At 71.8% G+C, this 55,592-nt stretch carries 52 protein-coding genes, 1 tRNA gene and 1 pseudogene (2 of these 54 only partly in view); 18 read left to right on the top strand and 36 right to left on the bottom strand.

Annotated features, from left to right (window positions below; all coding sequences use genetic code 11):
* Positions 1 to 1,749: the 5' portion of an ATP-dependent chaperone ClpB gene (gene clpB / locus BLW17_RS15615; protein ID WP_036732481.1), read on the bottom strand. The gene continues 879 nt to the left of window position 1, outside the view; only the first 1,749 of its 2,628 coding nucleotides appear in the window; it begins with the start codon at positions 1,747 to 1,749; the stop codon falls past the left edge of the window.
* Positions 1,750 to 1,846: 97 nt separating this feature from the next.
* Positions 1,847 to 2,485: a TenA family protein gene (locus BLW17_RS15610; protein ID WP_036732479.1), complete on the bottom strand. Its 639-nt coding sequence runs from the start codon at positions 2,483 to 2,485 to the stop codon at positions 1,847 to 1,849.
* A gap of 148 nt (positions 2,486 to 2,633) precedes the next feature.
* Here BLW17_RS15610 and pyrF point away from each other — a divergent pair, with 148 nt between their 5' ends.
* Positions 2,634 to 3,323, top strand: coding sequence for an orotidine-5'-phosphate decarboxylase (pyrF, locus tag BLW17_RS15605; RefSeq protein WP_036732477.1), 690 nt, complete (start codon positions 2,634 to 2,636; stop codon positions 3,321 to 3,323).
* A 77-nt stretch (positions 3,324 to 3,400) separates the two neighbouring features.
* Positions 3,401 to 4,162, top strand: coding sequence for a hypothetical protein (locus BLW17_RS15600; protein ID WP_052176316.1), 762 nt, complete (start codon positions 3,401 to 3,403; stop codon positions 4,160 to 4,162).
* Here the strand turns inward: BLW17_RS15600 and BLW17_RS15595 are convergent.
* From BLW17_RS15595 to BLW17_RS15580, 4 genes are read right to left on the bottom strand one after another with little or no spacing between them, the layout of a single operon-like run.
* Complete coding sequence (locus BLW17_RS15595) at positions 4,159 to 4,602, bottom strand: NUDIX domain-containing protein (RefSeq protein ID WP_052176315.1); 444 nt, start codon at positions 4,600 to 4,602, stop codon at positions 4,159 to 4,161. The two genes, BLW17_RS15600 and BLW17_RS15595, sit on opposite strands and share 4 nt — an antisense overlap.
* Positions 4,599 to 4,877 (bottom strand): pectate lyase, encoded by a 279-nt coding sequence (locus tag BLW17_RS15590; protein ID WP_231572751.1) that lies wholly within the window; start codon positions 4,875 to 4,877, stop codon positions 4,599 to 4,601. The genes BLW17_RS15595 and BLW17_RS15590 overlap by 4 nt, the downstream gene beginning before the upstream one ends.
* On the bottom strand, positions 4,874 to 5,740 hold the full coding sequence (locus BLW17_RS15585; protein ID WP_414811439.1) for an SPFH domain-containing protein: 867 nt from the start codon (positions 5,738 to 5,740) through the stop codon (positions 4,874 to 4,876). The genes BLW17_RS15590 and BLW17_RS15585 overlap by 4 nt, the downstream gene beginning before the upstream one ends.
* A gap of 44 nt (positions 5,741 to 5,784) precedes the next feature.
* A complete protein-coding gene (locus BLW17_RS15580) occupies positions 5,785 to 6,660 on the bottom strand; it encodes an N-formylglutamate amidohydrolase (RefSeq protein ID WP_081969101.1) in 876 nt (291 codons plus the stop codon).
* A 164-nt stretch (positions 6,661 to 6,824) separates the two neighbouring features.
* Here BLW17_RS15580 and BLW17_RS15575 point away from each other — a divergent pair.
* A tRNA-Val gene (locus BLW17_RS15575) sits at positions 6,825 to 6,899 on the top strand.
* A 79-nt stretch (positions 6,900 to 6,978) separates the two neighbouring features.
* Complete coding sequence (gene ykgO / locus BLW17_RS15570) at positions 6,979 to 7,104, top strand: type B 50S ribosomal protein L36 (protein WP_036700801.1); 126 nt, start codon at positions 6,979 to 6,981, stop codon at positions 7,102 to 7,104.
* A 73-nt stretch (positions 7,105 to 7,177) separates the two neighbouring features.
* On the opposite strand, the gene BLW17_RS15565 is transcribed toward ykgO, so the two are convergent.
* The 9 genes from BLW17_RS15565 to BLW17_RS15525 all read right to left on the bottom strand — a co-directional run bounded on the left by BLW17_RS15565 (position 7,178) and on the right by BLW17_RS15525 (position 19,282).
* On the bottom strand, positions 7,178 to 8,980 hold the full coding sequence (locus tag BLW17_RS15565) for a peptidoglycan-binding protein (RefSeq protein ID WP_139306046.1): 1,803 nt from the start codon (positions 8,978 to 8,980) through the stop codon (positions 7,178 to 7,180).
* Positions 8,981 to 9,066: 86 nt separating this feature from the next.
* Positions 9,067 to 10,491 carry a peptidoglycan-binding domain-containing protein gene (locus BLW17_RS18210; RefSeq protein WP_036732473.1) on the bottom strand — a complete coding sequence of 475 codons (1,425 nt, stop codon included), beginning with the start codon at positions 10,489 to 10,491 and terminating at the stop codon, positions 9,067 to 9,069.
* Between the two features lie 90 nt (positions 10,492 to 10,581).
* The gene (locus BLW17_RS15555) at positions 10,582 to 11,799 is read right to left on the bottom strand and encodes a phenylacetate--CoA ligase family protein (RefSeq protein ID WP_036732471.1); all 1,218 of its coding nucleotides are present in this window, start codon (positions 11,797 to 11,799) and stop codon (positions 10,582 to 10,584) included.
* 86 nt (positions 11,800 to 11,885) lie between these two features.
* Positions 11,886 to 12,743 carry an ABC transporter ATP-binding protein gene (locus BLW17_RS15550; protein ID WP_036732494.1) on the bottom strand — a complete coding sequence of 286 codons (858 nt, stop codon included), beginning with the start codon at positions 12,741 to 12,743 and terminating at the stop codon, positions 11,886 to 11,888.
* Positions 12,744 to 12,828: 85 nt separating this feature from the next.
* Complete coding sequence (locus BLW17_RS15545) at positions 12,829 to 14,118, bottom strand: ABC transporter substrate-binding protein (RefSeq protein WP_036732468.1); 1,290 nt, start codon at positions 14,116 to 14,118, stop codon at positions 12,829 to 12,831.
* A 61-nt stretch (positions 14,119 to 14,179) separates the two neighbouring features.
* The gene (locus BLW17_RS15540) at positions 14,180 to 15,256 is read right to left on the bottom strand and encodes a branched-chain amino acid ABC transporter permease (RefSeq protein ID WP_036700793.1); all 1,077 of its coding nucleotides are present in this window, start codon (positions 15,254 to 15,256) and stop codon (positions 14,180 to 14,182) included.
* A gap of 121 nt (positions 15,257 to 15,377) precedes the next feature.
* Positions 15,378 to 16,361 carry a branched-chain amino acid ABC transporter permease gene (locus BLW17_RS15535; RefSeq protein ID WP_139306045.1) on the bottom strand — a complete coding sequence of 328 codons (984 nt, stop codon included), beginning with the start codon at positions 16,359 to 16,361 and terminating at the stop codon, positions 15,378 to 15,380.
* 54 nt (positions 16,362 to 16,415) lie between these two features.
* Positions 16,416 to 17,249 (bottom strand): ABC transporter ATP-binding protein, encoded by an 834-nt coding sequence (locus BLW17_RS15530; protein ID WP_036732491.1) that lies wholly within the window; start codon positions 17,247 to 17,249, stop codon positions 16,416 to 16,418.
* A 38-nt stretch (positions 17,250 to 17,287) separates the two neighbouring features.
* Positions 17,288 to 19,282: an AMP-binding protein gene (locus tag BLW17_RS15525; RefSeq protein WP_052176318.1), complete on the bottom strand. Its 1,995-nt coding sequence runs from the start codon at positions 19,280 to 19,282 to the stop codon at positions 17,288 to 17,290.
* Positions 19,283 to 19,447: 165 nt separating this feature from the next.
* Between BLW17_RS15525 and BLW17_RS15520 the strand changes: the two genes are divergently transcribed.
* Positions 19,448 to 21,361, top strand: coding sequence for a hybrid sensor histidine kinase/response regulator (locus BLW17_RS15520; protein ID WP_052171676.1), 1,914 nt, complete (start codon positions 19,448 to 19,450; stop codon positions 21,359 to 21,361).
* Positions 21,358 to 22,068 carry a response regulator transcription factor gene (locus BLW17_RS15515; RefSeq protein ID WP_036700790.1) on the top strand — a complete coding sequence of 237 codons (711 nt, stop codon included), beginning with the start codon at positions 21,358 to 21,360 and terminating at the stop codon, positions 22,066 to 22,068. Before BLW17_RS15520 ends, BLW17_RS15515 begins: the two co-directional genes overlap by 4 nt.
* Here BLW17_RS15515 and BLW17_RS15510 read toward each other — a convergent pair.
* From BLW17_RS15510 to BLW17_RS15500, 3 genes are all read right to left on the bottom strand, one after another.
* Positions 22,065 to 24,248: a TRAP transporter permease gene (locus BLW17_RS15510; protein ID WP_081969100.1), complete on the bottom strand. Its 2,184-nt coding sequence runs from the start codon at positions 24,246 to 24,248 to the stop codon at positions 22,065 to 22,067. The two genes, BLW17_RS15515 and BLW17_RS15510, sit on opposite strands and share 4 nt — an antisense overlap.
* A 101-nt stretch (positions 24,249 to 24,349) precedes the next feature.
* Positions 24,350 to 25,351: a TAXI family TRAP transporter solute-binding subunit gene (locus tag BLW17_RS15505; protein ID WP_036700789.1), complete on the bottom strand. Its 1,002-nt coding sequence runs from the start codon at positions 25,349 to 25,351 to the stop codon at positions 24,350 to 24,352.
* Between the two features lie 103 nt (positions 25,352 to 25,454).
* On the bottom strand, positions 25,455 to 26,798 hold the full coding sequence (locus tag BLW17_RS15500) for an RsmB/NOP family class I SAM-dependent RNA methyltransferase (RefSeq protein ID WP_081969099.1): 1,344 nt from the start codon (positions 26,796 to 26,798) through the stop codon (positions 25,455 to 25,457).
* 56 nt (positions 26,799 to 26,854) lie between these two features.
* Between BLW17_RS15500 and BLW17_RS15495 the strand changes: the two genes are divergently transcribed.
* Positions 26,855 to 27,040 carry a DUF1674 domain-containing protein gene (locus BLW17_RS15495; protein ID WP_036700788.1) on the top strand — a complete coding sequence of 62 codons (186 nt, stop codon included), beginning with the start codon at positions 26,855 to 26,857 and terminating at the stop codon, positions 27,038 to 27,040.
* A 73-nt stretch (positions 27,041 to 27,113) separates the two neighbouring features.
* Here BLW17_RS15495 and BLW17_RS15490 read toward each other — a convergent pair whose 3' ends face one another.
* Positions 27,114 to 28,412 carry a D-amino acid dehydrogenase gene (locus BLW17_RS15490; RefSeq protein WP_036732466.1) on the bottom strand — a complete coding sequence of 433 codons (1,299 nt, stop codon included), beginning with the start codon at positions 28,410 to 28,412 and terminating at the stop codon, positions 27,114 to 27,116.
* Between the two features lie 209 nt (positions 28,413 to 28,621).
* Entirely contained in the window at positions 28,622 to 29,473 is an 852-nt protein-coding gene (dapB, locus tag BLW17_RS15485) for a 4-hydroxy-tetrahydrodipicolinate reductase (protein WP_074827003.1), read from the bottom strand.
* Positions 29,474 to 29,537: 64 nt separating this feature from the next.
* Here dapB and rbfA point away from each other — a divergent pair.
* The 3 genes and pseudogenes from rbfA to truB all read left to right on the top strand — a co-directional run.
* Positions 29,538 to 29,951, top strand: a pseudogene (rbfA, locus tag BLW17_RS15480) (30S ribosome-binding factor RbfA); the annotation flags it as partial.
* Between the two features lie 70 nt (positions 29,952 to 30,021).
* The gene (locus tag BLW17_RS15475) at positions 30,022 to 30,780 is read left to right on the top strand and encodes a phosphodiester glycosidase family protein (RefSeq protein WP_036700783.1); all 759 of its coding nucleotides are present in this window, start codon (positions 30,022 to 30,024) and stop codon (positions 30,778 to 30,780) included.
* Positions 30,780 to 31,676, top strand: coding sequence for a tRNA pseudouridine(55) synthase TruB (truB, locus tag BLW17_RS15470; RefSeq protein ID WP_036735621.1), 897 nt, complete (start codon positions 30,780 to 30,782; stop codon positions 31,674 to 31,676). Before BLW17_RS15475 ends, truB begins: the two co-directional genes overlap by 1 nt.
* 60 nt (positions 31,677 to 31,736) lie before the next feature.
* On the opposite strand, the gene BLW17_RS15465 is transcribed toward truB, so the two are convergent.
* From BLW17_RS15465 to BLW17_RS15445, 5 genes are all read right to left on the bottom strand, one after another.
* Complete coding sequence (locus tag BLW17_RS15465; RefSeq protein ID WP_036712554.1) at positions 31,737 to 33,053, bottom strand: MFS transporter; 1,317 nt, start codon at positions 33,051 to 33,053, stop codon at positions 31,737 to 31,739.
* Positions 33,054 to 33,135: 82 nt separating this feature from the next.
* Positions 33,136 to 33,435 (bottom strand): HU family DNA-binding protein, encoded by a 300-nt coding sequence (locus BLW17_RS15460; protein WP_036700771.1) that lies wholly within the window; start codon positions 33,433 to 33,435, stop codon positions 33,136 to 33,138.
* 230 nt (positions 33,436 to 33,665) lie between these two features.
* Entirely contained in the window at positions 33,666 to 34,988 is a 1,323-nt protein-coding gene (locus BLW17_RS15455; RefSeq protein WP_052176560.1) for a calcium-binding protein, read from the bottom strand.
* Positions 34,989 to 35,082: 94 nt separating this feature from the next.
* Complete coding sequence (locus tag BLW17_RS15450) at positions 35,083 to 36,567, bottom strand: AMP nucleosidase (protein ID WP_036735625.1); 1,485 nt, start codon at positions 36,565 to 36,567, stop codon at positions 35,083 to 35,085.
* 82 nt (positions 36,568 to 36,649) lie between these two features.
* Complete coding sequence (locus BLW17_RS15445; RefSeq protein WP_052176561.1) at positions 36,650 to 37,033, bottom strand: MliC family protein; 384 nt, start codon at positions 37,031 to 37,033, stop codon at positions 36,650 to 36,652.
* Positions 37,034 to 37,302: 269 nt separating this feature from the next.
* Here BLW17_RS15445 and BLW17_RS15440 point away from each other — a divergent pair, with 269 nt between their 5' ends.
* Positions 37,303 to 38,292, top strand: a complete 990-nt coding sequence (locus BLW17_RS15440) for an LLM class flavin-dependent oxidoreductase (RefSeq protein WP_036735628.1) — start codon at positions 37,303 to 37,305, stop codon at positions 38,290 to 38,292.
* Positions 38,289 to 39,140: an SDR family oxidoreductase gene (locus BLW17_RS15435; protein WP_036735630.1), complete on the top strand. Its 852-nt coding sequence runs from the start codon at positions 38,289 to 38,291 to the stop codon at positions 39,138 to 39,140. The genes BLW17_RS15440 and BLW17_RS15435 overlap by 4 nt, the downstream gene beginning before the upstream one ends.
* Positions 39,141 to 39,176: 36 nt before the next feature.
* On the opposite strand, the gene BLW17_RS15430 is transcribed toward BLW17_RS15435, so the two are convergent.
* A complete protein-coding gene (locus BLW17_RS15430) occupies positions 39,177 to 39,809 on the bottom strand; it encodes a COG3650 family protein (RefSeq protein WP_036735632.1) in 633 nt (210 codons plus the stop codon).
* Positions 39,810 to 40,175: 366 nt separating this feature from the next.
* Between BLW17_RS15430 and BLW17_RS15425 the strand changes: the two genes are divergently transcribed.
* Positions 40,176 to 41,066 (top strand): cation diffusion facilitator family transporter, encoded by an 891-nt coding sequence (locus BLW17_RS15425; protein ID WP_036699991.1) that lies wholly within the window; start codon positions 40,176 to 40,178, stop codon positions 41,064 to 41,066.
* A gap of 77 nt (positions 41,067 to 41,143) precedes the next feature.
* On the opposite strand, the gene dxs is transcribed toward BLW17_RS15425, so the two are convergent.
* The 10 genes from dxs to bioB form a co-directional block, all read right to left on the bottom strand.
* Positions 41,144 to 43,114, bottom strand: a complete 1,971-nt coding sequence (gene dxs, locus BLW17_RS15420) for a 1-deoxy-D-xylulose-5-phosphate synthase (protein ID WP_081969144.1) — start codon at positions 43,112 to 43,114, stop codon at positions 41,144 to 41,146.
* 60 nt (positions 43,115 to 43,174) lie between these two features.
* Complete coding sequence (locus BLW17_RS15415; RefSeq protein WP_036733909.1) at positions 43,175 to 44,053, bottom strand: polyprenyl synthetase family protein; 879 nt, start codon at positions 44,051 to 44,053, stop codon at positions 43,175 to 43,177.
* 3 nt (positions 44,054 to 44,056) lie between these two features.
* Positions 44,057 to 44,299, bottom strand: coding sequence for an exodeoxyribonuclease VII small subunit (locus BLW17_RS15410; RefSeq protein WP_036733911.1), 243 nt, complete (start codon positions 44,297 to 44,299; stop codon positions 44,057 to 44,059).
* Entirely contained in the window at positions 44,296 to 45,213 is a 918-nt protein-coding gene (locus tag BLW17_RS15405) for a histone deacetylase family protein (protein WP_036707753.1), read from the bottom strand. The genes BLW17_RS15410 and BLW17_RS15405 overlap by 4 nt, the downstream gene beginning before the upstream one ends.
* Positions 45,214 to 45,333: 120 nt before the next feature.
* A complete protein-coding gene (locus BLW17_RS15400) occupies positions 45,334 to 45,612 on the bottom strand; it encodes an I78 family peptidase inhibitor (protein WP_036707714.1) in 279 nt (92 codons plus the stop codon).
* Positions 45,613 to 45,623: 11 nt separating this feature from the next.
* Entirely contained in the window at positions 45,624 to 46,010 is a 387-nt protein-coding gene (locus BLW17_RS15395; protein ID WP_231572787.1) for a hypothetical protein, read from the bottom strand.
* A gap of 182 nt (positions 46,011 to 46,192) precedes the next feature.
* On the bottom strand, positions 46,193 to 47,434 hold the full coding sequence (locus tag BLW17_RS15390; protein ID WP_036733913.1) for an adenosylmethionine--8-amino-7-oxononanoate transaminase: 1,242 nt from the start codon (positions 47,432 to 47,434) through the stop codon (positions 46,193 to 46,195).
* A 61-nt stretch (positions 47,435 to 47,495) separates the two neighbouring features.
* Positions 47,496 to 48,176, bottom strand: coding sequence for an ATP-dependent dethiobiotin synthetase BioD (gene bioD, locus BLW17_RS15385; protein ID WP_244507343.1), 681 nt, complete (start codon positions 48,174 to 48,176; stop codon positions 47,496 to 47,498).
* Positions 48,173 to 49,324, bottom strand: a complete 1,152-nt coding sequence (locus tag BLW17_RS15380) for an 8-amino-7-oxononanoate synthase (RefSeq protein WP_052176407.1) — start codon at positions 49,322 to 49,324, stop codon at positions 48,173 to 48,175. The genes bioD and BLW17_RS15380 overlap by 4 nt, the downstream gene beginning before the upstream one ends.
* 4 nt (positions 49,325 to 49,328) lie before the next feature.
* On the bottom strand, positions 49,329 to 50,420 hold the full coding sequence (gene bioB / locus BLW17_RS15375; protein ID WP_081969145.1) for a biotin synthase BioB: 1,092 nt from the start codon (positions 50,418 to 50,420) through the stop codon (positions 49,329 to 49,331).
* A 186-nt stretch (positions 50,421 to 50,606) separates the two neighbouring features.
* Between bioB and BLW17_RS15370 the strand changes: the two genes are divergently transcribed.
* The 5 genes in view from BLW17_RS15370 to BLW17_RS15350 are tightly spaced (at most 45 nt apart) and all read left to right on the top strand, a layout consistent with a single transcriptional unit that may run on beyond the window.
* Complete coding sequence (locus BLW17_RS15370; RefSeq protein ID WP_036733916.1) at positions 50,607 to 51,596, top strand: BMP family lipoprotein; 990 nt, start codon at positions 50,607 to 50,609, stop codon at positions 51,594 to 51,596.
* Positions 51,597 to 51,641: 45 nt separating this feature from the next.
* Entirely contained in the window at positions 51,642 to 53,279 is a 1,638-nt protein-coding gene (locus BLW17_RS15365; RefSeq protein WP_052176408.1) for an ABC transporter ATP-binding protein, read from the top strand.
* A complete protein-coding gene (locus tag BLW17_RS15360) occupies positions 53,276 to 54,370 on the top strand; it encodes an ABC transporter permease (RefSeq protein WP_036733918.1) in 1,095 nt (364 codons plus the stop codon). The genes BLW17_RS15365 and BLW17_RS15360 overlap by 4 nt, the downstream gene beginning before the upstream one ends.
* A complete protein-coding gene (locus tag BLW17_RS15355) occupies positions 54,370 to 55,335 on the top strand; it encodes an ABC transporter permease (protein ID WP_036707720.1) in 966 nt (321 codons plus the stop codon). Before BLW17_RS15360 ends, BLW17_RS15355 begins: the two co-directional genes overlap by 1 nt.
* Positions 55,319 to 55,592: the 5' portion of a purine-nucleoside phosphorylase gene (locus BLW17_RS15350; protein ID WP_036733920.1), read on the top strand. Its footprint extends 524 nt past the window's final position; 274 of the gene's 798 nt are visible here — the first part of the coding sequence; its start codon is at positions 55,319 to 55,321; its stop codon lies beyond the right edge, outside the window. The genes BLW17_RS15355 and BLW17_RS15350 overlap by 17 nt, the downstream gene beginning before the upstream one ends.

Below are 55,592 nucleotides of genomic sequence, written 5' to 3'. Positions count from 1 at the left end.
GCGCACGGCCTGCGACACCGCCATCACCGCGTCGTTCTGACCGATGACGCGCTGGCCCAGCACCTCCTCCATCTTGAGAAGCTTGTCCCGCTCGCCTTCCATCAGCTTGCTGGTCGGGATGCCGGTCCAGCGCTCGACCACCTCGGCGATCTGCTCAGGGCGCACGGCCTCTTCGACCATCGGGCCTTCGGTCGGGTTCTCGGCCTCGCCCAGCTGCCGCTCGAGCGAGGGGATGATCCCGTAGCTCAGCTCGCCCGCGCGGGCGAGGTTGCCCTCGCGCTTGGCCTGCTCGAGTTCGGCGCGCGCCCGGTCCAGCTGCTCCTTGATCTGCCGCCCACCTTCCAGCTTGTCGCGCTCGGCCTGCCAGCGCGCGGTCATCTCGGCCGACCGCTCCTGCAGGTTCGACAGGTCCTTCTCGAGCCGCTCGAGCCGGTCGCGGCTCGCTTGGTCGTCCTCTTTCTTCAACGCCTCGGCCTCGATCTGCATCTGCAGGATCTGCCGGTCGAGCGCGTCGAGTTCCTCGGGCTTGCTGTCCACCTCCATCCGCAGGCGCGAGGCCGCCTCGTCCACGAGGTCGATGGCCTTGTCCGGCAGGAAGCGGTCGGTGATGTAGCGATGCGACAGCACCGCCGCCGAGACGAGCGCCGCGTCGCTGATCCGCACCCCGTGGTGCAGCTCGTACTTCTCCTTGATGCCGCGCAGGATCGAGATCGTGTCCTCGACCGTCGGCTCCTCGACCATCACCGGCTGGAAGCGCCGCGCCAGCGCCGCGTCCTTCTCGATGTACTTGCGGTATTCGTCCAGCGTCGTGGCGCCCACGCAATGCAGCTCACCCCGCGCGAGCGCCGGCTTGATGAGGTTCGCGGCGTCCATCGCGCCATCGGTCTTGCCCGCGCCCACAAGGACGTGCAACTCGTCGATGAACAGGATGATCTCGCCGGCGGCAGCCTCGATCTCCTTGAGGATCGCCTTCAGCCGCTCCTCGAACTCGCCGCGGTATTTCGCCCCGGCGATCAGCGCGCCCATGTCCAGCGCCATCAGCTTCTTGTTGCGCAGGGATTCCGGCACGTCGCCGTTCACGATGCGCAGCGCGAGGCCCTCGGCGATCGCGGTCTTGCCGACGCCCGGCTCCCCGATCAGCACCGGGTTGTTCTTGGTCCGGCGGCTCAGCACCTGCATGGCGCGGCGGATTTCCTCGTCGCGGCCGATGATCGGGTCGATCTTGCCCTGCTCGGCGGCCTCGGTCAGGTCGCGCGCATATTTCCCCAGCGCCTCGAAGGTGTCCTCGGCGCTCGCACTGTCGGCCGTCCGGCCCTTGCGGATGTCGTTGATCGCGCTGTTGAGCGCCTGCGCGGTGACCTTGCCCGCGTCCAGCGCGTCCTTGGCGCGCGTGTTCACCATGGCCAGCGCCATCAGGATGCGCTCGACCGGCACGAAGCTGTCGCCGGCCTTCTTGGCCAGCGTCTCGGCCTCGTCCAGCACCCGCACGAGGCTCGGGTCCACATAGACCTGCCCGTCCCCGCCCGAGACCTTGGGCAGCTTCGCCACCGCCGCATCGACCGCGCGCTGCACCGCCTTGGCGTCGGCGCCGGCGCGGGTGATCAGGTTCGCGGCCAGCCCCTGGTCGTCGTCCATCAGCGCCTTGAGCAGGTGCTCGGGCACCACGCGCTGGTTCGTCTCGCGGATCGCGATGGTCTGCGCCGCCTGGATGAAGCCGCGCGACCGCTCGGTGAATTTTTCCATGTCCATCAAGTCTCTCCTCGTTCAGCCCCCGCCGGTGCGCCGCCCGTCATGGCGCGGCTCGTGGCAGGTCTTTCCCGCGATGTGGGAAGAATGACCCGCACCTTCAACCCTCATAAGCTGCGTCGAAGAAGCGCAGTTCCAGCGTCGTCGCGCGGCGGAAGAAATCCTCGGCCACCTGCGGCTCGGCCGGGCCGACCCGGTCCAGCTCGGCGGCGAGGAAACCCACGAAGTCGCGGAAGTCCGGGTTGTCGTGCAGCGTGATCCATTCGGCATGGACGAAGCTCTCGGGCAGCGGCTGCGGCGCCCGGCTGGCCCAGTCGAGATAGAGGCCCTCGGCCACGTTCAGCACCGCTAGGCAGGCGGCGTAGGACCCGCTGGCCGCCGCCTCGCGCATGATCGCCTGAAACCCCTGTGTGGGTTCAAGGTCAGGCGTCGCGGCCCGCGCGGCGGCGCCGACCCCGAGCGCGTCGAAGGCGCGCAGGAAATAGTCGTTCTCGTCGGTCGAGACCATGCCGACGAACCGCCCGAGCCGCAGCCGCGCGGCCGCCGTGTCGGCGGTCGCCATCGCCCCGCCGAGCAGCGACAGGAACGCATCGAGAAAGCGGTAGTCCTGCACCAGATAGCGCGCCATCACCTCGGGCGGCACGGCACCGCGGTAAAGCTCGGTGACGAAGCGGTGGGTGACGGCGGCGGTCCAGTCCGGCTCGGCCGCCTGCCGCAGCCGCTCGGTGAATGATGTCATCTGCGCTCTCCCTGTGGCGAGGCGCGAGGGTCGCCCGGACGGGGCCGGGGCGCAACCACGCAGACGCACCCACGCGGGGCGGTGGACTTTCCGCCCCCCGCCCCGCTATGCCGACCCCGACCGCGGCATCGCAGAGGGGACCGGGACCATGGACGACCGACTGATCGTGGCGCTGGACGTGCCGGACGCGCTGAGCGGGCTGGAACTCGCCCGCCAACTGGGCGACGCGGTCTCGTTCTACAAGATCGGGCTGGGGATGCTGACCGGCGGCGGGCTGGCCTTGGCGCGCGAACTCAAGGACGACCACGGCAAGCGCATCTTCCTCGACATGAAGCTCTTCGACATCGGCGCCACGGTCGAGGCGGCGGTGCGCGGCCTGACCCGCTTCGACATCGACTTCCTGACCGTCCACGGCGACCCCCACGTGGTCCGCGCGGCGAAAAACGGCGCGGCGGGGACCGGGACCAGGATCCTCGCCGTGACGATCCTCACCTCGCTCGACCGCGCCGACCTCGACGCCGCGCTGATCGCGCCGGGCGACCTGCACGACCTGACCGTGGACCGCGCGGCCCGCGCCTTCGAGGCCGGCGCCGACGGGATCATCTGTTCCCCGCGCGAGGCCGCGGCCATCCGCGCCCTGCCCGGCGCCGGGCTGATCGTCACTCCCGGCGTGCGCCCCGCCGGCGCCGCGGCCGGCGACCAGAAGCGGATCGAGACGCCCGCCGCCGCTATCGCCGCCGGCGCCGACCACATCGTCGTGGGCCGCCCCGTCTGGCAGTCCGCGAACCCGCGCGCCGCGGCGCAGGCGATCCTGGCCGAGCTGCCGGCCGCCAACTGAGGGGCGTTGACGGCCCCCGGCGCACCGCCCACTCTCCGCCCTCCCGGCGGGTCGCGCCGGGTGCGTGAGGCGCCGCCATGACCGACCCTGCCCCCGACCCTGGGCTCGACCCTGACCTCGCCCCGTCCGAAACCCGCGCCGCCGCGATCAGCGGCGCGCTGCAACGGGCCGACAACGACCTCGTGCTGTCGTTCCTCAGGGTCCGCCGCGCCATCGGCCTGCTGGGCTTCTTCCTGCCCGCGGCCCTCGTCGCCTATGCCGCAACGCTGGGCGGAATGCTGCTGCCCACGATGTCGGACTATTACTACACCCCCATGCGCGAGATCTTCGTCGGCACCCTGTCCGCCAACGCGGTCTTCCTGTGGAGCTACGAGGGCTACCGCCCCCGCCCTTGCGAGGTGCTGAGCGACCGCATGGCCGCCCGCACCGCCTCGCTCGGCGCGCTCGCCGTGGCGCTGGCCCCGACCCTGCCCGAGGCGCCCGCGATCTGCACCCTGAGCCAATGCCTGCTCGGCGACCGGGCCGCGGCGCTGATCCATGTGGCCGGGGCCACGGCCTTTTTCGGCGCCCTCGCGGCCTTCTGCCTGATCCTGTTCGTGCGCGGGTCCGAGGACGGGCGTGAGAAGCGCGGCTCGAACCGCATCTACCGGGTCTGCGGCTGGACCATCGTCGCCTGCCTCGTCGCCATCGCAGCGATCTTCGTGGTCCCCGGGGCGGCGGCCCGCCTAGCCCCGCTGCGCCCGGTGTTCTGGCTGGAAACCGTGGCCACCTTCGCCTTCGCCGTCTCGTGGCTGGTCAAGGGCGACGCGCTGCGCCCGGTGGTCCGCGCCGCGGGCTAAAGGCCCAGCATCTCGGCCACGATGCCGCGGAAATGCGGCACCGCCTGCGGGTGGGCCACGAACTCGGCCACCGGCATCAGCCGCAGCTCGGCCCCCTCATCGCCCAGCCGGGCGGCGCGGGCCTCGGCCGCGGTGATCTCGGCGTGGAAATAGAACCCCCAACGACCCGGCTTGTGCGGCAAGGGCCGCGCCCCGCCGGTCAGCCGCGCCGGGTCCAGCACCAGCCCCGTCTCTTCCGCCAGCTCGCGCAGGCCGCAGGCCCGCGGCCCCTCGCCCGGCTCGCGCGCGCCGCCCGGCAGGTCCCACATCCCCGGCCAGTTGATCGTCGGGATGTCGTCGCGCCTGAGCACCAGCAGCCGGTCCCCGCAGGTCAGCACCAGCTTGGCCCCCCGCCAGGCGAGCCCGCCGTCGTCGTCCGCCCCTGCCTCCGGCCTGCTCATTCGTTGTCGTTGATGTCGCGGTGCCAGATGCGGGTGCGCGAGCGGTCCACCCCCGCCATCCGGCTGAAGCCGAACCACGCCACCCCCGACAGCACCGCCGTGACCACCAGCGCGGCGGGCAGCCCCCAGCCCCAGAGGCCCGCGAGCAGCACCACCCCCATCACCCCCACCGCCGCGGCGAGGCCGAGGAAGACATAACCCGGCAGGATCATCTCGATCAGCGCCAGCAGCAGCGCGGCGATGATCCACAGCCAGCCGTTTGTCCACACTATCATGACGACCGCCCCTTCAACAGCTGCGCCGCGTCGCGGAACGCGTCCAGCGCGGCGGCCGGCAGGATCACCGTCTGCTTGCCCTGCCCGGTCGCCACCTCGGTCAGCGCCTCGACCTGCTTCATCGCCACCTGATACTGCGCCGCCTCGATCCCGCCCCCGGCGAGCGCCTCGGCCAGCGCGCGGGTGGCATAGGCCTCGGCGTCGGCCAGCACGCGGCGCGCCTTGGCCTGCTGCTCGGCGGCGTAAAGCTCGCCGTCGGCGGCCAGCTCCACCGCCCGGCGCTTGCCCTCGGCCTCAGTCACCTGCGCCCGGCGCGCGCGCTCGGCATTGAGCTGCTGCAGCATCGCCGCCCGGGTCGCATCGTCGAGGTTCACGTCGAGGATCTCGGCCCGCGTGACCTCGATCCCCCAGTCGTCCACCACGTTGGCGACCGATTCGCGCACCCGGTCGATCAGCTGCGCGCGGTTCGACTGCACCTGGTCCAGCTCCATCATGCCGATCTCGGACCGCACGATCCCGGCCACCGTGGTGGCGATGGCTGCGTCCACGTCGCGGATGCGGTAGACGGTCTTCTCCGGCTCGAGGATGCGATAGAAGACCGAGGTCTCCACCTGCACCAGCACGTTGTCGGCGGTGATCGCGTCCTGTCGGCTGGTCGGCAGCTGCCGCTCGAGGACCGAGATCCGGTGCGCAACCCGGTCGAGGAACGGCACGGTGAAGTTGATCCCCGGCCCCAGCACCGCGCGCAGCCGGCCGAAGCGTTCGACCACGAATTTCTCGGACTGCGGGACGATGCGGACCGAGCCGGTGATCGCATAGAGGATCACCACCGCCAGGATGATGAGCGCCACGTTCTGGGACAGGAACTGGGTCAGGGCGTCGGGCACGGGCGTTCTCCTTCAGTCGGTCATTCGGCGGCGATGCGGCCGGGTGCGGCGGGGGCGATCCCGGCCAGCTCGGCCACGACCCGGGCGAAGCGGTCGGCGAACCCCGCATAGCCTGCGTGCGGCCGCACCATCGCCTCGTCGAGGTAGAGGCCGCGGTCGATCTCGATCTGGACGACATGGCGGTTCTGCCCCGGCCGCCCATAGGCCGCCGCGACGAAGGCGCCCGCGAAGGGCGAGTTCCGGCGCACCCGGAACCCCGCCCCGGTCAGCGCCCCATGAACCCGCGCGCTCACCCCCGGATCGGCCGAGGCGCCGTTGCGGTCGCCCAGCACGATGTCGGGCCGGGGGGCGTTCAAATGGGACAGCGCCTCGCGCGGCATCGAGTGGACGTCGATCAGCACCGCCCGCCCGAACGTGGCCACCGCCTCGTCCATCACCGCGGCGAGCGCGGCGTGATAGGGGCGCCAGTAGGCCTCGATCCGCCGCCGCGCCTCGGCCTCGGACAGCTTGCCGTGCCGGATCGGCCGGCCCCGCGCCACCACCCGCGGGACCACGCCCAGCCCCGACAGGATGCGCGCATCGAGCCGTCGGGGCGGCAGCCCGTCGATCGCCGCCGGGTCCAGGTCCTCGGGGCCCCGGTTCAGGTCCACCACCACCCGCGGCACCCGCGCCGCAAGCGTCACCGCCCCCGCCGCCACCGCCGGCGCGATCAGCCGGTCGACATAGGCATCCTCGGACGAACGCAGCGCCAGCGGGTCCAGCACCGATTCCGCCAGGAACCACGGCGGATAGTCGCGCCCCGAATGCGGCGAAGCGAGGATCACGCCCGCGCGCCAGTGCGCGGGCCGGGTCAGTTCGACCCCGCCCGAATGCCCTGCCGCCGCGTCCTGGGCCATGCCGGTTCCTTCCCTGCCGCGCCCGGGATGAAAGGGCCCGCGCGCCGCCACTATGCCCGCCGGGGCGGGGCGCGAAAAGGGCACTTGCGGCCCCGATGGGCTGGCGATATAGACACCCGACCAACGCGATTCCGCGGGCCCTGGCCCGTGGCGTCACACGGCACGGGCGGTTAGCTCAGCGGTAGAGCACTACGTTGACATCGTAGTGGCCACTGGTTCGATCCCAGTACCGCCCACCATTTTCGCCGCCCCCGGGCATTGACCGGGGGCATTTCAGTTTCCGGGCGCAACTCGCGCGCGCCATGAGGAGAGAGACCGATGAAGGTTCGCAACTCGCTGCGTTCGCTGAAAGAGCGTCACCGCGACTGCCAGATCGTGCGCCGTAAAGGCCGCATCTACGTGATCAACAAGACCAACCGCCGCTTCAAGGCGCGCCAGGGCTGACGCCCCGCGCCGGATCGGCAAGGACAGGACGCCCGCGGATCGCTCCGCGGGCGTCTTTCGTTGGGCGAACCGCTCAGTCCTGCCGGATCAGCGTGTCGGCCAGCAGCCGGACGGCGGTCGACTGGTTCAGATAGCCCGTCGCCCGCAGGTTCCGCGACGCCTGATAGCGCCGGATCGCGGCCCGGGTCTTGCCGTCGAAGACCCCGTCCACCTTGCCCACGTCGTGCCCCATCGCCGCCAGCCGCTGCTCGACCACCAGCCGCACCGGCGGCGCCAGGTCGAGGGCAGCCTCACCCGCGGCATCCTGCGCCTCCTGCGCGCGGAACCGGGCGAGGCGCTTTTCCGCCTCGGCGGTGTGGCGGCCGCGGGGATAGCGGTCGATGTAGCCGCGATAGGCCGCCGCCGTATCGCCGCGCGTGGCCTGCGCCCAGGCGCGGTCGTCGGCCTCTCGCGCCGGGCCCTCGCTGCCCGTCGCCGCCGCCCCGGCACGGGCCGCATCGGCCAGCACCTTGCGTGCCGCATCGGCGTGCAGCCCCTCGGGATAGCGGGCGAGGTAGTCCGCGGCCCCCGCCGCCCCCTCGCCCTTCATCCGGGCCCAGTCGCGGTTGTCGGCGGCGTCCCGCGCCTCCTGCCGCTGGCGCGCCTCGGCCTCGAGCCCGCGCGAGCGGATCGCGGCGCTGCGCCCCAGCAGGTCGATCTGCGCGCGGGTCAGATAGCCGGTCGCCGCCACCCCCGAATCGCGCTGGAAGCGGGTGATGGCGGCGCGGGTCTGGCCCCCGAAGGCCCCGTCGATCCCGCCCGTGTCATAGGTGAGCAGCGTCAACTGCCGCTGGATCTGCGCCCGCTGGGCCCGGTCGAGCCGCAGCGCTGCCTCGTCCGCGGCCGGGCCGCTGGGGGCCGGGGCGACGGCGGCGGCGTCCAGCTCCTCCATCCGGCCGCGGGCGGCGCCGGCATAGATGCTGCGCGGGTATTTCCCCAGGAACTCGCGGTAGGCGGCGACCGAGTTGGCGCGCTTGGCCCGGATCCAGGCCGCCTGCTCGTCGGCGCCCGGCGCGGCGATCTGGTCGGGGGGCACGAGGACCGGCTGGCCGCCGGGAACCACCACGGGCTGCCCCGGACGCGGCGGCGTTACCACCACGGGCTGACCGCCACTCGGCGGCGGCACCACCACCGGCCGTTGCCCGCCCGGCGGGGGCACGACCACGGGCGCTTGTCCGCCGGCCAGCACCCGCAGCGACGGCCCCGCGGTCAGCGCCTCGGCCACCGTTCCGTCGGGCCGGGCGAGCACCTCGGCCGCGCGCCCGATCCCGTCGGTGTAGCCCGCGATCACCGTCACCCCGGGCCGGGCGGCGATGTGGCCCCAGCCGGGCCGCAGCCCGGGTCCGGTGGCAAACGGCTTCTGGTCGGTGCCGAGCATCAGGATCGCCTGCGGGTCGCCGCCCTCGATCGCCTCGGTCACGACCGACAGCGGCACGCCGGTCAGCCCGACGCTTAGCAGCGAGACGGTCCCCGCGTCGCGGCCCAGAAACCACGTCTCGCAGCGCGAATGGACGAAGCGGCCCTTGAGCACCACGAGCCGCGGCCCCGGCCGGTCGTCGGGCCGCAGCAGGTCCGACAGCGCCGCCCGCAGGTCGGCCGCCACCAGGTCGTCGCCCTCGACCACCCGGTAGCCGCTGGCCTTGAGCGTCCGCAGCACCGGCCCCAGCGAGACCGCCGCCACGTCCGGCAGCTCGGCATAGTCGCTGTTGCCGACCACCACGGCGCGCGGCTCGGCCGCGGCCATCCCGACCCCCAGCGCCAAGGCCGCGGCCGAGGTCCCGATCGTCGCCCCAAGCGTCAGGGCAACCCGGGCCCGGGTCGAAATCTTCGCTGTCATCGTCGCCTCCCGCAGCGCCGGCATGGTCGCCGTCCCTGCCCCAATGCCGGCCGCCGCGGATCGGTTTCCGCGGCGGCCGGGCCGGATCAGTTGCGGCGCTGGCCGCGCAGGCGGGCAAGCTGGTCGGCGTTCAGATAGCCGGTCGCAGTCAGCCCATTGTCGCCCTGCCAGCTGCGGATCGCGGCGCGCGTGCCGGATCCGAACTTGCCGTCGATCCCGCGCGGGTCATAGCCCAGCGCGGCGAGGCGGGTCTGCACCTCGGTCCGCTCGATCGCGCCGAGGTTCAGCGCCGCCTCGGAGGCCGCCGTGGCGCCGGCGCTGCCGCCGGTGCCCGGCGCGGGCACGACGACCGGGGCGCTGCCGCTCAGCGCATCGGCCTGCGCGCGGGTCAGATAGCCGGTCGCCGCGTCGCCGCGCGCCACCTGCCACGCCCGGATCGCCCGCCGCGTGCCCGAGCCGAACTGCCCGTCCACGCCCCGCGTGTCGTACCCCGCGGCGACGAGGCCACGCTGCACCGCGATCCGCTGTTCGCGGGTCAGGTTCAGGCCCAGCTCGACCCGAGCCGCGGCATCGGCATCGACGCTGCCCCCGCCGACGACCGGGGTGTTGCCCGCGTTGAGGATGGCGTCGGCGTCGGCGCGGGTGAGATAGCCGGTCGCGGCCACCCCGGCGCTGCGCTGCCAGGCGGTGATCGCCCGGCGCGTGCCGGACCCGAAATTGCCGTCGACCCCGCGGGTGTCGTGGCCCATCTGGGTCAGCCGCGACTGGATGATCCGCCGCTGCGTGGCGGTCAGGTCCAGCGCCGCCTCGGTCGCCGCCGCCGTGGCGGTGCCCGCAGGCTCGGCCCCGCCGGGACGGCCGCTGACCCGCAGCTCCTCGACCTGGGCGGCGTTGAGATAGCCGGTCGCCGGATAGCCGCGGCTCTGCTGCCAGGCAGTGATCGCGCGGCGGGTGCCCGAGCCGAAGACCCCGTCCACGCCGCGGGTGTCATGGCCGAGCCGGGTCAGCCCGGCCTGCAACGCCTGCCGCGTCTCGCGGCTGAGGCCCAGCGCCGCCTCGGTCCCTGCGGCGTTGGCGTTCGGCGCCGTGACCGCCCCGGTCGCCGCGGCGACCTCGGCCCTTGCCGCGTCGGCGGCCGAGGTGCCCGCCGGCAGTTCGGGCGCCGGGGTCGTCACCGGGACCGTGGTGGTCGTGGCGGTGCCCGACGGCGCCGGCGCCTGCACGGGCGTTCCGGCCTGCAGCCGGCCGAGCGCGGCGCGCGCCTCGGCCGCGTGCATCCCGGTCGGGTTCCGGCTCAGGTAGTTGCGATAGGCGGCTTCGGTCCCGGTCTGGACCGTCAGCTCCCACATCAGCTGGTCCTGCGCGGCCTGGGCGATGGTGCCCGCGACGCCGCCGGGCTGCGTCCCCTGGCCGCCCACCACCACCGGTGCCTGCTGCGCCATCGCGGCGCCCGCCACCAGCGCCGACCCCAGCACGGCAGCCAGCGCCGCCGAAATCCCGTTCCTGACCATTGCTCGTTCCCCTTGTCCGGGCCCGTTCGCGGGCCACGCTCTGAAAGCCTGTCGTGCGCCCGGGCGCCGCGGCCTTCGGGGAACGCGGGTTCAGCCGTAGCTGCGGCGGTCGTCGATCACCTTGCCGTCGTTCGGCAGCGATCCCGGCGCAACCAGCTCAACCCGGCCCTTGAGCTTCAGCGTCTCGAGCACGGATGCCTCGTATAACGCCCGGTCCTGCCCAAGTGTCTCAAGTTGCACGACCATCACGTCCATTTCATCCTGCCGGTCGGCGATGACACGGGCGCGTGACACCTCGGGGTGGCGGGCGACGAGGCCCGCGACCTGCTCGGGGCGCACGAACATCCCCTTGATCTTGGCGGTCTGGTCGGCGCGGCCCATCCAGCCCTTGATCCGCATGTTGGTCCGCCCGCAGGGGCTTTCGCCCGGCAGCACGGCGCTCAGATCGCCGGTGGCGAAGCGGATCAGCGGATAGTCGCGGTTGAGCGTGGTGACGACGACCTCGCCCACCTCGCCCTCGGGGACCGGGTCGCCGGTGCCGGGGCGCACGATCTCGACGATCACGCCCTCGTCCACGATCATCCCCTCCATCGCCGGGGATTCGTAGGCGATCAGCCCCAGGTCGGCGGTGGCATAGCATTGGAGGGTGGCGATGCCGCGCTCGGCATAGGCGGCGCGCAGCGACGGGAACAGCGCCCCGCCCGAGACGAGCGCCCGGGTCAGGCTCAGCGTCTCGCCCATCTCGTCGGCCTTCTCGAGGATGACTTTCAGATAGTCGGGCGTCCCCGCATAGGCGGTGGTGCCGATGTCGGCCGCGGCGCGGACCTGCAATTCGGTCTGCCCGGTCCCCGCCGGCAGCACCGCGGCGCCGACGGCGCGGCAGGCGCTTTCGAACATCATCCCCGCCGGGGTCAGGTGATAGCCGAAGCAGTTCTGCACGATGTCGGTCGAGCCGAGCCCCGCGGCATAGGCGAAGCGCCCCAGCCGCCACCAGTCGGCGTCGATCTGGCCCGGCTCGTAGATCGGGCCGGGGGACTGGAAAACGTGGTTGAACTCGTGCGGGTGGCGCGTCGTGAAGCCCCCGAACGGCGGCTTCTTCTTCTGCGCCTCGGAAAGCTCGGCCTTGCGGATCACCGGCAGCCGGGCGAGGTCCGCGCGGCTCTGCACCGCCTCTGGCTCGACGTCACGCAACAGCCGGGCGAGCGCCGGGGCATTCTTGGCGTTGGCGATGGCGCGGCCCAGCGCCTCGGCCAGATCGGCCGCGCGGGCATCGGCGCTTCGGGTTTCCAGCTCGTCGTAATAGGTCATGCGAAATCCCTCCGCGGGGCAGGCGTCAATGTCGTCAGGCAGGGCCGGGCATGGGCGCGGCCCGGCAGGGTCAGGGGGTGGGCGGCTCAGGCCAGCCAGCGCTTGCGGCGGCGGTAGCTGCGCACGTCGCGGAACGACTTGCGGCCCTCGTCCGACATCCCGAGGTAGAATTCCTTGACGTCCGGGTTCTCGCGCAGGGCGGCCGCCTGCCCGTCCATCACCACCCGGCCGCTTTCGAGGATGTAGCCGTAATGGGCATAGCGCAGGGCCACGTTGGTGTTCTGCTCGGCCAGAAGAAAGGTCACCCCCTCGCCCTCGTTCACCGCCTTGACGATCTGGAAGATCTGCTCGACGAGCTGCGGGGCAAGGCCCATCGACGGCTCGTCCAGCAGGATCGTCTCGGGCCGGCTCATCAGCGCCCGGCCCATCGCCACCATCTGCTGCTCGCCGCCCGAGGTATAGCCGGCCTGGCTGCGGCGGCGCTCCTTGAGGCGGGGGAAATAATTGTAGACCATCTCGAGGTCGCGCTTCACCGCCGCCGCCCCGTCGGTGCGGGTATAGGCGCCGGTCATCAGGTTCTCCTCGACGGTCAGATGCTCGAAGCAGTGCCGCCCTTCCATCACCTGGATCACGCCCTTCTTGACCAGCGCGGCCGGGTTCAGCGTGGTGATGTTCTCGCCGCGATAGGTGATCGCGCCCTTGGTGACCTCGCCGCGTTCGGAATGCAGCAGGTTCGACACCGCCTTGAGCGTCGTCGTCTTGCCCGCCCCGTTGCCGCCCAGAAGCGCGGTGATCGAGCCTTTCGGCACGCTCAGGCTCACGCCTTTGAGCACGAGGATGACGTGGTTGTAGATCACCTCGATGTTGTTGACCTCGAGCAGCGTCTCGACCGGCGCAGGCGCGGGCTCGGCCGGGGTCGGGTGCGGGGTCGCGGTGTCAAGCATCGTCATCGCTCCTTCGAGGGCGCGGGAAGGGGGGTCGGTGCCCCGGCGGCGGTGGCCCGCCGCCGGGATCGTCGTCACGCGCGCGTCAGTTGCAGCGCATCGTGATGTTGTTTTCCTTGGCGAACGCCTCGGAGTCGGCGGTGATCAGCGGCTCGATCACCTCGTTGTCCGGCTCGGTGAACTCGGTGATGAGGTTCCACTTGCCGGCCGCGGCGTCCCACTGCTGCACCCGGGCCATGCCCGAGCCGCCGTGGTTCTCGCACGACATCTTCACCTCCGGGCCGAAGTCCGGCAGCCCCAGCTCGGCCATGCGGGCGGGCGAGATGTCCAGCGCCTCGAACCCGTCGCGCAGCTGCGCGGGGGTGATGGTGGGGGTGCCGGCCAGCTCCTGCGCCTTCTTGATCGCCTCGGCGATCACGACGGCCGCATACATCCCGCGCGAATAGAGCACGGTGCCCGCGTTGGCGCCGCCCTGCGAGGCCTTGCCGGGGTCCATGACGTATTTCTGCAGGTCGGCGTAGATCGGATAGTCCTTGCCCGCGCCGTGGAAGGTCAGCGCCTTGTAGCCGTTGGCGCCGGCGCCCGCCGGGGTCACGTCAACCTCGGAGCCCGACCACCAGATGCCGACGATCTGGTCCATCGGATAGCGGACGTTCGCGGCCTCCTGGATGGCGGCCTGGTTCATCACGCCCCAGCCGTAGATGATGACGTTGTCGGGCTTGTCGCGGCGGATCTGCAGCCACTGGGACTTCTGTTCCTGCCCGGCGGCGGGATCGACCGGCACCTCGATCAGCTCGAACTTGTGCTTCTTGGCCAGCTCCTGCAGCGTGCGGATCGGCTCTTTGCCATAGGCCGAGTTGTGGTAGAGCAGCGCGATCTTCTTGCCCTCGAGGCTGCCGCCGTGCACGTCGAGCAGGTGCTTGACGATGATCGAGGCGCCGTCCCAGTAGTTCGCGGGGGCGTTGAACACCCACTCGAACACCTTGCCGTTCTGGGCCGAGGTGCGGCCGTAGCCGGGGGTGTAGAGCGGGATCTTGTCGGCGGTCGCCTTGGGGATCAGCTGATAGGTGATGCCGGTCGAGAGCGGGTTATAGACCAGCGCGCCCTGGCCCTTGGTCGACTCGTAGCACTCGACGCCCTTCTCGGTGTTGTAGGCGGTCTCGCACTCGGGGACGACGATCTTCTGGCCGCCGATCCCGCCGTCGCGCTCGTTCAGCAGGGTGAAGTAGTCGTTGAAGCCGTCGGCGTACTGGGTGCCGTTCGCGGCATAGGGGCCGGTGCGGTAGCTCAGGTTCGGCACCACGAGGTCGGCGAGCGCCGGGGCGGCGGTGGCCATGACCGCCGCGGCGACCAGCGAAGCGAAGCGAAGTTTCATCAGTTTCCTCCCAGGGGGTGATTTGGGGTGCCGGGTTGGCCCCCGGTCTTGGTGGTAGAACTCAGTGCGGGAACGGCCAGAGCCGCAGCTTCTCCTTGGTCAGGCGCCAGAGCTGGGCGAGGCCGTGCGGCTCGACGATCAGGAAGAACACGATCAGCCCGCCGACGATCATCAGCTCGATGTGGGCGGCCAGGTCGGTGGGCCAGCCGAGCGAGCCCACGAGGACGTTCTTGAGGAACACCGGCAGCAGGACGAGGAACGCCGCCCCCGCGAAGCTGCCGAAGATCGAGCCGAGGCCGCCGATGATGACCATGAAGAGGACGAGGAAGGACTTGTTGATCCCGAAGGCCTCGCCCGCCTCGGCGGCGCCCAGGTAGACGGCGAAGAACAGCGCGCCCGCGATGCCGACGAAGAACGAGCTGACGGCGAAGGCGCTGATCTTGGCGGTGAGCGGGTTCACCCCGATGATCTCGGCGGCGATATCCATGTCGCGGATCGCCATCCATTTCCGCCCCGCGGTGCCGCGGGTGAGGTTGCGGGCAATCCACGCCACCAGCACCACGAAGACGAGGCAGACGAGGTACTTGGCCGAGGCGGTCGTCTGCGGCCCGGTGATGAAATGGCCGAGGAACGTGCGCTCGGGCACGGTGATCTGCCCCGAGGCCGAGTAGTTGTAGAACCACGGCACCTTGTTGAAGAGCCAGACGAGGAAGAACTGCGCCGCGAGCGTGGCGACCGCGAGGTAGAACCCCTTGATCCGAAGGCTCGGCAGGCCGAACAGCACGCCCACCGCCGCGGTGATCCCGCCCGCCAGGACGATGTGGATCAGGATCGAGATCTCGGGGAACGAGGTCGCCAGCTTGTAGGTGGCATAGGCCCCCACCGCCATGAACCCCCCGGTGCCGAGCGAGACCTGCCCCGCGTAGCCCACGAGGATGTTCAGCCCCAGCGCCGCGATGGCGTAGATCAGGAACGGCACCAGCACCGAGTTGGCCCAGTAGTCGGTGATGACGAAGGGCACCACCAGGAAGGCGATGGCGAGGACGATCCAGTAGCCCCAGCGGTCGAGCTTGAGCGGAAAGGTCTGGCTGTCGTCGCGGTAGCTGGTCTTGAAGTCGCCGGCCTCACGGTAAAGCATCAGGCGGTCCTTTCTGCGCGGTCGAACCGGGGGTTTTCCACCCCCGGACCCCCGGAGGATATTTCAACAAGAGAGAACGAGCAGGGCAGGCCTGCGCCGCAGGCGAGGGGGTGCGTCATCCTCACACCCGCTCGATGATCTTCTCGCCGAACAGGCCCTGCGGCCGGAAGACGAGGAAGAGAAGCGCGAGGACATAGGCGAACCAGGCCTCGGTGGCGCCGCCGACCAGCGGGCCCACGAAGTATTCGAAGAGCTTCTCGCCCACCCCGATGATCAGCCCGCCGACGATGGCGCCGGGGATCGAGGTGAAGCCGCCCAGCATCAGAACCGGCAGCGCCTTGAGCGCGATCAGCGACAGGCTGAACTGTACCCCCGACTTGGTGCCCCACATGATCCCCGCGACCAGCGCCACGAAGCCCGCGATCGACCACACCATGACCCAGATGAAGCGCAGCGAGATGCCCACCGACAGCGCCGCCTGGTGGTCGTCGGCGACCGCCCGCATGGCGCGGCCCTGCTTGGTGTATTGCGAGAACGCCACCAGCGCCGCGACCAGAAGCGCCGCGATGATCGCCGCCCAGATGTCCAGCCGGTCGATGAAGAACCCGTAGCCGGTCAGGCTCTCGGTCCAGCTCTCCATCGTCTCGGACAGGCCCTGCGGCAGCCCCACGTCCAGCGTCTTGACGTTGGCGCCCCACATGATGTCGCCCAGCCCCTCGAGGAAATAGGCAAGCCCGATGGTGGCCATGAAGAGGATGATCGGCTCTTGCCCCACGAGGTGCTTGAGCACGAGGCTTTCGATCAGGATCGCGAGCCCCACCATGACCAGCGCCGTCAGGAGGATCGCCAGCAGCGAGGGCACGGTCCAGCCGAAGCCTTCGAGATGCGCGCCGGTCATGGCGTTGATCAGGTGGGCGAACGGCACCTGGCCGTTCTGGATCCCCACCAGCGTCATCGCCGCGAAGAGCGCGAGCACCCCCTGCGCGTAGTTGAACACGCCCGAGGCTTTGTAGATCAGCACGAAGCCGAGCGCGACGAGCGCATACATGACCCCGGCCATGAGGCCGTTCACGACCACCTCGGATGCGTAGAGAAGCTGGTCCATCAGCGGGCCTCCAAGGTCAGGTTGATCAAGCCGGGAACCGGCGTCGGGCACGCGTCAGTCATGGGAGACCCCCAGATAGGCGTCGATCACGTCCTGGTTGTTGCGCACCTCGTCGGGCGTGCCGTCGCCGATCTTCTTGCCGTAATCCATCACCACCACCCGGTCGCTCAGGTCCATGACGACGCCCATGTCGTGCTCGATCAGCGCGATGGTGGTGCCGAACTCGTCGTTCACGTCGAGGATGAAGCGGCTCATGTCCTCCTTCTCCTCGACGTTCATGCCGGCCATCGGCTCGTCGAGCATCAGAAGCTTCGGCTCGGCCGCGAGCGCGCGGGCCAGCTCGACCCGCTTCTTGAGGCCGTAGGGCAGCCGCCCCACCGGCGTCTTGCGGATGTTCTGGATCTCGAGGAAGTCGATGATCTTCTCGACCTTCTCGCGGTGCCAGGTCTCCTCGCGCTCGGCCTTGCCCCACCAGACGGCCTGCGACAGCAGGCTCGCGTCCATCATCGTGAGTCGGCCGGTCATGATGTTGTCCAGCACCGACATCCCGTCGAACAGCGCGATGTTCTGGAAGGTCCGCGCCAGCCCCTGCCGGGCGACCTGATAGGGCCGCATCGGCGGGCGCTTGGCGCCGCGGAACCAGACCTCGCCCTCCTGCGGGACGTAGAAGCCCGACATGACGTTCATCATCGAAGACTTGCCGGCCCCGTTCGGGCCGATGATGGCGCGGATCTCGCCCTCGCGGATGTCGAAGCTGATGTCCTTGATCGCCACCACCCCGCCGAAGCGCAGGGTGATGTGGCGCATGTCCATCAGCACCGGGCCGATCTTGCGGCCGTCCGGGGTGACGTAGCCCTCGTCGGTCGCGGCGCCGGCGGGGGGCTGCATGACGTTCATGGAATGCAGGATGGTGTCGGCAACGGGGCTCATTCGGCGGCAACCTTCTGCTGGGCGTGGGCGGTCGGGAACACCCGCGCATCCTCGATCCGCACCGTGGCCCTCAGCTTGCCCTTGCGGCCGTCCTCATAGGTCACCTCGGTCTCGGTATAGACGCTGTCGCGCCCGTCATAGAGCGCCGCGATCAGGTCGGCGTACTTGTCCGAGATCACCCCGCGCTTGACCTTGCGGGTCCGCGTCATCTCGCCGTCGTCGGCGTCCAGTTCCTTGTGCAGCACGAGGAAGCGGTGAACCTGGCAGCCCGACAGCATCGGGTCCTGCGCCACCGAGGCGTTCACCTCTTCGACGTGCTTCTTGATCGTCGCATAGACCTGCGGGTGACCGGCGAGTTCCTGATACGACGCATAGGCCACGTTGTTGCGCTCGGCCCAGTTGCCGACCGCGGTCAGGTCGATGTTGATGAACGCGGTGCAGTAGTCCTTGCCGTTCCCCAGCACCACCGCCTCGAGGATGTTGGGATAGAACTTGAGCTTGTTCTCGACATACTTGGGCGCGAACAGCGACCCGTCGGCCATCTTGCCCACGTCCTTGGCCCGGTCGATGATCCTCAGGTGCCCGCTGCCGGGCTCGAAGAAGCCCGCGTCGCCGGTCGCCACCCAACCCTCGGCATCCTTGGTCGAGGCGGTGCTTTCCGGGTTGTTGAAATATTCGACGAAGGTGCCGGGCGAGCGATAGAACACCTCGCCGTTCTCGCCGATCCTGACCTCGACGCCGGGCGAGGGCACGCCCACCGTGTCGGCCCGCACCTGCCCGTCGGGCTGCTGGGTGATGAACACCGTCGCCTCGGTCTGGCCGTAGAGCTGCTTCAGGTTGATCCCGAGCGAGCGGTAGAAGTCGAAGATCTCGGGCCCGATCGCCTCGCCCGCGGTATAGCCCACGCGGATGCGCGAATAGCCGAGCGTGTTCTTGAGCGGCCCGAACACCAGCAGGTTCCCCAGCCCGTAGCGCAGCCGGTCGATGGCGCCGACCGGGCGGCCGTCGGTCAGCGCGGTGCCGACCCGGCGGGCGAGCGTCATGTAGTGGTCAAAGAGCCACTTCTTGAACCGCCCGGCGCCCTCCATGCGGATCATGACGTTGGTGAGCTGGCCCTCGAACACCCGCGGCGGGGCGAAGAAATAGGTGGGCCCGATCTCGCGCAGGTCGGTCATCATCGTGTGCGCGCCCTCGGGGCAGTTCACGCAGAACCCCGTCCAGTAGGCCTGCCCGACCGAGAAGATGAAGTCGCCGACCCAGGCCATCGGCAGATAGGCCAGCACCTCGTCGGTGGGCTTGAGCTTGTCGAATTCGGACGAGGCGCGGGCGGTCTCGATCACGTTGCGGTTCGACAACACCACGCCCTTGGGCTTGCCGGTGGTGCCCGAGGTGTACAGCATCACGCAGGTGCTGTCGTAATCCAGCTCGGCCATCCGCGCCTCGAGCTCGCCCGACAGGCGCTGCTCGGCGGCGCGGCCCTCGGCCTGTACGTCCGACAGCCAGTTCATGCGGGAATGGTCGTATTTCCGCATCCCGCGCTTGTCGGTGTAGAGGATCTGGTCGACCGTGTGGTCGGTCTCTTCGGCCTCGATGACCTTGTCCACCTGCTCCTGGTCGCCGCAGACGACGAAGCGCGAGCGCGAGTGGCCCAGCACATAGGCCATCTCGGACGCGACCGCGTCCTGATAGAGCGGCACCGGGATCGCGCCGCACATCTGCGCCGCCACCATCGCCCAGTAATGCGCCGGCCGGTTGCGGCCGATGATCGCCACGTGATCGCCCCGCTCGAGCCCCAGCGCCAGGAACCCCAGCGCCAGCGCCCGGATCTCGGCCTGCGCCTCGGCCCAGGTCCAGCTCTGCCAGATCCCGAATTCTTTCTCGCGGTAAGCCGGACGGCCGCCCATCTGGGCCGCATTCCGCGCCAGCAGCGCCGGAATCGACCGCAGACCCGCAGCCGGCGTCGAATCGGGCCCGGAAGCGGGCCGTGTCATGGCGTTCATCTGTCCCCCTCTGGCGGCTTTGGGCCGCGGCACCGGGCTCTCCTCAACCCTGTGCCGGCTGCAAACCTGCCGGGCGATCCTTGCCCGAGTTTTGCCTGAATCCAACGAATTGTTTCACGCTTCCGCGCGGCCACGGGGGATGCTAGCCAGTCTGGCATGGTCTCGCACGACAGCCGCGCCGAACTGACCCAATCGGGGCTGAACCTGATCCAGCAGGCGATCTCGATCTTCGACGCCGACCTGCGGCTGGCGGTGTCGAACCGCGCCTATCAGCAGATGTTCGACCTGCCCGACGCGCTGACCGCCCCCGGCACCAGCTTCGAGGCGACCATCGCCTATCTCGTCGAGCGCGGCGAATACGGCCCCCAGCCCGACGCGCAGGCCGCCGTGCGCCTGCGGGTCGAGCAGGCGCGCACCTTCCAGCCGCATTACATCGAGCGCGCCCGCCCCAACGGCCGGATCATCGCCGTCGAGGGCGCGCCGCTGAGCCAGGGCGGCTGGGTCGCGGTCTACACCGACATCACCGAGATCAAGTCGCAGGAGGCGCTGCTGCGCGCCCGCTCGGAAGAACTCTCGACCCAGGTGCTCGACCATGCCGAGCATCTCTCGGCCACAAACCGCCAGCTCGCCGCGACCATCTCGGCCCTCGAAGAGGCCAAGCGCGTGCTGACCGAGACCGAATCGCACACCCGGCAGGTGGTCGAGATGGTCCCGGCCCACATCGCCCACATCGACCGGGCGCACCGCTACACCTTCTCGAACAACCAGCTCGGCGCGGTGTTTCCGGGCGCGCCGGCGCGCATCGTCGGGCGCACCGGGTCCGAGGTGCTGGGCGAGACGTTCGAGCGCATCCGCCCGCACGTCGATGCCGCGCTCGCCGGCCAGCCGCAGGTGTTCGAGACGACCCACGACCCGACCGGGCGGCGCATCCGCATCGCGCTGACGCCCGACCGCGACGGGCGCGGGGCCTATGTCCTCTCGACCGACGTCACCGCCGAGGTGCAGGCGCGCGAGGCGCTGGCCCACGCCGGGCGGCGCAGCCTTGCCGCGCAGATGACCTCGGGGCTGGCGCATGATTTCGGCAACCTGCTGACCATCATCCTCGGGCTGCAGGGCCGCCTCGCCAAGGCGCCGCTGCCGCGCGACGCGGCCGAGGACGTGGCCGCCACCCTCGCCGCCGCGCACCGCGGCGCCGCGCTTCTTCAGCGCATCGCGGGGATGGTGACGGGCGCCGCGCCCTCGCCGCGCCCGGTGGACCTGCCGGCGCTGATGGCGGAGCTGGCGCGGCTGGCGCGCCCCTCGCTGGGCGAGGGGGTGACGCTCGACCTCGACGTGGCGGTGGCGGGGGGCGAACTGCTGCTCGACCCCGACGCGGTGCAGGATTCGCTGTTGAACCTGATCCTGAACGCCCGCGATGCGATGGCCCCGGCCGGCGGCGGCCGGATCACGCTGGCCGCGCGCGAGGTGGCGGGCTGGCTCGACCTGACCGTGGCCGACACCGGCCCGGGGTTCTCGCCTGAGGCGCTGGCCCGCGGGGCCGAGCCGTTCTTCACCACCAAGGGCGGCGGGCGCGCGGGGTCGGGGCTCGGGCTCTCGATGGTCTATGACCACGCCAAGCGCGCCGGCGGGACGCTGCACCTGGCCAACAGCGCCACCGGCGGGCTCGTCCGCCTGCGCCTGCCCCTGCGTCGCATCGCCCCGCAACTGGTGCTGCTGGTCGAGGACGACCCAGACCTGCGCACCGGCTTCCGCGAGATGCTGACCGGCATGGGCCACGCGGTGCTCGAGGCGGGCTCGCTCGCCGAGGCGCAGGCGCTGGGCGACATCGCCGGGCTGACGGCGGTGCTCTCGGACCTGCAGCTGGGCGACGGCTCGGGGGCGGCGCTGGCGGGCCTCGGCCTGCCCCTGGTGCTGATGACCGCGCTGCCCGCCGGGCATCCGGCGCGCGAGGGGCTGGCGGCGCCGACGCTGACCAAGCCCTTCTCGTCCGCCGACCTCGGCGCCGCACTCGGGGCCGCGCTGGCCGCTGCACCGCCCCTCTCACCCCAAGCCGACGGACCGACCGCATGACCGACGCGCCGCTGATCGCCATCCTCGACGACGAGCCGGACATCCGCCGGCTTCTGGCCGCGGCGCTCGAGGACGCGGGGTTCCGCACCGCCGGCTTCGCCCGCGCCACCGAGTTCGAGGCCGCGCTCAGGCGCATGACCCCCGACGCCTGCCTCATCGACCTTGGCCTGCCGGACCGCGACGGGCTGGCGCTGGTGCACCGGCTGGCGACCGAATCCGGCGCGGCGATCATCATCATCTCGGGCCGCGCGCAGGTGCAGGACCGGGTGACGGGGCTGGAACTCGGCGCCGACGACTACGTGACCAAGCCCTTCGACCCGGCCGAGGTCGTGGCCCGCATCCGCGCCCGCCTGCGCCGGCCGGCGCGCGAGGCCGCCACCCGCGGCGCCCAGACCGCCCGCTTCGCGGGGTGGAGCGCGGATTTCGACCGCTATCTGCTGCGCGCGCCCGACGGGGCCGAGACCCCGCTTTCGCACGCCGAGGCCGAGATGCTGCGGATGTTCCTCGACAGCCCGCGGCGGCTCATCAGCCGTGCGCAGATGCTCGAAAGCCTCGGCGGCTCGGCGGGCGACAGCTTCGACCGGGCGATGGACGTGCGGATCTCGCGCCTCAGGACCAAGCTGGGCGAGGACCCGAAGAACCCGCGCCTGATCAAGACGATCTACGGCGCGGGCTACATCTTCCTCAGCGAGGTCGCCTGGGGCTAGGCCGCCGCCCCCGGCGCGCCGCGCCGTCCGGCCATCAGCTGCAGCACCGCGATCGGCACCACGATCAGCAGCCCCACCGCCGTCGCCCCCCAGTCCGGCGCCACCAGCAGGATCGCGGCGAAGCCGAGCGCCAGACGCTCGAGCATGTTCAGCGAGGCGAACAGCCATCCGGTGATCGCCGCCGACAGCGCGAAGATCCCCATCACCGCCCCGCCGAACGCCAGCGCAAAGTTCGTCCACGTGAAGTCCTGCGTCACCAGCAGCAGCGCCGGCTGGAACACGAAGACGAACGGCACCAGCGCCTTGCCCATCGACAGCCGGAACGCGGTGTTGCCGGCCTTGAAGGCGTTGGCCCCCGCGATCCCCGCCCCCGCATAGGCCGCCATCGCCACGGGTGGCGTCACGTCGGCCAGCACCCCGTAGTAGAAGACGAAGAAATGGGCGACGATCGGCTCGACCTGCAAGAGGCCGAGCACCGGGGCGGCCACGGCGACCATGATGATATAGTTCGCCGTGGTGGGGATGCCGCAGCCCATCAGGATGCAGACGATCCCGGTCAGGATCAGCGTGAAGAGCAGCGTCAGCGTGTCGACGCCCATCAGCTCGAACGGCAGCACCGCGAGCCAGCCCGACACCGACTGCGCCCAGCCCGCGGCGATCGAGGTCACCATATAGGCGATCTTGAACCCCACGCCGGTCAGCGTCACGACGCCGATCACCACGCCGACCAGCGCCGCCGCGGCGGTCACCGACAGCGACTGGCGGGCGCCGAGCGCGAACCCCTCGAACAGCCCGTGGGCCGAGGCGCGCAGCCCCTCGGTCAGCCCGCGCGCGGTGATGTCTTGGATCAGCATCACCACGATGCAGGCGGTGATCGACCAGAAGGCCGCGGCAAAGGGCGTGCGGCCCGACAGCAGCACCGCGATCAGGATGATCAGCGGCAGCACCGACAGCCAGCCCGCCTTGAGCACCCGCCAGGCGTTCGGCAGCTCGTCGCGGTGCAGCCCGCGCAGGCCCAGCCGCTTCGCCTCGAGGTGGACCTGCACCAGCACCCCGAAGAAGTGCATGAACGCCGGCACCAGCGCGGCGGTCAGGATCGTGGTCAGCGGCAGGCCCAGATACTCGATCATCAGGAACGCGACCGCGCCCATCACCGGGGGCGTGATCTGCCCGCCGGTCGAGGCGGCGGCCTCGACCGCGGCGGCGAAGTGGCGGGGATAGCCGATGCGGATCATCGCCGGGATGGTCAGCGCCCCGGTGGTCACCGTGTTGGCGATGGACGACCCCGAGATCGAGCCGAGCAGCGCCGAGCTGAGCACCGAGACCTTGGCCGGCCCGCCCGCATAGCGGCCCGCGAGCGCCGACGCGACGTCGATGAAGAGCTGCCCCAGCCCGATCCGCGTCGCCATGACGCCGAACAGGACGAAGTGGAAGACGTAGGTGGCGATCACCCCCAGCGCGGTGCCGTAGATGCCCTGGCTGGTGAGATACAGGTGGTTGACGATGTTGGCCCAGCTTGCGCCGGGATGGACCAGGATGCCGGGCATCGACTGGCCGTAATAGGCATAGGCCATGAACAGGATGGCGATCACCGGCAACGGCCAGCCCATCGAGCGGCGCACCGCCTCGAGCAGGACGATGATCAGCACCGTGCCCATGACGATGTCGGTGGTGTTGGGGTTGCCGACGCGGAAGGCCAGTTCGGCATAGATCCACGGCACGTAAAGCGCCGTGACCGCGCCCGCGATCCCCATCAGCCAGTCGGTCACCGGCACGCCGAGGAACGACAGCGGCCCGGTCGCGGGCTCCTGCCGGCCGGATGCCGAGAAGGCCATGAAGATCAGGAACAGCGTCACCGCCATGTGCAGCCCGCGGTGGATCGTGGCCTGCGGGATGCCGAACCCGGCGGTGTAATAGTGATAGCAGCTGAGCAGGAACAGGATGCCGCCGGCGAGGATGGCGACCGGCTTCAGCCAGACCCGGAACCGCAGCTCGGGGTCGAACTTCTCCTCGATGGCCTGCAACTCGTCGGCGCTGAGCAGGTCGGGCTCGTCGTAATGCGCGGGGCGCTGGCCCGGCGGATGATCCGACAGCCGCCCGCCCGGCGTCGCGCCGGGGGCGGCATCGGCCGGGCGCTGGCCCTGGATGAGGGGGTCGCGGTCAGTCTCGCGGTTGGTCATGGGCACTGTCCCCTGTGCGGCCGGCGGCGTGTCGTTGTTCTTTGCGCCGGCGGGTGGCGGGGCCGCGCGGTCTGCCCGCACGGCCCCCGGTCATGATGGGCTTACTTCAGCAGCCCGGCTTCCTTGTAGAACCGCTCGGCGCCCGGGTGCAGCGGGATGCCCAGACCGTCGAGCGCGTGCTCCTTGGTGATCATCTTGCCCTTGGCGTGGCCCGCATCCAGCTGCTTGCGGGTGTTGTCGTTCCACAGCGCCTTGGTGATGTTGTAGATCAGCTCTTCGGGCTGGTCGGCCGAGGTCACCCACTGCGCGCCCACCGCGATGGTGGCCACGTCGGCGTCGTTGCCGTCATAGGTGCCGGCCGGGACGGTGTCCTTGGCGAAGAACTTGCTCTCCAGCACCTTGTCGGCCACCGCGCCGTCGATCGGCACCAGCTTCACCTTGTGCTGGCTGGCCAGCTCGGCGATCGCGCCGGCCGGATAGCCGCCGACGAAGAAGAACGCGTCCATCGCGTTGTCCTTCATCCGGTCGGCGGCCTGGTCGGGCTTGAGATACTCGGGCCGGATGTCGGCCTCGGACAGCCCCGCCGCCTGCAGGATCAGCTGCGCATCGACCAGCGTGCCCGAGCCCGGCTCGTCCAGCGAGACGCGCTTGCCCTTGAGGTCCGCGACCGAGTTGATCCCCGACCCTTCCGAGGCGACCAGGTGGATCGACTCGGGGTAGAGGTTGGCGATGGCGCGCAGCTTCTCGGCCTTGGGCTTGCCCTCCCAGATGCCGGTGCCGGTGTAGGCCCAGGCGGCCACGTCACCCTGCGCGAAGCCGGATTCGAGCGTCCCACCCATGATCGCGTTGACGTTGGCGACCGAGCCGTTCGCGGCGAGCGCCGAGGCGACCAGCCCCGGCACCCCGCACGAGCCGCCGTCCTCGCAGGCGCGCGAGCCGGGGGGCGCCGAGATGGCGTTCGCCAGCAGACCGCCGATCGGGTAATAGGTGCCCGCCGTGCCGCCGGTGCCGATGCGGAAGAACGCCATGTCCTGCGCCGCGGCCATGCCACCCATGGCGACCATCGCTGCGGTGGCCAGTCCCAGAATCCGTCGTGTGAACATCGTTCTTCCTTTCGCCGTGTGTCGCGGAATGTGTTCCGGGTTGTGCCCCGGATGGGTGGCAGTCTGCACCGCGAGGCCCGGCACCGCAAACCTGAATGCGGCCTCAGCCCGGCAGCCGCAACCGCACGGCGAAGAAACCGTCCAGCCCGCCGCGCGCGGACCAGTGATGGGGCAGGGTCCGCAGCGCGCCGTCGGGGGTGATCCATTCGGCCTCGACGCCGGGCACAGCCGGCGGTTCGACGACCAGCCCCGGATGGCGGGCCAGCGCCGCCGCGAGCTGCGCCTCGCCCTCGGCCGGGTGGACCGAGCAGACCGCATAGACCAGCCGCCCGCCGGGGCGGATCAGCCCCAGCGCGTGGTCGATCAGCGCCGCCTGCAAGCGCACCAGCTCGGGGATCATCGCCCCGTCGCGGATCAGCGGCAGTTCGGGATGGCGCCGGATCGTCCCGGTGGCCGAGCACGGCGCGTCGAGCAGCACCGCATCGAGCGGCGCCTCGGGCCGCCACGCCAGCGCATCCGCCGCGACCAGCTTGGCATTCAGCCCGGTGCGGGCGAGGTTCTCGTCCACCCGCGCAAGCCGCGCCTCGGACAGGTCGACCGCCGTCACCTCGGCCCCGGCGGCGGCAAGCTGCATCGTCTTGCCACCCGGCGCGGCGCAGAGATCGGCGATCCGCTCGCCGGGCTGCGGGTCGAGCATCCGCGCCGGCAGCGCGGCGGCGGCATCCTGCACCCACCAGTCGCCGGCCGCGTAGCCCGGCAGCGCCGACACCTGCGCCCCCGGCTCAAGCCGGTGACTGCCGGTCGGCAGCGCCGCGCCGGGCAGCGCCGCCCCCGGCTTGCCGGTCAGGTCGAGCGGCGGCAGCGCCTCGTGCGCGGCCTCGATGGCCGCGGCCACCGCCTCGCCCCAGCGCGCCCGCACCGGGCTGCGCAGCCACGCGGGCAGCCGCGTCGCGGGGGCGGCGTCCCAGTCCGCCTGCGCCTCGGCGGCGCGGCGCAGCACGGCGTTGACCATCCCCGCCGCCGCCGCGCCCTTGGGGCCGAGCGCGCGCACCTGCTCGACCGCGGCGTTCACCGCCCCGTGCGGCGCCTCGCCCAAGCCCAGCATCTCGGTGATGGCGAGCGCCAGCGCGTCGCCGATCTCAGGCGCGGGCGTCCGGCACAGCAGCGGCGCCAGCACCGCCTCGGCCCGGCCGCGGGCACGCAGGGTGGCCGCGGCCAGCCGCTGCGCCCGGGCCCGTTCGCCCGGCGGCAAGCCGTCCAGCAGCGCCGCGCCCTCGCCCAGCGTCGCCCCGCCCCGCACCGCGGCCAGCAGCGCCAGCGCCCCGGCGCGGGCATCCGCCGGCCCGGCCTCGCGCCGCCCCGGCCGCTGGCCCGGCCGCTGGCCCTGACGCCGCCCGTCCTGCCCGCGCTGCCGTTCGCCCCGCGGCCTGTCCTTGTTCTTGTCCATCGCGTCCCCGGCGCTTAGCTGAGGGTCAGCGTTACGCAATCAGCCGGGGATGCGCCATGAGTGATGAGACTCTGCCGAAACCGGACCTCCCGCCCGCCGCCCAGCGCGCGCTGGCCGAGGCCGAGGCCCGCCGCAAGGCGGCCGCGCCGCTCGACCTGCCGCCGGAACTCGGCGGCCGCGACGGGCCCGAGCCGGTGCGCTTCGGCGATTACGAGCGCAAGGGCATCGCCGTCGACTTCTGAGCCGGCCCGCCGGTCTCTTTCTGGAAAAATACCCGCGAGGTCCGGGGCGGCCGCCCCGGTCCATCGCCGCCCTTCAGGCCGCCTGCGGGTGCAGCGCCGGCGCCGTCGCCCGCCGGCCGCGCCCGTAGCGCGCCACCGACAGGTCGTCCGAGCGGATCGCCGGGGTCCGGCCGCTCATCAGGTCGGCCAGCACCCGGGCCGAGCCCGCCGCCATCGTCCAGCCCAGCGTCCCGTGCCCGGTGTTCACCCACAGGTTCCCGGTCGCCGTGGCGCCGATGATCGGCGTCCCGTCCGGCGTCATGGGGCGCAGACCGGTCCAGAACGTCGCCCGCTCCAGATCGCCCGCCCCGCCGAAAAGCTCGCCCACCGACTTGGCCAGCGTCGCCCGCCGCCGCGGCGACAGGGTGAGGTCGAACCCCGCCAGCTCGGCCAGCCCGCCCACGCGGATGCGGTCGCCCAGCCGGGTGATCGCCACCTTGTAGGTCTCGTCCATCACCGTCGAGACGGGCGCCCGCGCCTCGTCCACGATCGGCAGCGTCAGCGAGTAGCCCTTGACCGGATGCACCGGCAGTTTGATCCCGAACGGCGCCACCAGCGCCGGCGAGTGCGACCCCAGCGCCACGACAAAGGCATCCGCCTCGAACCGCCCGGCCGAGGTCAGCGCCGCGGTGATCCGGCCCCGCGTCCCCTCGAGCCCGTGGATCGTGGTGCCGTAGTGGAACACCACCCCCGCCTCGGCCGCCAGCGCCGCGAGGGCTTGCGTGAAGATATGGCAATCGCCGGTCTCGTCGCCCGGCAGCCGCAGCCCGCCGACGAGGCGCTCGCGCGCCGCCGCCAGTCCCGGCTCGGCGGCGATGCAGCCCGCCACGTCGAGCTCTTCATAGGCCACGCCGTCGGCCTTGAGCACCTTGATGTCCTTCTGCACCGCCACGAGCTGCTCGGGCTTGCGGAACACCTGCAGCGTGCCCTGCGTGCGCTCGTCGTAGCGGATGCCGGTTTCCTCGCGCAGCGCCTGCAGCCGGTCGCGCGAATATTCGGCGACCCGCATCATCCGGGACTTGTTCACGGCATAGGCGTCCGAGGTGCAGTTCCCCAGCATCTTCGCCATCCAGCCCGCCCGCACCGGGTCGGCCGAGGCGTGCAGCACCAGCGGCGCGTGGCGCTGGAACATCCAGCGCAGCGCCTTCTGCGGGATGCCGGGGGCGGCCCAGGGGGTCGAGTAGCCGGGCGAGATCTCGCCGGCGTTGGCGAACGAGGTCTCCATCGCCGCGGCCGGCTGGCGGTCCACGACCGTGACCTCATGCCCGGCCCGGGACAGTTCCCACGCCGAGGTGACGCCGATCACACCCGCTCCCAGCACGACGATCTTCATGGCCCCGCCCCCTTGCGATGATTGCCCGGCAAGGATCGGCCAAAGCTGCGGCAAGGTGCTGCCGAAGTTGTGCGCGTTTGTCGCAGGCGCGCGAAGAAACGCGCGTTTCAGGACCCTTGGGCCGCGGATCGTTGCTCGATTACGCAAATGAGCCGACAATCAGCCCGCCAGCGCCCGCCCGCGCGCAACATCCTGCCGAATCGGTGCGGCTACAGCCCCAGAACGTCGGCCATGTCGTATTCGCCCGGCCCCTTGTCCTGCCCCCAGAGCGCCGCGCGCAGCGCGCCCCGGGCGAAGATCGCCCGGTCGGTGGCGAGGTGGCGCAGCACCACCCGCTCGCCATCGGCGGCGAAGATCACGTCGTGCTCGCCCACCACGTCGCCGCCGCGGATGGCCGAGAACCCGATGCTGCCCGCCGCGCGCGCGCCGGTCACGCCCTCGCGGGCCGGGGTCCGCACGGCGTCGAGCGTCACGCCCCGCCCCTCGGCCGCCGCCTCGCCCAGCATCAGCGCGGTCCCCGAGGGCGCATCGACCTTCATGCGGTGATGCGCCTCGACGATCTCGATGTCCCAGTCGGTCCCCAGCGCCGCCGCCACCCGCCGCGTCAGCCCGACCAGCAGGTTGACCCCCAGGCTCATGTTCCCCGCCCGGATGATCGGCGCATGGCGCGCCGCCGCCGCGATGGCGCGCAGGTCGTCGGCCGAGAGCCCCGTCGTCCCGATCACATGGACCGCCCGCGCCTGCGCCGTCAGCTCGGCAAACCCCACCGTCGCCGCGGGGCTGGTGAAGTCGATCACCGCCTGCGCCCGCGCGATCGTGGCGATCGGATCGTCGCTGACCGTCACCCCAAGGTCCGCCCCGCCCAGCGCCGCGCCAAGGTCGCGCCCGACCCAGTCGTGGCCCGGCCGCTCGAGCGCGCCCACCAGCTGGCAGGCGTCCGACGCCAGCACCTCGCGCACCAGCATCCGGCCCATCCGGCCCGAAACGCCGGTGATGACGATGCCGGGGGTCTGGGGGCCGGGGGTCTGCAAGCCGGGGGTTTGGGTACCGGCGGTGTCCATGCGCGCGCTCCGTCCTGATTTCCCCGATGCCTATCCCGTTGCGAGCCGCCCCGCGACCCCCTAGATGGGGCGCATGGCTTCCAATCGCTTCCATCACGGGTCCGGCCCGTCCCAGCGCCAGCTGCGCGTCGGCGAACTGATCCGGCGCACGCTGTCGGACGTGCTCATGCGCGGCGACGTGCACGACCCCGAGTTGAACCGCCACTCGATCACCGTGGGCGAGGTCAAGGCCTCGCCCGACCTCAAGGTCGCCACGGTCTACGTCATGCCGCTGGGCGGCCATGACGCCGACGAGGCGCTGGCCGCGCTGCGCCGCAACACCCGCGAGCTGCGCCACCACGTCGCCCGCGAGATGACGCTGAAATACGCCCCCGACCTGCGCTTCATCCTCGACGAGACGTTCGACCGCATGGACGACACCCGCCGGATGTTCGCCGATGAGCGCGTCCGCCGCGACATCGAGGCCGACGACGACGAGGCCGACGCCGAGGACTGGGACGAAGGCGCCGACCTTGCCCGCAAGACCGGCGACGACACGCCCCGCGACGATGAGCCTCGCTGACCTCAAGCGGCGGCTCGGGCTGGCGGTCGGCGCGCTCGTCGCCATGACCCTGCCCGCGGTCGCCGACCTCTGCGAGCGGCGGGCGTTCGAGGGGACGGGCTACGCCGTCTGCACCGTCACCGGCGACCGGCAGGACCGGCTGCGGCTCTGGCTCGACGACGACAGCGGCAAGACGCTGGGCGACTTCACCGCCGTCCGCCGCACGCTCGGCCCCGGCGAGGTGCTGGGCTTCGCCATGAACGCGGGGATGTTTCACCCCGACTATGCGCCGGTCGGCCTCTACCGCTCGGGCGGGGTCGAGCGCGGGCAACTGGTCACCGCGGGGGGCGGCGGCAACTTCGGGATGCGCCCGAACGGGGTCTTCTGCGTCGGCGCCAAGGCGCCCTTTCAGGTGATCGAAAGCCGCCGCTTCGCCAAGGCAAACCCCGCCTGCCGGCTGGCCACCCAGTCCGGGCCGATGCTGGTCATCGACGGCGCGCTGCACCCGCGCTTCGACGCCACCTCGACCAGCCGCTACATCCGCAACGGGGTCGGCGTCTCGCGCGACATGAAGACGGCGTGGTTCGTCATCTCGGACCGGGCGGTGACCTTCCACGAGTTCGCCCGGTTCTTCCGCGACGAACTCGGGGCGCGCAACGCGCTCTATTTCGACGGCTCGATCAGCCGCCTCTATGCGCCGGCGCTGAACCGCGCCGACTGGGGCCGGACGATGGGGCCGATCATCGGCTATGTGGAGCAGCCCTGATGGCACGCAAGAAGGGCCGCGACATCTCGGGCTGGCTGCTCGTGGACAAGCCCGCGGGGGTAGGCTCGACCGATGTGGTGGGCCGGGTGCGCTGGGCGCTGGACGCGAAGAAGGCCGGGCACGCCGGCACGCTCGACCCCGATGCGACGGGGCTCCTGGCGGTCGCGCTGGGCGAGGCGACGAAGACCGTCCCCTACCTCGCCGAGGCGCTCAAGGCCTATGATTTCACCGTGACCTGGGGCGCCGAGACCAGCACCGACGATGCCGCGGGCACGGTGACCCGCACCGCCGACACCCGCCCCGCGGCCGCCGCCATCGAGGCCGCGCTGCCCGCCTTCCGCGGCGAGATCCTGCAGGTGCCCCCCGCCGTCTCGGCCGTGCGGGTCGAGGGCGCCCGCGCCTACGACCTCGCCCGCGCGGGCGAGACGGTGGAGCTTGCCCCGCGCCCGCTCTGGGTCGAGGAACTCTCCCTCACCGAAGCCCACGCGGACGGTGCCGACCTGCACATGGTCTGCGGCAAGGGCGGCTATGTCCGCAGCATCGCCCGCGACCTCGGCCGCACGCTCGGCTGCCTCGGCCATGTCGCCACGCTGCGCCGGGTCTGGTCGGGGCCGTTCGATGTGGCGGACGCGATCCCCTTCGACCGCGTGGACCGCGCCAACCAGGCGGAGCTCGAGGCCGCGCTCAAGCCCATCGAGGCCGCGCTCGACCTGGCCGAGATGCGCGCGACCGAGCAGGGGGCGGTGCGGCTCGGCCACGGCAACCCCGGCCAGGTGCTGGGCCACGCCGAATACGGCACCGAGGTCTGGGTCAGCCACGCCGGCCGCGCCATCGCCATCGGCCGCTATCTCGGCGGCGAGGTCCACCCCAGCCGGGTGTTCGTCCTCGCCGCCTGAAAGCTGGGCATCTGGACCGGAAAGACGCCGTCTTTCCGGCTCAGATCCCCGCTCGACCGCTCACGCGATCGAGGCGTCGCGCGTCTCGCGCCCGATCATCAGCGAGGCGACCGCCGCCAGCGCCAGCAGCGCCGCAAAAAGCCCGATCATCGCGTTGAAGTCGCGCGTGGCGAGCGCCGCCATGACCGACGGCGCGGCAAGGCCCCCCAGCCGCGCCACCGCGCCCGCCGTGCCCATGCCGGTCGCGCGCAGCGTCGTCGGGTAAAGCTCGGGCGTCAGCGCATAGAGCGCGCCCCAGGTCCCCAAGAGCGCAAAGCTCATCAGCAGCAGCGCCGCGCCCACCATCGTCCCCGACCCGGCGGTGACGAAGAGCAGACACCCCGCCGCCGACAGCATCAGGAACACCCTGAGCGTCGTCTTGCGGCCCAGCGTCTCGACCCCCCAGGCGGCGAGCGCGTAGCCCGGCAGTTGCGCGAGCGCCAGCCAGACGAGGAAGCTGTAGCCCTTGACGAAGCCGAAGCCGCCGGCGGCGAGCTTGCCCGGCAGCCAGACGAAGACGCCGTAGTAGCTGAGCGAGACGAGGAACCACACCGCCAGCACGGCGACCGTGGTGCGCGCCAGCGCCGGGGCGAAGATGCCCCCCTGCGGGGTCGGCGCGGTCGGCGGGATCACCAGCCGCTCGGCCTCGGCCAGCGGCGCGGTGCCGTTCACCCGGCGGATGCGGTTGACGATGGCGCGCGCCTCGGGCTCGCGGTCGCGGCGCAGCAGGAACATGGGCGATTCCGGCACCCAGAGCCGCAGGAAGATGCCCAGGCAGGCCGGCAGCGCCGCGACGAGGTAGATCAGCTTCCACGGCGCCGCGATCCCGGCACTCGCCGCCCACCACGCGGTCAGCGCCACGACCAGCGTGCCGACCGCCCAGAACCCCTCGAGCCAGACGAGCCAGCGGCCGCGGTTCTTCGGCGGCAGGAACTCGGCCATCATGGCGTAGTCGACCGGCAGCGTGCCGCCCACCGCGGCGCCGGTCAGGAAGCGCAGCGCCAGCAGCCAGCCGAAGCTCGGCGCGAAGATCGAGGCGATGCCGAACACCGCATCCGCCGTCACCGTCGCCAGCAGCACGTTGCGCCGCCCGATCCGGTCGGCCAGCCGCCCGAACAGGAAGGCGCCGACGAACATCCCCAGGAAGAACAGGGTGCCGGTCTGCAGCGCGACCTTCATCTCGACGCCGAAATGCTTGGCGATCGAGGGCGCCGCAAAGCCGACCGCGATCACCTGCATCGCGTCGGCGGCCCACACGAGGCCGAAAATTCCCATCAGCCGAAGCTGAAAGCGTCCCGCGCCGGCCTCGGCCAGCGCATCGTCAACGGTCCGGGTCATGCCGGCAGTCCCTTTCGCAGATCGAGAAAGGGGGCCGCGATGCCAGCGACCCCCTTTCGAACCTTGCAGCCGTCACGCCCGATCAGGCGTTGACGCTGTCCTTCAGCGCCTTGGCGATGGTGATCTTGACCACCTTGTCGGCCGGCTTGGTCATCATTTCCTGGGTCTGCGGGTTGCGGACCTGGCGCTCGGGGCGGGCGCGCACGCCGACCTTGCCGATCCCCGGCAGGGTCAGGGCGCCGCCTTCGGCGACGGTGCGGCTGACGACCGCCGAAATCGCGTCCAGAGCAGCCGTCGCGGATTTCTTGTCGCTGCCCATCTCATCGGCCAGTGCAGCCACGAGTTGCGTCTTGGTCATCGGCTTCGCCGGGGCTTTCGCCATGGCCTGTCTCCTCGTCTGTCGGTTTTCCGTGCCAGTCGCGCTGGCAATGCGACTGCTACAGCCGGTTTCACCCTGCATTTCAAGCCCTTTTGATGTCGCAATCGGGCACGGGCGCGGGATACGGCAAAAAAGAGCCGGGGGAGCGACGCCAGAGAGGCCCCGCGGGCGGGGGCCGGATCGCGCCGCCGCACCCTTCCCCCGTCGCCCCTACCGCGACCGTCCCGGCCGTCTCAGACGAACGCGAGGTCGGCGGCCGAGATCAGCGCGTGATCCACGCCGCTGAGCAGCACCCGCAGGCCGAGGCAGACGACCACCGCGTCCGGGCCCTGGTCGATGACCTGAAACGCCGCCGGCCCGGGGCCGGGCGCGTCGAAGACCAGCCGGTCCAGCCCGTCCTCGAAATCCGCGACCCGGTCGGCGCCGTCGCCCGGCAGGAAGACGAAGCGGTCCGCCCCCGCGCCGCCGGCCAGCACGTCGTTGCCGGTCCCGCCCGCCAGCCAGTCGGCGCCCTCGTTGCCGAACAGCCGGTCGAGCCCCGCCTCGCCCGACAGCGTGTCGTCGCCGCCGGCGCCCACCAGCACGTCGCTGCCCGCGCCCGCGACCAGCACGTTCGCCACGGCCGAGCCGGTGAGCCCGTCGTTCCCCGCCCCGGTGGCAAGGTTCTCGATGCTGCTCAGCCGGTCCACGCCCTCGCCGGTCTGCTGGGCCGCGACCGCCGACAGCACCACCGCGACATTTGCGCCCGAGCCATAGACGGCCCAGTCCCGGCCCGCGCTGCCCAGCAGCACATCGTTCCCGGCCCCGCCGTCCAGCCGGTCGTCCCCGGCGTTGCCGACCAGCTCGTCGGCGCCGGCGAGCCCGCTCAGCAGGTCGTGGCCCAGCCCGCCCTCGATCCGGTTGGCCACCGCGCTGCCGCTCAGCCGGTCGCCCGCGGTCCCGCCGATCAGGTTCTCGACCCCCGCGACCCGGCCGCCCTCGACGTTCTGCGCCCCGGTCAGCCCGAGGTTCAGCGTCACCGCCCCGGTGATCCCGGCATAGCTCAGCGTGTCGATGCCGTCGTCGCCCTCGATCCAGTCCCCCGACACCGCCGCATCGGCCAGAAACAGGTCGTTGCCCGACTCCCCGTCGATCGTGTCGTTGCCCGCGCCGCCCTCGATCGTGTCGTGGCCCGCCCCGCCCCAGATCCGGTCATTGTCGGCAAAGCCGTTCAGCCAGTCGGCGCCCGCGCTGCCATAGATGGTATCCTGATACTCGAGCGCGTCGATGAAGAACCGGGCATAGTCGAACCCCGTCAGCACCGAGGGATAGGCCACGTTCAGCCCTTCCATCCACAGCGCGCGCACCCCGTCCCGCGCGTGCAGCACGGCCGAGACGGTGCCGGTCCAGTCGGGGTAATGCCCCTCGTTGTTGAAGCTGCCCGAAAAGGTCGTCGTCGCGCCGCCGTCCTGGTGGATCATCGCCGTCTCGGACGGCGCCGTCAGCGTCGTCGCCAGAAGCTGGTCGAGGTGGCCGACCGAGAAATCGCCAGCGAGGTCAAGTTGCAGTGTCGCCATGTCACGCTCCCTTCCGCCCGTCCGTTCGGGGAGCGTATCATACCAGAAATCAACGCCCTGGCGGCGCTGACCCGTTGTCGCGGGGGGCTCGGCGCTAGAGGAACGCCGTCTCGTCGAAGGACCGCAGCTTGCGCGAGTGGATGCGCTCGAGCGGCATCTCGCGCAGCTTCTCCATCGCCCGGATGCCGATCAGCAGGTGGCTCGCGACCTGGGTGCGATAGAAGTCGGTGGCCATCCCCGGCAGCTTCAGCTCGCCATGCAGCGGCCGGTCCGAGACGCAGAGCAGCGTGCCGTAGGGCACCCGGAAGCGGAAGCCGTTGGCGGCGATGGTGGCGCTTTCCATGTCCAGCGCCACGGCGCGCGACTGCGACAGGCGCTGCACCGGGCCGGACTGGTCGCGCAGCTCCCAGTTGCGGTTGTCGATGGTGGCGACGGTGCCCGTGCGCATGATCCGCTTGAGCTCGAACCCCTCGAGCCGGGTGATCTCGGCCACCGCCTCTTCCAGCGCCACCTGCACCTCGGCCAGGGCCGGGATCGGCACCCACACCGGCAGGTCGTCGTCCAGCACGTGATCCTCGCGCAGGTAGGCGTGGGCCAGCACATAGTCCCCCAGCCGCTGGCTGTTGCGCAGCCCCGCGCAATGCCCGACCATCAGCCAGGCGTGCGGGCGCAGCACGGCGATGTGGTCGGTCGCGGTCTTGGCGTTCGACGGGCCGACGCCGATGTTGACCAGCGTGATCCCCTGCCCGTCCGGGCGCTTGAGGTGATAGGCCGGCATCTGCGGCGTCTTGGTGCCGGTCACCAGCACATCCTCGGGCCGTTCGAGCACCTGGTCCCCCGGCGCCACGAAGGCCGAGTAGCCCGAGGCCGGATTGGCCAGCGCGCGGCGGGCGAAGGCCTCGAACTCGTCCACGTAGAACTGGTAGTTCGTGAAGAGCACGAAGGTCTGGAAATGCTCGGGCGCGGTCGCGGTGTAGTGCGACAGCCGCGCCAGCGAGTAATCCACCCGCTGCGCCGTGAAGGGCGCGAGGTGCCGCGTCCCGTCCGCGCCCGGCTGGGCAATGCCGTTCACGATGTCGTCGTTCATCGTGTCCAGATCGGGCACGTCGAACACGTCGCGCAGCGAGAAGGTCAGCACCCCCTCTTGCGGGACGTTCAGGTCGGCCTGCGCGGCGACGGCGAAATGCACCGGGATCGGCGTGTCGCTGTCGCCCACCGCGACCGGCACCTGGTGGTTGCGGATCAGCAGGCCGATCTGCTGGATCAGATAGTCGCGGAACAGGTCCGGCCGGGTGATCGTCGCCACATAGCTGCCCGGCAGCGCGACATGGCCGAAGGACAGGCGCGAGTCGCCCAGCGAGTGGCTGGCCGTGGTCAGCCGCAGCTCGGGGTAATAGGCGCGGAACCGCGCCTCGGGGGTTGCCCCGCCGATGCTGTCCACGAAGCGGTCCTTGAGCCAGCCGGTCGCGCGGGCGTAAAGCTCGGTCAGGCGGTCCACGGCCGCGACCGGGTCGTCGAAATAGGTGCGCTCCACCGGCTCGGGGGTTTCGACCGGCAGCAGGCGGGTGGTCTGGGACATCGGGCGGCTCCTCTGGCGCGGCCAGACTGCCCGCGCCGCCTGACGGTGGCAAGCCGCGGGCGGCAGGTGAACCCGGTGGCCCTCAGTCGGCTTCGCAGGTCCCGAGGATCGTCGCCGGGTTGTCGTCGGCGCCGTAGAAGAACGTGCCCGCGCGGGACTGGGCGTGCAGCGCATAGGGCCGCTCGGCGTCGACCGAGCGGAAGCGCAGCCCCGACCCCGAGGCGACCTGCTTCATGGCGATCTGCTGCCCGTCGATCTGGACCACGGCGAAGCCCTCGGCCCCCGGCAGGTTCACGTAGGTGACGGGCACCACCGCCCCCCGCTCGCAGCGGAACGTGACCTGCGAGGTGAACGCGCCGTCCTCGGGCCGGTTCGAGGGCGTCTCGGCCAGACCCGGCGCCGCCAGCAGCTGGGCGAGCAGCGGCAGGGCAAGCAGCGCGGCAGCGCGCAGGGGCAGGCGGGTCATGTGCGGTTTCTCCTTCCGGGGGGCGTCCGCAGGGGTAATGCGGCGCGGCCACGAGGGGAAATCACGCCGGGGCGAGGCGAGCGGCGTGCCGCCCGTGACCGCCGCCGGCCGGGGTGCTGCCCCGGACCCCGGGATATTTGGGCAAAAAAGAAGCCGGGCGCTCAGGCGCTTTGCCGGTCCTGCACCCGCGGATCGCCCGGCCTCGGGCAACCCGACGTCAGCCGCCGGCGCCTCTGGCAAGGCCCCGGCCCGGCCCCTATCTCTGCGGCATGGACATCTCGATTCTCGACCTCGCGCCGGTCCCCCAGGGGTCGGACGCGCGCGCCGCCATCGCCAGCAGCATCGCGCTGGCCCAGGCCGCCGAAACGCAAGGCTACGCCCGCTACTGGCTGGCCGAGCACCACAACCTGCCCGGCATCGCCAGCGCCGCCACCGCCGTGCTGATCGGCCACATTGCCGACCACACCAAGCGCATCCGCGTCGGCGCCGGCGGGATCATGCTGCCGAACCACGCCCCCCTCGCGGTGGCCGAGGCGTTCGGCACCCTCGCCACGATCCACGGCCCGCGCATCGACCTCGGGCTCGGCCGCGCGCCGGGCGGCGACGGGGCGGTGATGCGCGCCCTGCGTCGCGGGATGAGCCGCAACGACGACTTTCCGAACGACGTGGTGGAGCTGCTCTCCTATCTCGGCCCCGAGCGTCCCGGCGCCCCCGTCGCCGCCCACCCTGGGCAGGGCACCAACGTGCCGGTCTGGATCCTCGGCTCGTCGCTCTACGGGGCGAGCCTCGCCGCGGCGCTCGGCCTGCCCTACGCCTTCGCCAGCCACTTCGCGCCGAACGACCTCGACGAGGCCCTGCGGCTTTACCGCACCCGCTTCGAGCCCGGCCCCTGGGGCCAAAGCCCGCGCTTCATGCTGGCCGCGAACCTGGTCGCCGCCGACACGGACGCCGCGGCGCGCAAGCTGCGGACCAGCCAGCAGCAGAGCTTCTATCGCCTGCGCGCCGGCACCCCCGGCAAGCTGCCGCCCCCCGTCGATGACCTCGACAGCGTGGTGCCGCCGCAGTTCCAGCCGATGGTGGACAGCCTGCTCAGCGTCTCGGCCGTGGGCGGGCCCGAGGCGGTCAAGGCGCAGCTCGATGCGCTGGTCGCCCGCTACCAGCCCGACGAGCTGATCCTGACCGGCAACATCTGGGACCCCGAGGCGCGGCTGCGGTCCTTCGCCATCGGCGCCGAGGTGATGGGCCTGTCCCGTCCATGAGGCTCGTGGTCCTCGGGCACGGCTATTCGGCCGGGTTCCTGACCCGGCTGCTGGTCCCGCAGGGCTGGGCCGTCACCGGCACCACCCGCGACGACCCCGCCCGCGTGGCGGACGCCGGCGCGACCCCGCTGCGCTGGCCGGGCGATGAGCCCGCCATCCGCGCCGAGATCGCCCGCGCCGACGCCATCCTCATCAGCGCTGGTCCCGACGCCGAGGGCGACCCGGCGCTGCGCGACTTCGCCGACGCGCTGGCGGCCGCCCCGGCCCGCTGGCTCGGCTATCTCTCGACCACCGGGGTCTATGGCGACCACCAGGGCGGCTGGGTGGACGAGACCACCCCCCTCACCCCCGCCACCCGCCGCGGCCAGCAGCGCGTCGCCGCCGAGGCCGCGTGGCAGGCGCTGGCCACCGCCCACGGGCGGTCGCTGCACATCTTCCGCCTCGCCGGGATCTACGGCCCCGGCCGCGGCCCGTTCCAGAAGCTGCGCGAGGGCACCGCCCGGCGCATCGTCAAGCCCGGCCAGGTGTTCTCGCGCATCCATGCCGAGGACATCGCCCAGACCCTCGCGGCCTCGATCGCGCGGCCGAACCCGGGCGCGATCTACAACCTCTGCGACGACGACCCGGCCCCGCCCGAGGTGGTGATCGCCCACGCCGCCGAACTGCTCGGCGTGCCGGTCCCCCCGGCCGAGGACTACGCCACCGCCGAGATGACCCCGATGGCGCGCAGCTTCTATGCCGAGAGCAAGCGGGTGGCCAACGACCGCATCAAGCGCGAGCTAGGGGTGCAGCTGCGCCACCCGGACTATCGCAGCGGCCTCAAGGCGCTGCTCGCCGCCGAGGGCTGAGGCCGCCGTCGCGGCCCTCGCCGGCCGCGTCGCAGCTCAGGGCGCCAGCCGGCAGCAGCCGGTCTGCATCCGGCTCGGCTGCCCGGCGCCGTCGAAGACCAGCACCGCCGACAGCCCGTAGACCCGGTCCGACATCCCGTCGCTGCACTGCGCAGGCTGGATCACCGCCGTCATCCGCCCCTGCCCGTCCCCGGCGATCACCGCCCGCGCCGGGCTGCGGGGCAGGCCGTCGTCCAGCACCACGCGCCGCTCCATCGCGCGGGCGCCCTCGGGCGTCTCATAGACCACCTGCGGCCCGACCTGCCGCACGGACCAGAATGGCTCGGTCCCGAGGCAGTTCAGCCCCGCCGGCAGCCCGCCCGGCAGCCAGACGTCGGTCCGATAGGCGAGGTAGCGGGACTTGACCCAGCCCGCCCGCTCGGCGGTGTTGACCTGCGCCCAGCCGGCGCGCTCGGCCACCACCTCGACCCCTTTGGCGTCGGCGGGCAGCGTGCCGATGATCCGCGCCTGCGCGCTCGGCGCCTCGCGGATGTTGAGCTTGTCGCCCGCCGCCACCCCGGTCACGTCGAAGAGCGTCGGCAGCACGTATTCCGGCGTCGCCGCGGCCGGGCCGCCGAGCAGCGACAGGCCGAGCGAGAGCGCGAGGGCAGAAGCAGGGGCAAGGCGCATGGGGCAGGCTCCGACAGGACGGTGAGCCCCCATCCTGCCCCAGGACGCGCCGCCCCGCTACCGCACAGAGCGCCCGGTCGCGTCCACCGCCGGACACGCTTTGGCGAGGCGGCCGTGCGCCCGGCTCCCGCCGTCCCCTCCCCCCTTCCGCATCTGCCGTCTCCGGCGCACCGCCCCCACTCCCGAAGTCGTGCGGCCCATCTGCCGTCCTCGCGCGCAACGCCTCCAGCGTCTGCCGCCCCTCCCGGCAGCCCACCCCTCTCCCCTGCCCAAATATCCCCGCCGGAGGCGCCCCGCCCCCGCCGGTTGCCCCGCCCCGCCCCCGGGTCTATACGCGCCCCGAACCCGAACTGCCCGGCGGTCCCCGTGTCCACGACCCTCAAACTCGCCATCGGCAGCCTGGTGATCGGGGTCATCGTCCTCGGGCTCAAGACCCTCGCCTGGTGGATCACCGGCTCGGTCGCGCTGCTGTCGGATGCGCTGGAAAGCACCGTCAACCTCGCCACCGCCATCGCCGCGCTGGTGGCGATCCGCGTGGCCGCCCTGCCCGCCGACGCCAACCACCCCTTCGGCCACCACAAGGCCGAGTTCTTCAGCGCCGTCCTCGAGGGGGTGATGATCATCATCGCCGCGATGCTGATCCTGCGCGAGGCGTGGGACGGGTTCTTCGCCCCCCGCGCCCTCGACGCCCCGATCGAGGGGCTGCTGCTCAACGGCGCCGCCACCGCGATCAACGCGGTCTGGGCCGGGGTGCTGGTGCGGCAGGGGCGGCGGCTGCGCTCACCCGCACTGGTGGCGGACGGGCGGCACCTGTGGACCGACGTCATCACCTCGGCCGGCGTCGCGCTCGGCGTGCTTGCGGCCATTGTCACCGGCTGGCTGGTGCTCGACCCGCTCATGGCGGGGGTGGTGGCGCTCAACATCCTGTGGTCGGGCGCCCGCGTGGTGCGCGATTCGCTCAGCGGGCTGATGGACGAGGCGGTGCCCGAGGACACGCTCGACCGCATCCGCACCGCCATCTCGACCGAGGCCCACGGCGCGGTCGAGGCGCACGACCTGCGCACCCGCCACGCCGGCGCCGCGACCTTCGTCGAGTTCCACCTCGTCGTGCCGGGCGCGATGACCGTCCTTGACGCGCACGAGATCTGCGACCGGGTCGAAGCGGCGATCAAGCATGAGGTGCCCGACACCCGCGTGACGATCCACGTCGAGCCCGAACACAAGGCCAAGCACAGCGGGATCGTGGTGCTGACCTGAGGCGGGCGGGCGCCTGACCAGTGCGGGCCGCCCGTGTGGGCTAACCCGTCTCGGCCAGGCCCCGCCTTTCCCCGGCGTCAGGCCCGCCGCCCGAGCGACGCGACCCCCAGCACCTCAAGCACCTTGGCCTCGATCTGCGGCGCGTTCATCGCGGCTGCCGCATACATCGCCTCGGGCGAGGCATGGTCGATGAACGTGTCGGGCAGGACCATGCTGCGGAACCTCAGCCCGCGGTCGAACACGCCCTCATCCGCCAGAAGCTGCGCGACGTGGCTGCCGAAGCCGCCGACCGCGCCCTCCTCGATGGTGATCAGCGCCTCGTGCTCGCGCGCCAGCCGCAGGACCAGCTCGCGGTCGAGCGGCTTGGCGAACCGCGCATCCGCCACCGTGACCGCGATGCCGCGCTGCGCCAGCGACTCGCGCGCCACCATCACCTCGGCCAGCCGGGTGCCGAACGACAGCACTGCCACCCGCCCGCCCTCGGCGATCATCCGGCCGCGCCCGATCTCCAAGGGCTCGGCCCGCTCGGGCAGTTCGACCCCCACGCCCTCGCCACGCGGGAAGCGGAAGGCCGAGGGCCGGTCGTCCAGCGCCGCCGCGGTGGCGACCATCCGCGTCAGTTCCGCCTCGTCGGCGGCGGCCATGACCACGAAGCCCGGCAGGTTGGCGAGGAAGGCCACGTCATAGGCCCCGGCATGGGTCGCCCCGTCGGCACCCACCAGCCCGGCCCGGTCGATGGCAAAGCGCACCGGCAGGCGCTGGATCGCCACATCGTGCACGACCTGATCGTAGCCGCGCTGCAGGAAGGTGGAATAGAGCGCGCAGAACGGCCGCAGCCCGCCCGCCGCCAGTCCTGCGGCGAACGTCACCGCGTGCTGCTCGGCGATCCCCACGTCGAAGCAGCGGCGCGGGAAGCGCTCGGCAAAGAGGTTGAGCCCGGTCCCGTCCGGCATCGCCGCCGTGATCGCCACGATCTTCTCGTCGCGTTCCGCCTGCGCGATCAGCGCCTTGGCAAAGACCGAGGTGTAACTCGGCGCGTTCGACTTGGCCTTGGCCTGCTCGCCCGTCACCACGTCGAAGCGCGCCCGCGCATGGCCGCGGTCGGCCGAGGATTCCGCCGGCGCGTAGCCCTTGCCCTTCTTCGTCACCGCATGGATCAGCACCGGCCCGTCGGCCCGCGCCTTCACCGTCCTGAGCAGCGGCAGAAGCTGCTCGAGGTCGTGGCCGTCCACCGGCCCGATGTAGGAAAACCCCAGCTCCTCGAACAGCGTGCCGCCGATGGTCATGCCCTTGAGCATTTCCTTGGCGCGCCGCGCCCCCTCCTGCATCGGCGGGGGCAGCAGGCTCACGGCGCCCTTGGCGGCGGCCTTGAGTTCCTGGAACGGGCCGCGGGTGTAAAGCCGGGTCAGATAGGACGACAGCGCCCCGGTCGGCGGGGCGATGGACATCTCGTTGTCGTTCAGGATCACGAACAGCCGGCTGCCCAGGTGGCCGGCGTTGTTCAGCGCCTCGAAGGCCATGCCCGCGCTCATCGCGCCGTCGCCGATCACCGCCACCGCATCGCCCGGATCGCCGCCCAGATCGCGCGCCACCGCAAACCCCAGCGCCGCCGAAATGGACGTCGACGAGTGCCCCGCCCCGAACGGGTCATGCGCGCTCTCGGCGCGCTTGGTGAAGCCCGAAAGCCCGCCCTCCATCCGCAGCGTGCGGATGCGGTCGCGCCGCCCGGTCAGGATCTTGTGGGGATAGCACTGGTGGCCCACGTCCCAGATGATCTTGTCGCGCGGGCTGTCGAAGACCGCGTGCAGCGCCACGGTCAGCTCGACCACGCCCAGCCCGGCGCCCAGATGGCCGCCGGTGACGCTGACCGCGCTGATCGTCTCGGACCGCAGCTCGTCGGCGAGCTGGCGCAACTCGCGGTCGCTCAGCGCCTTGAGGTCCGCCGGCCCCGACACCCGGTCGAGAAGCGGCGTCGCGGGCCGCGGCTGCGGCGCCGCGGCGGGGGCCGAGAGCACGGGCTCGGGGGCGGGAGGGGTCGTGTCGGTCATCGGCTGGCCCTTTCCGGGCGCTGGCAGGGGCGCGCGCCCCCGCCAGAGACAGGTGCCGCGTCAGGTCTGGCGGTGGATAACGAAACGCGCCAGTTGCCGCAAGTTTCCGGCCGCGTCGGGGTTCACCCCCTCGGCCTCGTCGTTCAGCGCCGCCTCGGCCCGCGCCACGATCGCCGCGGCCTTGTCGCGCGCCTCGTCCAGCCCGAGCAGCGAGACGAAGGTGGCCTTGCCCAGCCGCGCGTCCTTGCCGGTGCGCTTGCCGGTCTGCTCGGGGTCGCCCGTCACATCGAGGATGTCGTCGGCGATCTGGAAGGCGAGCCCCAGCCCCTTGGCATACTCGGAGAGCGGCGCCGGATCGGCCCCCGCCATCACCGCGCCCGCGGTCGCCGCGAACTGGATCAGCGCCCCGGTCTTGGCCTGCTGCAGCGCCTTGACCTCGGCCAGATCCAGCGGCTCGACCGCCGTCTCGGCGGCGATGTCGCGGGCCTGCCCCCAGACCATCCCCCCCGCGCCCACGGCGGCGGCAAAGCGGCGCAGCAGCGCCACGCGGATCTCGCAATCCCCGATCGCCGGGTCGGCCAGCATCTCGAACGCCCGCGCCTGCAGCGCGTCGCCGGCGAGGATCGCCGTCGCCTCGGACCACTGGATGTGCACCGTGGGCATCCCGCGGCGCAGATCGTCGTCGTCCATCGCCGGCAGGTCGTCGTGGACGAGGCTGTAGGCGTGCAGCATCTCGACCGCCACCGCGACCGGCATCGCGTGGGCATCCGCGACCCCGTGCAGCCGCGCCGATTCCAGCACCAGGAACGCGCGGACGCGCTTGCCGCCGACGCAGGCATAGCGCATCGCATCGGTCAGGTCGCCGTCCGGCAGATCGGCCAGCGCGGCCTCGAGCGCCGCGTTCACCGCCGCGCGCACCGCCTCCATCCGGGCGATCATCGCCTAAAGACCCTCGACCGGCGTGGTGCCCACCGGCTCGCCCGAGGCCGAGAGCATGATCTTCTCCACCCGCTCCTCGGCCTGCCGCAGCCGCCGCTCGCAATGGGCGCGCAGCTTGGCGCCGCGTTCATACAGCGCGATCGACTCGTCCAGCGTCGCGTCGCCATGCTCGAGCTTGCCCACGACGGACTCGAGCTCCTTCATCGCGTCCTCGAAGGACATCCGGTCGATCTCGGGGTCGGTCATTGAGCGGCTTCCTTGAGTGTTTCGACGTGCACGCGGGCCGAGCGGCCCAGCGCGGCGAGATCATAGCCGCCTTCCAGCACCGATACCACAGGCGCCCCCGCGGCCCGCGCGGCGTCGCGGATCAGCGCCGTGACGGCGGCGAAATCGGCCTCGGTCCAGTTGAGCTGCGCCAGCGGATCGGCGGCATGGGCGTCGAACCCGGCCGAGACGACGACCAGCCCCGGCCGCCAGTCGGCCAGCCGCGCGGCGATCAGCCGCCAGGCCGCGACCGCCTCGGCCCCGCCCGATCCGGGGCGCAGCGGGACGTTCATCACCTGCCCGTGGGCGCCCGTCTCGTGCGCCGCCCCGGTGCCGGGATAAAGCGGCATCTGGTGGGTCGAGGCAAAGAACGCCCGCCCCTCGGTCCACAGGATGTCCTGGGTGCCGTTGCCGTGGTGGACATCGAAATCCACCACCGCCACCCGGTCGAGCCCGTGATGTTCGAGCCCCCGCAGCGCCGCGATGGCGGCGGTGCCGAGCAGGCAGAACCCCATCGCCGTCTCGCGCTCGGCGTGGTGGCCGGGCGGGCGCATGGCGACGAAGGCGCTCTCGTCCTCGCCGCCCAGCACCGCATCGACGGCCGCGCAGGCCCCGCCCGCGGCCTTGAGGGCCGCGGTCAGGCTGCCGGGGGAGAGATGCGTGTCGGCGTCCAGCGCCACGCTGCCCTGCGCGGGCACCGCCGCCCGCAGCCGGTCGAGGTAGCGCGCCGGGTGGGCGCGCAGCAGGTCCGCCTCGTCCGCCTCCGGGCAGTCGCGCGGCGCCAGCGCCAGCGGCGCGAGGGCCTTCAGCACCGCGGCGTGGCGGGCGACCTGTTCGGGATGGCCGGGCGGGGTCAGGTGCCCCTCGGCCGAAGCGTCAGAGTAAAGCAGCGTCATGCCCGCCACGCTGGCCCAACCGCGGCGATCCCGCAACCCTCGCGCGCCCGCGCCGCCGGCCCGCCCGGGTTGATGTTTCGCAGTCCGCGCGCGGGGAGTGCGCCCCGCGCGCGGCGCCGTTCAGTAGCAGCCGACCTTGGCGATCCGCCCGTCGGTGCCGGTCTCGATGTTCAGCCGGTCGGGCCGGAAATCCGCCGTCACCGCGTCGCCCGGGCCGATCACCCGGCTGCCCGCCGGCAGCATCATGGTCCTGAGCACCGACTGCGGCTGGCCGACCAGCCCCTGGAACCCCGAGGCCTTGCAGAGGTCCGCGTCCGGCAGCGGCGCCGCGCCGGGCGGCGGCACCGGCTCGACGCAGGCGGCCAGCGCCAGCAGCGGCAGAAGGGCGAGCGCGCGCATCACCCCCGCCCTCAGCCGCAGGTCACGGCGGCGATGTTGCCGGCCGCGTCAAGCTGGAAGGCGATCCTGAGGGCGTTGTACTCCTCGGGTTCGATGCCGCGATATTCCGCGACCCGGTACTGCCGCGTGATGCCCAGCGTCGGGATCACGCTCGCCGGCTGGCCGATGGCGCTGCGGTAGTTGGCGGCGTGGCAGGCGTCCGGCTCGCGCGATTGCAGCCCGGCGACGCCGGTGATCGGGGGCGGGGCGACCTCGGGCATCGGGGCCACCACGGCCACCGGCTCGGGCGCCGGAGCCGGGGCCGCCATGCAGCCGGCCAGCAGGGCTGCGGCCGCCAGCGCGAGGCCGTGGGCCATCACGCGCTGCGGCACGGAAAGGGGAAATCTGGGTGTGGTCATCGCTCGTCCTCGTCTCTGTCGTCGGGGGTGCGCCGCGGTCTTGCGCCCGGCTCTGCCCGCTCCGCCTATAGCCGTGGCGCCGCGGCCAGCGCCAGCGCCTGCACGCCAGACTGCCGCAGCCGCCCCGCCCCTGTCACCGCCGCGCATCAGCGCCGCCGGTCACATCCCCGCCAGCAGGCGGCTCAGGGGGCGAAGGCCGCGATCGCCTCCCACACGCGGTCCAGCTCGGCCGCCGAGATACCGTAGGGCGGCAGCACATAGACCGTGCTGCCGAGCGGCCGCAGCAGCACGCCGCGGTCGAGCGCAAAGCCCCTAAGCCGCTGCCCCGCGGCGGCGAGGTAGCCCGCACCGTCAACCCGCAGGTCCAGCGCCGCGATGGTCCCGCAGCGCCGCGCGCCGGTGAAGCGCGCCGCGCCGCCCACCGCCGCCAGCCGCTCGGCCTGCATCGCGCCCAAGGCGTCGAGCTGCGCCTGCATGCCCCCCGCCTGCCAGATCCGCGCATTGGCCAGCCCCGCCGCGCAGGCGATCGGGTTCGCGGTGTAGCTCGAGGAGTGGAAGAAGGTCTTGGCCGGGTCCTCGGACCAGTGCGCGGCAAAGACCGCCTCGGTCGCCAGCGTCGCGGCCAGCGGGATGGCGCCCCCGGTCAACCCCTTGGAGGTGCAGAGAATATCCGGCGCGATCCCGGCATGATCGCAGGCCCAGAGCCGCCCGGTCCGGCCCCATCCGGTCATCACCTCGTCGGCGATCAGCAGCACCCCGTGCCGGTCGCAGGCGGCGCGCAGCCGCGCCAGCACCTCGGGCGGATACATCAGCATCCCGCCCGCCCCGAGCACCAGCGGCTCGACGATCAGCGCGGCAAGGTCGCCCTGCGCCGCCAGCGCCTCGAAGGCGGCGAGCGTCGCCGCCCCGTCGCCCTCGGGAAAGGGCAGGCTGTCGACCGCGAACATCAAGGGCTGATAGGCGGCGTTGAAGACCCCGCGGGCGCCGACACTCATCGTCCCGATGGTGTCGCCGTGATAGCTGCCGTCGAGCACCGCGATCCGGTGCCGCGGCCGGCCGCTGTTCGCCCAGAACCCCAGCGCCATCTTCAGCGCCACCTCGACGCTGGTCGAGCCGCTGTCGGAATAGAACACCCGCGTCAGCCCTGCGGGGGCGAGGTCCACGAGCGCCCGCGCCAGATCCTCGGCCGGCTGATGGGTCAGCCCGGCGAAGATCACCTGGTCCAGCCGCTCGGTCTCGGCCCGGATCGCCGCCATGATCGGCGGGTGCCGGTGGCCATGGGTGATCACCCACCAGCTCGAGATCGCGTCGATCAGCGGGCCGCGGTCAGTCTCGATCACCGATCCCTCGGCCTTGAGCGCGCGCGGCGGCCGGGGCTCGGTGGCGTGCTGGGTGAACGGGTGCCAGACGGGCGAATCGGTCATCGGGGTCTCCGTTGCGCCGCAGGCACGGCCCGCGGCGGGGATGGGGCGGACCAGAGGGCGGTCAGGCGAAGTCCTGCGGGTCGAAGCCCGCGCGCATGGCGGCGGCAAGGCTGTCGGGCGTCAGCGGATCGAGCCGCGGCAACCGGCCCAGCACCCGCACCTGCCCGATCTGGCCGATGGTGGCGATGTTGTCGGCGTTGTCGTCGCCGACGAAGGCCACGCCATGCACACGGCACCCCCGCACCCGCAGCGACTCGAGCGCGGTGAGCGTGTGGCTGATCGTCCCGAGCCCGGTGGTGGCGACGAGGATCACCGGCAGCCCCCAGCGCGCGAACAGCTCGGCCGACAGCAGCTCGCGGGTGATCGGGACGAGCACGCCGCCCGCGCCCTCGATCACCAGCGGGTCGGCGTCGGGCAGCGGCAGGTCGGGGATGGCGACACCGGCGAGCTCCGCCGCCCGGTGGGGCGAGAGCGGTTCGGGCAGGACCACCGCCTCGGGCAGCGTCGCGGCGCCGGTCATGCGGCGGACGAAGGCGCTGTCGCTTTCGGGGGCGTTCGCAGGATCGTTCGCATGAACTGTGCATGAACGTTGAACGAACGGTGCAGGAACATCGGACGGTTTCTGCATCGCCGAAACCGGGATGCCGGTCTGCACCGGCTTCCAGTAGCGCGCCCCGATCAGCCCCGTCAGCCCGGCCGCGAACACCGTCTTGCCGATGTCCGTCCCGGTGCCTGTGATCACAAATCGGGCCATAGTCGCTCCAACGTCGCGGCAAGCCGCACCACGTCCTCGGCCGAGGCATTCAGCGTCAGCGACACCCGCAGCCGCGCGGTCCCCGGCGGGACCGTCGGCGGGCGGATGCCGCGGACGTCGAAGCCCTCGGCCTGCACCGCCGCGGCAAGCCGCATCGTGGCGGCGTCCTCGCCCACGATCAGCGGCACGATCTGGCTGCCCGACATCGGCAGATGCGGCAACCGCGCCGACATTTCCTGCGAAAACAAGGCAATGTGATCGTGCAGCCGCTGCGGCAGATCGGGCTCGTCACGCAGCAGGTCGAGCGCCGCGCCCCCCGCGACCGCCATCAGCGGCGAGGGCGCGGTGGCGAAGATGAACGGCCGGGCGCGGTTGATGAGCGCCGCGCGCAGCACCGCGGGCAGGCAGAGCAGCGCGCCCGACCCGCCCAGCGCCTTGCCCAAGGTGTGCAGCGTGATCACGTTCTCGCGCCCCTCGAGCGCGTGCGAGAGGCCCTTGCCGCCCGGCCCCCAGACGCCGGTCGCGTGGGCCTCGTCGACGATCAGAAACCCTTCCCGATCCGCGAGTTGCGCCAGATCGTCCAAGGGCGCCCGGTCGCCGTCCATGCTGTAGAGGCTCTCGACCGCGATCCACACCGCGCCGTTGCCGCCCCGCGCCCGCCAGTCTGTGATCACATCCTCGGCGTGGCCCGCGTCGTTGTGCTGGAACTCGGCCACCTCGGCCCGCGCCAGCCGCGCCCCGTCCCGGGTCGAGGCATGGCTCAGCGCATCCATCAGCAGCAGGTCGCCCCGCTGCGGCAGGGTCGAGACCACCGCCACGTTGGCCTGATACCCGCCCCCGAAGCCCAGCGCGGCCTCGGCCCCGAAGAAGGCTGCGGCGTTGATTTCAAAGGCTTCCTGCCAGTCGGTGTTGCCCCTCAGCAGCCGCGACCCGGCCGCGCCCACCGGCACGCCGTCGGCGAGCGCCGCCTGCACCGCGGCCGCCAGCCGGGGGTGCCCGGCGAGCCCGAGATAGTCGTTCGAGGCAAAGTCGACCCCCGCCCGCAGGATCAGCCGCCGCGTCCGCCCGGCGGCCTCGAGCGCGGCGAGATCGGCGCGGAACGGCGCCAGCCGGTCGGGCGTGCTGACGTCCCGCATCGGCTCAGCGCAGCATCGGAACCGGCGTCTCGCCCGCGGCCGCGCGCATCGGACAGGCCGCGGGCGCGCCCTCGGGGATCGCCGCGGGGGCCGGCGCGGCGGCGCCGTCCGCGGGCGCGTGCTCCCACGCGACCATCGGCTGCATCCCGAGTTTCGCCAGCAGTTTCATGTCCTTGTCCTCGTCCGGGTTGCCCGCCGTCAGCAGCGTCTCACCCACGAAGATCGAGTTCGCGCCGGCGAAGAAGCACAGCGCCTGCATCTCGTCGGACATCTCGGTGCGACCGGCCGACAGCCGGACGTGGCTCTCGGGCATCATGATCCGCGCCAGCGCGATGGTGCGCACGAAGTCGATCGGATCGACCGGCGGGGCGTCGGCGAGCGGCGTGCCGGGGATCGGGATCAGCAGGTTCAGCGGCACCGAATCCGGCGGCTCGGGCAGGTTCGCCAGCGTCACCAGCATGTCCACGCGGTCCTGCGCCCCCTCGCCCAGGCCCAGGATGCCGCCCGAGCAGACCTTGATCCCGCTGTCGCGGACCACGGCCAGCGTATCCAGCCGGTCGGCGTAGCTGCGGGTCGTGATCACGTTGGAATAATGCGCCTCGGACGTGTCCACGTTGTGGTTGTAGTAGTCGAGCCCCGCCGCCGCGAGCCGCGTCGCCTGGAATTTGTCGAGCATTCCCAGCGTCATGCAGGTTTCCATCCCCAGCGCCTTCACGCCCTCGACCATGGCCACGATCTGCGCCATGTCGCGCTCTTTCGGCGACCGCCAGGCGGCGCCCATGCAGTAGCGCGTGGCCCCGGCGGCCTTGGCGCGGGCGGCCTCGGCGATCACCCGCTGCACCTCCATCAGCTTCGACGCCGACAGGCCCGAATCATGCCGCGCGGACTGGCTGCAATAGCTGCAATCCTCGGGGCAGCCGCCGGTCTTGATCGACAGCAGGCGGCTGAGCTGGATCCGGTTCGGGTCGAAATGCGCCCGGTGCACGGTCTGGGCGCGGAACAGCAGCTCCATGAACGGCAGATCGAAGATCTCGCGCGCGGCCTCGGGGGTCCAGTGCGGGCGGCCGGTGAGGGAGGGGGCGGTCGGGGCGTTCATCCGTAGCCTCGCAACATATGTTTGCAGGGGCGGGTTAGCAGGATTGACTGCCCCTGTTCAATGCCCTCGGGAAATGCCGCGCCGCGGGCCTGTCGCGGGCTTGTCGCGGGCCTGTCGCGGCGTTTGTCATTGACGCCGCCGGGCGCATTTCCTGTAATCCCCGCAAAACCAACGGGAGAGCTGACCATGACCCTGATGACCCGTCTTGCGGCCGGTGCCGCGGCGCTGGCGCTGACCTGCGGCGCCGCCGCGGCCGATCCGGCGCTGATCTTCGACCTTGGCGGCAAGTTCGACAAATCCTTCAACGAGGCCGCCTATCACGGCGCCGAGAAGTGGAAGACCGAGACCGGCGGCAACTACAAGGAACTCGAGATGCAGTCCGAGGCCCAGCGCGAACAGGCGCTGCGCCGGCTGGCCGAGACCGGGGCGAACCCGATCGTGATGACCGGCTTCGCCTTCGGCGACGTGCTGACCAAGGTCGCGCCCGACTATCCCGACACCCGCTTCGTCATCATCGACACCGTGGTCGAGGCGCCGAACGTCCAGTCGGTCGTCTTCAACGAGGGCGAGGGCAGCTATCTGGCCGGGATCGCGGCGACGAAAGCCTCGAAGTCCGGGACGGTCGGCTTCATCGGCGGGATGGACGTGCCGCTGATCCGCAAGTTTGCCTGCGGCTATGTGCAGGGCGTCAAGGCGACGAACCCCGACGCCAAGGTGATCCAGAACATGACCGGCACCACCCCCGCCGCCTGGAACGACCCGGTGAAGGGCGGCGAGCTTGCCCGCGCGCAGAAGGCGCAGGGCGCGGACGTGATCTATGCCGCCGCCGGCGGGACGGGCATCGGCGTGCTGCAGGCCGCGGCCGACGAGGGGATCCTGTCCATCGGGGTCGATTCGAACCAGAACCACCTGCACCCGGGCAAGGTGCTGACCTCGGTGGTGAAGGGCGTCGACAACTCGGTCTACGAGGCGTTCAAGGCCGGCACCGCGGTCGAGCCGGGCACCAAGGTCATGGACCTCAAGTCGGGGGGCGTCAGCCTCGCCATGGACGACAACAACAAGCCGCTGATGACCGACGAGATCACCAAGGCCATCGACGAGGCCTCGGCCAAGATCGCCTCGGGCGAGATCAAGGTCCACGACTACATGACGGACAACGCCTGCCCGGTCCAGTAAGTGACGCCGACCCAACCCGAGGCGGGGCCCGATCGCGGCCCCGCCCTGCCGACCGACCGGGGGCGCGCGGCCGCCCCCGGCACCCCGCCCGCCATCGAGCTGCGCGGGATCTCGAAATCCTTCGGGCCGGTGCAGGCCAACCGCGACATCTCGATGGTCGTCCCGCGCGGCACGATCCACGGCATCGTGGGCGAGAACGGCGCCGGCAAGTCGACGCTGATGTCGATCCTCTACGGCTTCTACCGCCCGGACGCCGGCGCGATCCTGATCGGCGGGCGCGACGCGGGGATCACCGACAGCCAGTCCGCGATCCGCGCCGGGATCGGCATGGTGTTCCAGCATTTCAAGCTGGTCCCGAACATGACCGTGGTCGAGAACGTCATCCTCGGGGCCGAGGACAGCGCGTTGCTCGCCCCCTCGCTCAGCCGGGCGCGCAAGGAACTGCGGCGGCTCGCGGCCGAATACGAGATGCAGGTCGATCCCGATGCGGTGGTCGAGACGCTGTCGGTCGGCCACCAGCAGCGGGTGGAAATCCTCAAGGCGCTGTACCGCCAGGCCGACATCCTGATCCTCGACGAGCCGACGGGCGTGCTGACCCCGGCCGAGGCCGATCACCTGTTCCGCATCCTTCGCGGGCTCAGGGACGAGGGCAAGACGATCATCCTGATCACCCACAAGCTGCGCGAGATCATGGAGATCACCGACAACGTCAGCGTCATGCGGCGCGGCGAGATGGTGGCGACGGTGCGCACGGCCGAGACCTCGCCCGAGCAGCTGGCCGAGCTGATGGTCGGGCGCAAGGTGCTGCTCAGGGTGGACAAGACCCCGGCCCGGCCGGGGGCCCCGGTGCTCGAGATCAGCGGCCTCAGGATGCGCGACCGGCACGGGGTCGAGCGGCTGCGCGGCATCGACCTGACGGTGCGGGCGGGCGAGATCCTCGGCATCGCCGGGGTCAGCGGCAACGGCCAGACGCAGCTGATGGAGATCCTCGGCGGCTACCCCGAGCCGGGCGCCCGGATCGAGGGGGCGGCGCGGCTGAACGGCGCGGGGCTGCCCCTGACCGGCGCGGATGCGGCGGCGCGCCGGCGCGCGGGCGTCGGCAACATCCCCGAGGACCGGCAGGTCGAGGGGCTGATCATGGACTTCGACGCGTGGGAGAACACCGTCTTCGGCCACCATCGCGACCCCGAATACCAGTCCGGCCTGCTGATGGACCGCGAGGCGATCCGCAGCCGCGCCGCTTGCCTGATCGAGCATTTCGACGTGCGCCCGCCGAACCCCGACCTCGCCGCGCGCAACTTCTCGGGCGGGAACCAGCAGAAGATCGTGGTCGCGCGCGAGATCGAGGAACGCCCGTCGCTGCTGCTCGTCGGCCAGCCGACGCGGGGCGTGGACATCGGCGCCATCGAGTTCATCCATCGCCGCCTGATCGAGATGCGCGACGCGGGCGCGGCGATCCTGCTCGTCTCGGTCGAGCTGGACGAGATCCTTGGCCTCTCTGACCGCATCGCGGTGATGTTCGACGGCCGGATCATGGGCGAACGCCTGCCCGACCGGACGACCGCGGGGGAACTGGGGCTGCTCATGGCGGGGGTGGACCCGGCCACGCACCGGGCCGATGAGGGGATCACGCCCGCGACCGCCCCCGCCGCTGCCGGCGAACCGCTCAAGGTGATCTCATGACCCGCCTGCCCCGCTGGGCCGACCTGATCCTCACCCCGCTGATTTCTCTGGCGCTGGCCTTCGGGCTGTCGGCGCTGGTGATCCTCGCCATCGGCCAGGACCCGTGGGAGGCGCTTCGGACGATGGTCACCGGCGCCCTCGGGTCGTCCTACGGCTGGGGCTACACGCTCTATTACGCGACGAACTTCATCTTCACCGGGCTCGCGGTGGCGGTGGCGGCGCACGCGGGGCTGTTCAACATCGGCGCCGAGGGGCAGGCGACGCTGGGTGGCCTCGGGGTCGCGCTGGTGTGCCTGTCGCTGCCCTGGCCGCACTGGGCGCTGGCGCTGCCCGCGGCGATGGTGGGGGCGGCGCTCTTCGGCGCGGCCTGGGCGTTCATCCCGGCGTGGCTGCAGGCCAAGCGGGGCAGCCACGTCGTCATCACCACGATCATGTTCAACTTCATCGCCGCGGCGCTGTTGAACTGGCTGCTCGTCAACGTCATGCGCCCGGCGGGCAGCATGGACCCGGCGACGGCGCGGTTTCCCGCTGGCACCACCCTGCCGACGCTGAGCGACATGGCCGCCGCCGTGGGGATGAGCTGGGGCCGCTCGACGCCCGCCAACATCACCTTTCTGATCGCCGTCGCCGCCTGCGTCCTCGTCTGGGTGCTAATCTGGCGCACCCCGCTCGGCTACGAGATCCGCGCCTTCGGCAAGTCCGAGCGGGCGGCGCGCTATGCGGGCATCTCGCCGGTGCGGATCACCGTGATCGCCATGCTGATCTCGGGCGCGCTGGCCGGGCTGATGACGATCAACAACGTCATGGGCGAGGCCGGGCGGCTGGTCCTGAACAACGTCGAGGGCGCGGGCTTCATCGGCATCGCCGTGGCGCTGATGGGGCGCAACCATCCGCTCGGCATCCTGCTCTCGGCGCTGCTGTTCGGGTTCCTCTACCAGGGCGGGGGCGAGCTCGCGCTGTTCTCGAACATCCCGCGCGAGCTGATCGTGGCGATCCAGGCGCTGGTGATCCTGTTCACCGGCGCGCTCGACAACATGGTGCGGATGCCGCTCGAGCGGCTGTTCGCCGGACGGTCGGGGGGGCGCGGGTGATGGACTACGCGACCGTCCTGCAGATCCTCGACAGCGCGGTGCGGCTGATGACGCCGCTGCTGCTCGCCTGCCTCGCGGGGCTGTTCTCGGAACGCTCGGGGATCTTCGACATCGGGCTGGAAGGCAAGATGCTGATCGCGGCCTTCGCGGCGGGCGCGGCGGGGGCGATGACCGGCAACCTGTGGCTGGTGCTCGGGGCGGCAATCGTGGCCTCGGGGGCGCTGGCGCTGATCCACGGGGCGACGGCGATCACCTTTCGCGGCAACCAGCTGATCTCGGGCGTGGCGATCAACTTCCTCGCCTCGGGGCTGACGGTGCTTCTGGGGCAGAGCTGGTTCGGGCTCGGCGGGCGCACCCCCTCGCTCGAGGCCGGGGCGCGGTTCCAGCCGATCACCCTGCCCTTCGCCGAGGCGCTGCGCGGCGTGCCGGTGCTGGGGCCGTTCTACGCCGAGGTCGTCTCGGGGCACACGCTGCTCGTCTATGTGGCCCTGGCGCTGGTGCCGGCGACGTGGTGGCTGCTCTACCGCACGCGCTTCGGGCTGCGGCTGCGCGCGGTGGGCGACAACCCGGCGTCGGTCGATACCGCCGGCGTCTCGGTCGTGCGGCTGCGCTGGACGGCGGTGCTGATCACCGGGGCGCTGTGCGGCCTCGCGGGGGCCTATCTCGCCGCCGGGCTCTCGGCCGGGTTCGTCAAGGAGATGACCGCCGGGCGCGGCTACATCGCGCTTGCCGCGCTGATCTTCGCCAACTGGCGGCCGTGGCGGGCGCTCGGCGCCACCTTCCTCTTCGGGCTGATGGAGGCGGTGGCCAACCGCTATCCCGAGATCGACCTCGGGCCGGTCACTGTCCCGTCCATGTTCATGCAGGCGCTGCCCTATATCCTGACCGTCGTGATCCTTGCGGGGTTCATCGGCCGCGCCACGCCCCCCCGTGCCGGAGGAGAGCCCTATGTCAAAGAGCGCTGAGCTGGCGCGCCTCGTCCGCGACCGCGCCGGGTCCGAGCCGCCGGCCTATGGGCTGGTGCTGGGCTCGGGGCTGGGCCACCTCGGCGGCATGGTCGAGGGGGTGGCGATCCCCTATGCCGACCTCGACGGGTTTCCCCATGCGGGGGTCTCGGGGCACGTCCCGCAGCTTTACCTCGGCCAACTCGAGGGGCGGCGGGTGGCGGTGTTCGGCGGCCGGTCGCATTACTACGAGACCGGGCGCCCCGACGCGATGCGGC

The organism is Paracoccus sanguinis (genome assembly GCF_900106665.1).
Taxonomy (GTDB): Bacteria; Pseudomonadota; Alphaproteobacteria; order Rhodobacterales; family Rhodobacteraceae; genus Paracoccus; species Paracoccus panacisoli.
This window is presented reverse-complemented; position numbering and strand designations above follow the sequence as displayed.

Coding starts and splice junctions, on each gene's coding strand:
- BLW17_RS15610 (WP_036732479.1), bottom strand. CDS start 2,485: ATGACATCATTCACCGAGCGGCTGCGGCAGGCGGCCGAGCCGGACTGG.
- pyrF (WP_036732477.1), top strand. CDS start 2,634: ATGGACGACCGACTGATCGTGGCGCTGGACGTGCCGGACGCGCTGAGC.
- BLW17_RS15600 (WP_052176316.1), top strand. CDS start 3,401: ATGACCGACCCTGCCCCCGACCCTGGGCTCGACCCTGACCTCGCCCCG.
- BLW17_RS15595 (WP_052176315.1), bottom strand. CDS start 4,602: ATGAGCAGGCCGGAGGCAGGGGCGGACGACGACGGCGGGCTCGCCTGG.
- BLW17_RS15590 (WP_231572751.1), bottom strand. CDS start 4,877: ATGATAGTGTGGACAAACGGCTGGCTGTGGATCATCGCCGCGCTGCTG.
- BLW17_RS15580 (WP_081969101.1), bottom strand. CDS start 6,660: ATGGCCCAGGACGCGGCGGCAGGGCATTCGGGCGGGGTCGAACTGACC.
- ykgO (WP_036700801.1), top strand. CDS start 6,979: ATGAAGGTTCGCAACTCGCTGCGTTCGCTGAAAGAGCGTCACCGCGAC.
- BLW17_RS15565 (WP_139306046.1), bottom strand. CDS start 8,980: ATGACAGCGAAGATTTCGACCCGGGCCCGGGTTGCCCTGACGCTTGGG.
- BLW17_RS18210 (WP_036732473.1), bottom strand. CDS start 10,491: ATGGTCAGGAACGGGATTTCGGCGGCGCTGGCTGCCGTGCTGGGGTCG.
- BLW17_RS15555 (WP_036732471.1), bottom strand. CDS start 11,799: ATGACCTATTACGACGAGCTGGAAACCCGAAGCGCCGATGCCCGCGCG.
- BLW17_RS15550 (WP_036732494.1), bottom strand. CDS start 12,743: ATGCTTGACACCGCGACCCCGCACCCGACCCCGGCCGAGCCCGCGCCT.
- BLW17_RS15545 (WP_036732468.1), bottom strand. CDS start 14,118: ATGAAACTTCGCTTCGCTTCGCTGGTCGCCGCGGCGGTCATGGCCACC.
- BLW17_RS15540 (WP_036700793.1), bottom strand. CDS start 15,256: ATGCTTTACCGTGAGGCCGGCGACTTCAAGACCAGCTACCGCGACGAC.
- BLW17_RS15535 (WP_139306045.1), bottom strand. CDS start 16,361: ATGGACCAGCTTCTCTACGCATCCGAGGTGGTCGTGAACGGCCTCATG.
- BLW17_RS15530 (WP_036732491.1), bottom strand. CDS start 17,249: ATGCAGCCCCCCGCCGGCGCCGCGACCGACGAGGGCTACGTCACCCCG.
- BLW17_RS15525 (WP_052176318.1), bottom strand. CDS start 19,282: ATGACACGGCCCGCTTCCGGGCCCGATTCGACGCCGGCTGCGGGTCTG.
- BLW17_RS15520 (WP_052171676.1), top strand. CDS start 19,448: ATGGTCTCGCACGACAGCCGCGCCGAACTGACCCAATCGGGGCTGAAC.
- BLW17_RS15515 (WP_036700790.1), top strand. CDS start 21,358: ATGACCGACGCGCCGCTGATCGCCATCCTCGACGACGAGCCGGACATC.
- BLW17_RS15510 (WP_081969100.1), bottom strand. CDS start 24,248: ATGACCAACCGCGAGACTGACCGCGACCCCCTCATCCAGGGCCAGCGC.
- BLW17_RS15505 (WP_036700789.1), bottom strand. CDS start 25,351: ATGTTCACACGACGGATTCTGGGACTGGCCACCGCAGCGATGGTCGCC.
- BLW17_RS15500 (WP_081969099.1), bottom strand. CDS start 26,798: ATGGACAAGAACAAGGACAGGCCGCGGGGCGAACGGCAGCGCGGGCAG.
- BLW17_RS15495 (WP_036700788.1), top strand. CDS start 26,855: ATGAGTGATGAGACTCTGCCGAAACCGGACCTCCCGCCCGCCGCCCAG.
- BLW17_RS15490 (WP_036732466.1), bottom strand. CDS start 28,412: ATGAAGATCGTCGTGCTGGGAGCGGGTGTGATCGGCGTCACCTCGGCG.
- dapB (WP_074827003.1), bottom strand. CDS start 29,473: ATGGACACCGCCGGTACCCAAACCCCCGGCTTGCAGACCCCCGGCCCC.
- BLW17_RS15475 (WP_036700783.1), top strand. CDS start 30,022: ATGAGCCTCGCTGACCTCAAGCGGCGGCTCGGGCTGGCGGTCGGCGCG.
- truB (WP_036735621.1), top strand. CDS start 30,780: ATGGCACGCAAGAAGGGCCGCGACATCTCGGGCTGGCTGCTCGTGGAC.
- BLW17_RS15465 (WP_036712554.1), bottom strand. CDS start 33,053: ATGACCCGGACCGTTGACGATGCGCTGGCCGAGGCCGGCGCGGGACGC.
- BLW17_RS15460 (WP_036700771.1), bottom strand. CDS start 33,435: ATGGCGAAAGCCCCGGCGAAGCCGATGACCAAGACGCAACTCGTGGCT.
- BLW17_RS15455 (WP_052176560.1), bottom strand. CDS start 34,988: ATGGCGACACTGCAACTTGACCTCGCTGGCGATTTCTCGGTCGGCCAC.
- BLW17_RS15450 (WP_036735625.1), bottom strand. CDS start 36,567: ATGTCCCAGACCACCCGCCTGCTGCCGGTCGAAACCCCCGAGCCGGTG.
- BLW17_RS15445 (WP_052176561.1), bottom strand. CDS start 37,033: ATGACCCGCCTGCCCCTGCGCGCTGCCGCGCTGCTTGCCCTGCCGCTG.
- BLW17_RS15440 (WP_036735628.1), top strand. CDS start 37,303: ATGGACATCTCGATTCTCGACCTCGCGCCGGTCCCCCAGGGGTCGGAC.
- BLW17_RS15435 (WP_036735630.1), top strand. CDS start 38,289: ATGAGGCTCGTGGTCCTCGGGCACGGCTATTCGGCCGGGTTCCTGACC.
- BLW17_RS15430 (WP_036735632.1), bottom strand. CDS start 39,809: ATGCGCCTTGCCCCTGCTTCTGCCCTCGCGCTCTCGCTCGGCCTGTCG.
- dxs (WP_081969144.1), bottom strand. CDS start 43,114: ATGACCGACACGACCCCTCCCGCCCCCGAGCCCGTGCTCTCGGCCCCC.
- BLW17_RS15415 (WP_036733909.1), bottom strand. CDS start 44,053: ATGATCGCCCGGATGGAGGCGGTGCGCGCGGCGGTGAACGCGGCGCTC.
- BLW17_RS15410 (WP_036733911.1), bottom strand. CDS start 44,299: ATGACCGACCCCGAGATCGACCGGATGTCCTTCGAGGACGCGATGAAG.
- BLW17_RS15405 (WP_036707753.1), bottom strand. CDS start 45,213: ATGACGCTGCTTTACTCTGACGCTTCGGCCGAGGGGCACCTGACCCCG.
- BLW17_RS15400 (WP_036707714.1), bottom strand. CDS start 45,612: ATGCGCGCGCTCGCCCTTCTGCCGCTGCTGGCGCTGGCCGCCTGCGTC.
- BLW17_RS15395 (WP_231572787.1), bottom strand. CDS start 46,010: ATGACCACACCCAGATTTCCCCTTTCCGTGCCGCAGCGCGTGATGGCC.
- BLW17_RS15390 (WP_036733913.1), bottom strand. CDS start 47,434: ATGACCGATTCGCCCGTCTGGCACCCGTTCACCCAGCACGCCACCGAG.
- BLW17_RS15380 (WP_052176407.1), bottom strand. CDS start 49,324: ATGCGGGACGTCAGCACGCCCGACCGGCTGGCGCCGTTCCGCGCCGAT.
- bioB (WP_081969145.1), bottom strand. CDS start 50,420: ATGAACGCCCCGACCGCCCCCTCCCTCACCGGCCGCCCGCACTGGACC.
- BLW17_RS15370 (WP_036733916.1), top strand. CDS start 50,607: ATGACCCTGATGACCCGTCTTGCGGCCGGTGCCGCGGCGCTGGCGCTG.
- BLW17_RS15360 (WP_036733918.1), top strand. CDS start 53,276: ATGACCCGCCTGCCCCGCTGGGCCGACCTGATCCTCACCCCGCTGATT.
- BLW17_RS15355 (WP_036707720.1), top strand. CDS start 54,370: ATGGACTACGCGACCGTCCTGCAGATCCTCGACAGCGCGGTGCGGCTG.